The following is a 57,671-nucleotide window of genomic DNA, read 5'->3' on the forward strand; positions in this document are numbered from 1 at the left end:
TCTTAATGTCTTAATGTCTTAATGTCTTAATGTCTTAATGTCTTAATGTCTTAATGTCTTAATGTCTTAATGTCTTAATGTCTTAATGTCTTAATGTCTTAATGTATTATTGTTTTAGATTATTTTATGCGTAGCTTAAATTTTCTTAATTCATGAAGGTGGAGATTCACAACAGAGATTCTATCTATTTTTAAACTTATAAGACATGCATGACTATTTATTACTTAGGTAGTCTCGCCTAGAATCCTAGATGAGTTGCAGGTGAAATGTAGTAAGGAAAATTGAAGTGAGTTGCTTACGGACAAGTATGGTATGGCAGATGAAAATCATAGGGGTAAGATAAATTAAAAAATTTAGAGTTAGGAATATACCGGCTCTTACATTCTCCTGTGTCCATGGATGAGCCATACTTAGAAGTAAAGGGAAATAATATCTTTTTAAATTTTTTAGCAAAGAGTTATTAAACTGGCAGTGATTTTAATAATTATTTAGTTTCTTCCAGAAGTTAAAGATTTGATACTCGGTGATTAATTGCTCGCGAGTTTATATTAAAATTTTAGCTGCACAGTATAACATTTTCTATTTTTAGAAGAAAAAACCACCTTGGTGCACTTCAGCTATTAGTAATCATTAAATGGAGGAATGACTATTAACTTTCACTATACACCGAAATCGATATAATGGAACGCAGCCCTGTTGAAAACCATTAAAGAGGTTTGAGCTTTGGATAATGAAGACGGCGTAAGACTAGTCCTCTCCCCAGTACAGATGGCAGCATTATTGTCTGATAAAAGCGTCAGTGAAGGGGAAACGCTAAGTAATCGGCTATATGGCGGTTTAGGGCTTGCAGGTGGTATTGTCGAGCTTTTTGGTGCAGGTGCAATGTGCGTTGTTCCTGAACCTACTATGTTAACTAAAGCCGGATGCGTCGTTGTGGGTACTCACGGACTTGATACTGTGCAAGCCTCAACCCGACAGATCTGGACCGGTAGAAGCACAAATACTGATACCTATAACGCAGCAGTATCATTGGCCCAAAATCTTGGTGCTGATAAAAACACAGCAATGAAGGTGGGCTTTACGGTTGATTTGGCTATCCCCCTGGCCTTTTCATTTGCCATAGGCGCTCAGCGTGTAATCGCAATACGTAGCGGCCGCATCAAGCTTGCTGAGCATGAGTCACCTCTTGGAAATAATGCCGCTGGCCACGCGATTGAAAGACATGTCGGCAAAACGGCGGAAGAGTTGCTTGAAAGGCTTGAGAAATCACCACGTTTAACCTCCTCGAGCAGTTTCAAAAGCACGCTTGATGCTGAGGTTCTTATCTCTAAAATATTAAGAGATAACAAAAATATGATTTCAACTTGGGTGAAAAACATACCACCAGGAACAAAAGGAACAAGAGTGCTGGATGGAAGCTTTGCCAGACAGACTGGAATTTCAGTGTCCAGAGGGTCCACTGAAGCAAAAGCCTGTTATAAGGTTCGTATAGTGCTTAAATTTGAATATTGGCACGGTAAACCTTATTTCATCCTTACCGCTTATCCAATGGTCTAATTATGAAAAATATTAATGTACATGTTCTGGACAGCCTGATTGCAGTCTATTTTGGGCAAGATTATGATTTGTTTGGAAGTGGTGAGAGCGTTGATGCGCAAATAGACGCATGGATTGCAGATACACCGCCCGCTACACGACATGGCTTGATAGGGGATATTGATCAGTTTATCCAGCAATGTGACAACTTCGAAGAGGATTTTGAACGCCGTTATGGCAATGAATTTTCGGCCCAATTATGGGATACCACGCCAGCCAATTTCCTGAGCTTATTAAGACAAAAGGTAAGTGATTCGCTTTCTTGACGTGAACGCCAGGTAATGCTTATCCGGTGCCCATACGATTCTCGTTGTTACGTGAGAAAGCTTTGTTAGCTTTTAGATGCACCCCGCCGCGCATAGCAACGCCTTCTCGCTAAATTTAATGAAAAGAAATTAACTATACCTGTTAATAGTGCTTCTCATATTTCCTCATACAATTTCGGGTACAGCGTTATATGTTTTAGAAACTCTGTTTACCCCATTTTTGAGGAGTTCCATTAAAGTAACCTTGGGTTAATCGTTAATCTTAAGCTTTCCAGCCACTCAGGCAGCACCTTCCTGTACCATGCCAAATACTGCTCCAATTCCGGCTTCCTTCTCTCACCCAATATCAGCACCACCTCATTCACAATCCACGCTTTGGCAATCGCCATTTCTTTCGCCAGCACATCAGCATCGAATCTGCCCATAAACTGACAATAGCGTTGCGCTATCGCCCGATACTCTTCTTCTAAGCCCATGCCTTTCACCAAAGGCGCTAAATCTGTCGCCGGGCTACCCAGCCCAAACCGCTCCCAGTCAAACAGCACCAGCTCGCCATTCTCTCTCTTTCCCCAGTTGCCTGCATTGGTATCACCGGATATCACACAGTGCGGTTCAAAAAGCACATTGCTGTGCGCCTGCATTGCCCGAAAACGCCGTTCTGTTTGAACCGGCAGGCACAGAAGAATCAGGCACTCTTCCAGCGCTGCTTCGGTCCACTGATGTTTGCTAAACGTCCATGAGGAATCAGATGGAACAGAATGTAATCGCGCCAGAACGGACAGGAAATCATTGCCAGTAACAGCGTCCTGTTGGATAGGCTGAGGGATATATTCAAGTATGAGCTTTCGTTGTTCGGGGCAGGCTGACTTCACAGCGGGCGTCAGTACGCCATGCTGGCCGAGAAGGGGAGCGACATCGCGGTAGAAAGCATATTCCACCGCGCTTACCGGCTCTTTTTCAATGGCGCAGGGCTTGCCCTCGCGATCAATCATGCGTTTTACACGGGCAGCGCCCATCTTCGCTAAATCGGCTTTCGTCATAGCAACCCTGCATCTGCTTACAACATAACAAACCCCACTCGCCCCCACCTCCGCAGGGGCAAGCCCATCAATCCTTACCAGTCAGTCAACCCAATCGCCTTCATCACCCGTTTTCTCATATGCACAGGCAGTGACGCCAGTTCTTCAATCGATCTCACCCGCGTCCCGTTGATCACGTCCCTGGGCTTAAAGCTGATAATGATCCGGCCCCAGGTCACTTTCACATCCAGTTGCACACCAATGGGAAAACCCGCTGTTTTCAACCAACAGCCTTTAAGCGTAATCGCCGGAATGCGGCGGTAATCTGGAGTGCGGGTCACATAACCCACGGTCGCATAGCGCTGGGTGTAGTTTGTCTCTTTAGCTTCGTGGTGGCCTGAAATACAATCGATGGCAGTCATGATTACTATTCCTTCTTCAATAGTGATTGTGATCAGCGATGCGGATGTGTTGCCCCACATTCGTATCGCGCTAAATTACCTGATGATTTAATCAGGGAGGCGGGAACGCATCGAGCGTGAAAAGAGAAAACTGCGAAAAGGCACGCAGAATGATCTCGCTCATTTCAGAGAAGTTCATCGATTTTCGACCTGTATCCAGCTTCCCTCTTCGCCATCTCACAGGCATATGAAAATCCAGGTAGTTCAAGGCAGTTTCATGCGTGGTTGAGGTAGGGCAGGCTGTTAAAACACGCGATTTGAGCCGGTGTCAGGGAAGGGGGCGTTTTCTGTCGCGTAACCAGAACCTACACATTTCCCTGTCATAAAGACGCGTCATTGAAGGATGTGTGCTGCGTTTACAGAAATAGCTGTCTGTGAAGCTGGCACATATAAGCCAGGTTGTAGGGTGGCTGGCTGAACACGATGTCGTTCACTGTTATCGCAGTGATCTCTCTTTCAGCCTTTTCAAGCACATCGGTCTCTTCGATATTGAGCTTGTTTTTTAATACAGCGCTACCCGGATAGCAGTAATGGTCATTAGCGGCATCATACTTATCCATAAGCATTACCTCCTGTATTTTTTCAGGACACTTTCCAGCGATGGTTTTCCATTTGAAATATCAATGTCGATACCTTCCAGCTTTGAGCTACCTTTGAATTTTTTTAATTTTGTTTGCTCGTAATGCGTGTAAGGATCAAAAACGCTTGAACAAAAAACAAAAATGAATGAATCAACTTTTTGCTTCAGTTCAGTCCAGCTTTTGGCTTTGACATTGATTGTCAGAATGTCCGACACTTCTTGTTTTGATTGCTTAAAGTCTTCTTTATTATAGGCAGACTCTAATGCCTCTTTGTTTGAAGAGACAATGTTCTTAAGCTTTTTAATTTTAATGAAGAAGGAATCCCAGCCATTAACCTCGAGCTTATTATTCAGTTCTTGTTCAAAACTGTTCTTAAGCTCGAAGTAGGAGCCAAATTTTCTGAGATCATCTGTTGTCGATGCTTTCAATACTTCGCTTACTTTCATATCGATTAACACCTTCATCACCAATAGGCGGTCTATTATACAATTAGAGCGAGAAGGATGCGCAGAGATTTTATGAGGCATGGCCCGATACCTGCGCAGCAGAGCATCCACAGGGCCACCCAACCTAAAGTTTGGCACACGCTCCTCAGCATAAGCCAGTTAACCAGCCTGTCCTGTGTTCAGACATGGCTGCCAGCCACAGGTTTACTGAAAATAAACGCCGTGCCTCAAGGTAACGCTTGCAGCCTGTCCACCCTGAGCGGATCACCTAGGTCCGCGCAGAACGCAACCCATGAGACAGGGAGGGGTTTTGCTCGTGAACACAGCCCTGAGCGTTAACGCCTCATCTCCTTCACGCGACCAGCGCTTTTCCCTGGCTTTTCGTTCTGTGCGACATGCCCAGTGCGCCCCTCACTCACCCAAAACCCACTCCATCTCCACCCACATCAAAAAAATTTTAAAAAAAAATCTTTATTTACGATCCATTCAGCCTGTTTTTTTCTCAGAAATATCCCGCGAAGATAAAAATAAAATCGGTGTCAGAAAGGGAAATAAAGTCAGCCTTCGGAATAAGGCAGTCTCTTATATAAGAAAGATCTGATGGCCTTAATAACACAATAACTCTTTTTAATTAACATGCGGCGTTTTAAGTGTATTGCCTAATTAAAAAACCGCCACTAGAATGCGCCGTGTCCGATAATGACGTTCTGTAACATGTTTATGTAAGACGATCATTACGGTATGCCAGGGAGGCAATTCCCTCGATCACCCTGGCATGGCATATCATGAAATATGCCATCTGATATCATGCTCATATTACTTAATCGTAATAATAAAATAAGGAAATCACAGATGAAAAAAATCAATATGTCTGAAGCAAGCTCAGTTGTCGGTGGAACAACAACGTGTGTAAACAGCTTTGAGCTGAACCTGGTGGGCGACGCCACGGTATGTAACGCAGTAAAAACCTGTACCGATAAAAATGGTGTGGTGACGAAAACTTTCACCCCAGCCGCTATCATCAACTGCGGAAACGCAGGCTAAGATATCGCTCTTTATCACTAAATAAGAGTAAATTTCAGTAATATTTATTCTTAAAGGCGTTGTGTATTATATACAACGCCTTCCTGATAAATACTGAATGTGCCTTATTGTTGTATTCAGGATCGAAGCCCGCCATGAAAAACAGAATTTCTTACGTGCTGGCCTATACCGTCTTTGTTGCGGTTATTTCAGCAGTGATTACCACCGCCTGGTTCCATATCTTCGTGTTAAATCAAACCAGCAGTGCAGAACAGCAGGTGCTGACCTCGCTTTCTACCGAGAAACTGGATAAAAGCCCGATTGCCGACGGCGACGATATTATCGAGATCTTCTCTTACGGCTGCCATTATTGTGAGATCAACGAAAAGAACGTAGACGAGCTGGAAAAACGGATGCCGCCAGGTAAAAAGCTGGTGCGTTTACATCTCAGCCTGGACAGCCAGGCCGGGCTGGCGCGCTATGCCCCGGTGTTCGCCACGCTGGAAGTCATGGGGATTGAAGAAGCCCATCGCCAGAGCGCCTATGATGCGGTGATGAAAGACAAGATTGATTTAAGTGATGCGACTCAGCGTGACGCGTGGCTGGAAAAAAATAAGATTAACGTCGCGGAATATCACAAAGTCAGTCAGTCTGCCGACGTGAAAGCGCGTCTGGATTATATGACGCGCGTTTCGCAGTATTACGATATCAACGCCACGCCGACCTTTATTGTCGCGAAAAAATGGATGGCGATTCAGGATCGTGATTTCCCGGCCTTCTCTGACAAACTGCTCTCTATTTTAGAAACAGGTAAGGCACCGGAGTAATAATGAAATTTTATGCCCTGTGGTGCGCGCTGTTCTGGCGGAACCTCACCGCCAGAAGTCAGTGGCTGGCGTATAAGTTCCAGCTGGCTGGCTACAGGGCGCATTGTTTATTATTTCGGTGTTTTCATTACCGTATTATTTTTGCGTTTGCCCACGTCAGGCGTTTTTTAAAATTAATCCCGCGTGATGTGAAATGGCGCGCAGCGGTGGCGGAAGCTAACCGTCAGTGTCTGCTGCAGGATAATAAAAAATTTGATTATATCTGGCTGACCCAGCGGCGAAAGTTGCTGATTGAGGCAGTGACCTACGGACAGAATCGCCGGTTGTTGCGCGAGCTGGCGGCCTGTTCGGCACAGCTTAACGATGTGGTGGAGCCGCTCCAGCGCGCAGGGCAGCCGGTGCTTCTGGCCCCGCTGCACATGGTCTCGGACATCCTGACCACGATGGTGGGCGCGGCGGCCTATCCGGGGAAAGCCACGGTGATCACCTCCCGCAGTGCGGATGCGCATTCCGAAGCCGAGCGGCGGCTGGGTGGGTTAGATCTCACCTATTGTTCGATTCATGAAGATAATAAAAATATTGCCGGAAACTTAATGACCTCAGTGATGGCGGCGGCGGAGAATAAACGCAATATTATTTTATTCCCCGACATTACGCCGGACTTCACCCAGTTTGCCAGTAAAGACAAAGCAGAGAAATTACCTTGCCGTTTATTTGATCGTCCGGCCAGTTTACACAGCGGAATTATCCGGTTGGCCAGAATGATGTCCGCGCAGGTGGTGTTTTATCATCTTTATTTTGATAACGGATTAAAAATAAAGGTGCACGATCCGTTAGCAGCCAGAAAACTCAAGGATGATATGCCGCGCATTATCGAGCAAAGCATTCGGGATTATTCGACTGACTGGATGCTGTGGCATTCCCACTCACTGTTTTTTATTAATGACTAAACAGCCATCACAAGAGAAAAGAACAGGGCGTTTTAGGGGTTAAATTATGGAAAATAGTATTCCAAAAATCGTTTATCAGGCGGAAACCAATGAATGTGCATTGGCCTGTATTGCTATGCTGGCGGAAACCCAGGGAATGGATGTGCCGCTGGACATGCTGCGCGAACAGTATCCGGCGTCGGCCCACGGCACCGCACTGTCAACCCTGTGCACCATCCTGTCCGACCTGGGGATTCCGGCGTATCCGGTGGCTTTCGACCTGGATGAGCTGGCAGAGCTGCCGTTACCGGCCATTTTGCACTACGGTGCCAGCCATTATGTCCTGCTGGCCTACCGCCAGGGCAGCTATGTGTACGTGATGAACCCGGCGATTGGCGAGCAATTGTTACCCATCGCCGCGCTGCGCTCCGAAATCAGCGGCTATGCGCTGGTGCTGGATAAAGACGCCATCGGCGAAAAGCCCGCCGTGGCAGCCCACAAGCGTACGCGGCGCTTCCGCGCGCTGGACTGCATGAGCCTGAAACAGACAGCGGGGATTCCGGGCATTTACCGCCTGATGCTGCTGGCGTTTCTGGTGTCGCTGACGCTGTTTATCATGCCGGTGATGGTCAGTTCGGCCATCAACAATGTGTTCTCCTCCGGCGGTGAACGCGATTTCCCGTACTTCTACTACCTGCTGGCGTTTGTGGTATCAACCCTGCTGGCCTTTGTCGTGCGCAGCGTCACCGAGCGCTTTATCAAACGGTTTGTGGTGATGCAAAGCGTCAGGGGGTTCGCCAGCCTGCTGAGCAATACGCTCGCGTACTTTGAAAAACGCAGTCCGGGTGAGATCTACAGTCGCTTCGCCAACTGGCAGATGGCGGCGGCCCAGAAAATCGAGCTGGATAACAGTCTGCGCACAGACTGGATCGTGGGCGTGATTGCGCTGGCGGTGATGTGTTACATCAGCCCGCTGCTTGCCACAATCTCCGCCGTGGGCGTGACCTTAATGGGCCTGGTCAGCGTCTGGGCGATTTTTCGCGATCGCTATTACACCCAGCAGGTGCAGGTGAAAAGCGCGGAGCAAAGTGACTTTCTGCTGGAATCTATCCAGGGTTTCGCCACGCTGAAATCGGCGGGCTTAAGCGCCCAGCGCCAGACGGCGTTTGCTGGCTTTGCCGCGTCCCTGTTTGACGTCAGGCAGAAGCAGAAGGTTTACGAACAGGTCAAGAGCAGCCTGTATCAGCTGATTGGCAGCCTGGAGATGGTGTTTTTCATGCTGCTGGCCTTACCGCTGCTGAAAGACAACCACATCTCGCTGGGGGAGTTCTTCGCCTACAGCTTTGTGCGCCAGATTTTTACCGCCTACATCACCCAGATTTTCTTCTCGGTGTTGCAGAAGAACCAGCTGCACGTCATTGATACGCGCGCTGCCGATCTGTTTCCGCAGGCAGAAAAAGACGAGGACGCCGGGGCGCTCGTACCGCCCGTCCACTTCACCCAGCGGCTCGATTACCGTGCGCTGCAGTTTGCCTACGAGCCGGGCAAGCCGGTGCTCAGCAACGTGTCTCTGGCGTTATGCCGGGGGGAAACACTGGCGATTGTCGGCGAGTCCGGGGCCGGTAAAAGTACGCTGCTGAAAGTGATCACCGGGCTTATCGCGCCCCAGTCCGGCGAAATCCTGGTGGATGGCGAGCCGGTAAGCCCCCGTCAGGCGCAGAAGCTGTTCTTCCTGCAAAGCCAGGGGGACATCCTGTTCAACACCAGCGTCCTGCAAAATATCACGCTGTTCGATCGTCATCACGACGCGCAAAAACAGCTGCGCATTGATGCGTCCCTGCGCGGGCTGAAGCTCACCGGGGTGATTGACAGCCTGCCGGGAAAACAAAACGCGCTGATCCGCGAAAGCCATCCCGCCCTGTCGCTGGGGCAGCGTCAGCGGCTGATGCTGGCGCGTGCCATGTACAGCGACTGTCCGGTGATGGTGCTGGACGAACCCACCGCCAACCTTGACGAACAGACCGCGCTGCAGGTGATGCAAACCCTGATCGACCACTGCCGTGAATACGGCAAAACGCTGATCGCCGTGACGCACAGTGAAACGGCACTACCGCTGTTTGACCGCATCTGCGTGCTGAGAAATGAACAGATGCAAGAAGTTCAGGACGCGGCGGAGACGGGCAGACTGCCTCAGGGGGAACCGGCGTGAGTGCCGTGATAAAAAAACGTCCCGTGCTGACCGCAAAATTCTCTAAACCCGTTTTTCTGCTGGTCGCACTGCTGCTTATTCTGCTGGCGGGCGGTGCCTGGGTGCTGCACAGCATGTTGTCTGACCGCGTTGTGCCGCAGGTCTCGCAGGTTATCGATCGCGGTGATATTGAAAAAACCGTGCTGGCCACCGGCATTCTTAAACCCTCTGTGCAGGTCAACGTGGGCGCACAGGTCAACGGTCAGTTAAAAAAGCTCTATGTACGTGCCGGCGATCGGGTCACCAAAGGGCAGTTGCTGGCGGAAATTGATCCAACACTGCAACAGAGCGAACTGCGTAAATCCGAGGCCGAGCTGGACAGTGCGATGGCGCAGAAACAGGCGTCGTTATTTACCTTAACCCAGTACCAGCAGGAGCTGAAACGCCAGCGGCAGATGGATCGTGAAGGATCAGGCACCAAAAGCAACCTGGAGCAGGCGCAGGCCAGAGTGGATACCCAGAAGGCACAGATCAAAGTGAATGAAGCGCAGATCGTGCAGGCGCAGATGGCGCTGGAAACGGCGAAAGCCAACCTGGGCTATACGCGCATTCTGGCACCGATGGACGGTCAGGTGCTGGGGATCGTCACCAAAGAGGGCCAGACCGTGGTCTCCTCGCAAACCGCGCCGACGATCCTGGTGCTGGCGAACGTGGACACCATGACGGTGCAAACCCGTATTTCAGAAACCGACATCCTGAAAGTCCATCCCGGCCAGCCGCTGTCGTTCTACGTGGTCGCGGACCCGCATCATCGCTATCACAGCGTGATGGGCGCGTTGCAGGATGCGCCTGACGAGGCCTTACAGGATAACAGCCTGCGCGGTCAGCCTCAGCAGTCTTCCGCCGTGTATTACAACGGCGTGTTTAGCGTGCCGAATCCCGACCACCGGCTGCGCACTTCCATGACGGCACAGGTCTTTATCGTCACCGAACAAGCCAAAAACGCATTACGCCTGCCGGTGATGGCGCTGGGTCAGCCGCAGGGTGATGGCCGCTACGCTGTGCAGGTCGTGAAAGGGGAGACAACCGAACAGCGGCTGGTGCGCGTGGGGATTAACGACCGGCAGTTTATTGAAGTGAAAGAGGGCCTGCGTGAAGGCGAACGTGTGGTCACGCAAAACACCGCAGGGGCCGCCAATGGCTAGCGCGCCGGTGATTGAACTCTCTCATATCTCCCGTCGTTTTGGGACGGGCAACGCGGCGGTGACGGTGCTGAAGGACATTTCCCTGCGAGTGCACGCCGGTGAAATGCTGGCGATTGTCGGCGCATCCGGCTCCGGTAAGTCCACGTTGATGAATATTCTGGGGTGCCTGGATAAACCCTCGGAAGGCGAGATGCGCATTATGAATGTGTCCACTCAGGTCGCGACGAGTGACGAGCTGGCACAACTGCGCAGTCAGTATCTGGGGTTTATTTTTCAGCGCTATCACCTGATGCCTTATCTGACCGCCATCGAGAACGTCACGATCCCGGCGCTGTATACCGACATGCCCGTTTCGGCGCGTCAGTCGCGTGCCGAATACCTGCTGGAGCGCCTGGGGCTGGGGCAGCGCATGCACTACCGGCCAGCGCAGCTTTCCGGTGGTCAGCAGCAGCGCGTCAGTATCGCGCGCGCCCTGATGAACGGCGCGCCGGTGATTCTGGCGGATGAACCCACCGGCGCACTCGACAGCGCCAGCGGTCAGGCATTGATGGGCATTCTGCATGGTCTGCACCAGGCCGGTCATACGCTCATTATCGTGACGCACGACCGCAGCATCGCCGCGCAGTGTCAGCGCATTGTGGAAATCCACGACGGCCAGATCGTCGCCGACCATGCCAACCCGGCGAGCCAACAGGGCCAGCCACAGGGATTACCCACGGTTGCCGCGACCGGACGCACCACCGTCTGGCAAAGCATCAAAGAAGCGCTGCGCATGGCATGGCGCTCGCTGCTGGGGCATCGCATCCGCGCGTTTCTTTCCATGCTCGGCATCATTATCGGCATCGCCTCTGTGGTGTCCTCGATGGCGGTGGGCGAGGGCGCGCGGCAAAACATTCTGAGCCAGATAAGCCAGTTGGGCACCAGCACCATCGAAATCCAGCCCGGTCTGGGCTGGGATCAGCCGCGCCCGGATTTTGAGCGGTCGCTGACGCTGGAAGACGTGGCGCTGCTGGGCAAACAGCCCTTTACCGACAGCCTGTCGCCGGTGGTGAGCAAAACCGTGCGGGCGATCCGTGGGGGGAAACAGGTGCTGGTATCGCTGCTGGGCGTGAGTAACGGTTTCTTCCGCGTGCAGGGCCTGCATTTTGTTGCCGGCAACCGTTTTACCCCACGTGACCTCGACGATCGTGAGCCGGTGATCATCATCGATCCCAACGTGCGCAGCACGCTGTTTGCCGACGGGCAGGAACCGCTGGGCGAAATTATCCAGCTTGGCGGGGTGCCGTTCCGGGTCATTGGCGTGGCGGATAAACACGGGCCGAAGTCTGTCGGTGAGCAGCCAGGTGCCTGGATACCTTATACCTCGCTGCTTGAACGCATGTCGGGTGATACACCGCTGCAGTCCATTACCCTGCGCATTGCTGACGGTTATCCGATTGAAACGGCGCAGCAGCAGATTGAGCAACGGCTGGACTCGGCGCATGGCAAACGCGATTTCTTCACCCTGACCAACGATCAACTGACGAAGACGATCCGCAAAACCTCCGAATCCATGACGCTGCTGATCACGGCGATTGCCGGGATCTCGCTGCTGGTGGGCGGCGTGGGCGTGATGAACATCATGCTGGTATCCGTGACGGAGCGCACCCATGAGATCGGCATTCGTCTCTCTGTCGGGGCGCGTCCGGTGGACATCATGCGCCAGTTCCTGATTGAAGCGATGGTGATTTGTACGCTTGGCGGCCTGACAGGCATTGTCGGATCGGGCATCGCGGGGCTGATTTTTTCTCAGGTTACCCAGGAGTTCCGCATGATTTTCACCTGGCCGCCCATCCTTCTGGCCTGCGGGTTTTCCGCGCTGATCGGGCTGGGCTTTGGCTTTTTCCCGGCGCGCAACGCCGCCCGGCTGCACCCGACCGAGGCGCTGGCACGCGAATGAACAGGCTGACGCAATTCTCCACGGCGCTGATGGCGCTGATGCTGACCGGCTGCGGCCAGGCACTGAAAAGCGACTATCAGCGGCCCCTGCTCTCGGTGCCTGACGCCTGGCGCGTACAGGATACCGGCGAAGGCGTGGCGACATTCACCCCGCACTGGTGGGACAACTTTGGCGATCCGCAGCTGTCGCGGCTTATCGTCGCCGCGCTGCAAAGTAATCACGATTTAGCCCTGGCGGGCATCAAGCTTAAGCAGGCACGGCTGGCGGCGGGCCTGTCCGATCTCACGCTGACGCCTGATTTTTCGGTCAGCGCCAGCGCCAGCAACAGTAAGAATTTACGGCGTGATACGGCGTCCGTGGAAAATTACAGCAACACGCTGACGGCGGCGTATGAACTGGATCTGTGGGGGAAACTGGCGCGCACGCGTGAGCAGTCGGACTGGCAGGCCAAAGCCTCAGAACAGGATTTGCGTGCCACCGCCCTGACGTTGATCGGCACGGTGTCCCAGCTCTACTGGCAGATAGCCAGTCTGAATCAGCAAATCGGTAACCTGCAGCGCAGTCTGGACATTGCCCGGGATACGCTGCTGCGGGTGACGTCGCGCTGGAAAGCCGGGGATCTCGGCCAGCTTGATTATCTGCAGGCGCAACAAACGGTGCTGAACCGGGAAAACAGCCTGCACGATCTCAGTCAGCAGCGCGAAGAGAGCCGTAACGCCCTTGCGATTTTACTGAGTCGTCCGCCGGGGCAATATCCGGCGGAGCGCCGTTCGCTGAACAGCGAACAGTCTGTGCCGGTGGCGCAGCGCCTGCCGCTGGAGACGATAGCCAAACGGCCGGATGTGCGGGCCGCCGAGCTGAACCTGCGCGCGGCGCTGGCCGGTTCGGACGTGGCACGGCTGAATTTTTATCCCACGCTGACGCTCAATGCCTCCCTGAATGCCGGGGCGTCGGTGTTCCGGCAGTGGTTCAGCAATCCTGCCCGAACGCTCGGATCGGCGCTCGATCTGCCCTTTATCCAGTGGAATAAGGTGCGACTGACGATTGCACAGTCCGATCTGGAGGTGCAAAGCGCGGCCATCCAGTTCCAGAAAACCGCCTACAGCGCGTTACAGGACATCGACAACGCGATGTCACAGCGCCTGACCTGGCAGCAGGAAAAACAGCGGCAGCGGGATAACCTCGCGCTGAGCCAGCAAAGGCTGACGCTGGTGGAAAGCCAGTATCGCCACGGTGCCGTGGCCTATCAAACGCTGCTGGATGCGCAGAATACGCTGCTGGACAGCGAAAACGCGCTGCTGAACACGCAATACAACTACCTCTATTCCACGATGAAGCTCTGGCTGGCGCTGGGCGGCGGGGAAGACGACACAGTGAATCACTAAGGATGAATCATGCAAATGGACAGTTTACAGGCGGCGAACGCGCCACGTCGGGTGGTGGTCACCGGTTATGGTGCGGTCACGCCATTGGGGATGAATGCCGCTGAAAGCTGGGCGGCCATCATGGACTACAAACCCGGCTATCGCTATTGCGACAAGTCTGCCGCAGGGATCAAATCCCGTTTTTACGGGCTGATCGATGAAGAACCTTCACTCAACGGCGTTCCTGCCGCGATCCGCCGCCGCCTGCCGCGTTTCGCGCGGCTTACCCTGGCCGCCGCGCGGGAAGCCATGCAGATGGCTTTTGGTGATGAAAAGCCCGGACAGCACTACGATCTGCGCGATTGCGGTGTCATCATGGGCACCGGCTGGGCGGGGCAGGACGAAACCCAGTTGCATTATGAGGACTTCCTGCGCACCGGCGTAGGATCGCCGTTTGGCTGTTTCTTCTCCATGCCCAACGCCGCCACGGCGGCCGTCAGTCTGTTGTGGGCGCTTCGGGGATACCAGAACACGCCGGTAGCCGCCTGTGCGACCGGCACCATCGCCGTGGGCGATGCCTTTGAGCTGATCCGCCAGGGGCGCGCCAACATGATGCTGGCAGGCGCAGGCGAGTCGCTGCGCTCGGATTCGGCGGTATGGAATATTGATGTGCTGGGGGCGCTGGCCAGTGAGCAAACGGCGTTAACCCGCGCCTGCTGCCCGTTTAGCCAGCATCGCAACGGCTTTGTCCTGAGCGAAGGGGCGGCGGTGCTGTGCCTGGAAGCGCGGGAATCTGCCATAGCGCGCGGTGCGACCATACTGGGCGAAATTCTCGGCTACGGCAATTACTCGGACGCCTTCGATTTTACCGCACCGGCTGACGACAAAATTGCCCGGGTTCAGACCATTCGCGGCGCGCTGAACCAGGCCGGTATTGACGCCAGCGCACTGGATTACATTAATGCGCACGGCACCTCCACGCCGCTTAACGATCTCAACGAAACCGAGGCACTCAAAATGGCGCTGGGTGAAGCGGCGGCTTATGCCACGCCCTGTTCCAGTACCAAATCCTATAGCGGTCATCTGATCGCGGCCGCAGGCAGCTTTGAATCCATTATCTGCCTGCAGGCCTTGCAGCATCAGATTATCCCCGCCACCTGCCATCTCGATGCGCCCGATCCGCAGTGCGATCTGGACTATGTGCCCAATAAACACCGTCCGGCGGCGTTGAACACAACGCTCAACCTGAGTTTCGGCTTTGGCGGCGCGAACGCGGCGCTGGTTATCGGTCGGGGGGAATAAAGCATGTCGGTGCGTTATACGCTGCGTGACGCGGAGCGCTGGGCCGCGTTTTCCGGAGACCGCAATCCGATTCATTTTGATGCCGCCGAGGCGAGACGTCTCGGCCTGGACGGATTATGCGTCCACGGTATGCGCGCGCTGCTGGATGTGAAGGCCGGGCTCAGCCAGGCGCTGGAAAAACACACATTGTGGTCGGACGGTCTGCTGTTCTCCAGTCGGCTGCGCGATCCCGTGCTGTGCACCGTTCCCTATCAGCTGTCGTTAAACGAAACGCACACCGGTGACCGGGTACAGATCAGCGGCAACCTGGTTAACAGCTATACCCTGCAGAGCAGCATCAGCAGCAAGCTGACCGAGGCGAAACCGCTGGCGTTATCGCCGGTCAGCCAGGCGAAGACCCTGCGTGGGGCAGCGCTGGCGGCGCTGTATCGCCAGTTTCAGGCGGTGGAAAATCTCCCTATCCCGTTATGGAGCTTTTTCGATGCCGTGCTATTTCGTCAACTGGTGAACGCCCCGGAAACGCTCGACACCGTACACCGTCTTCTGCCCGATCATCACGCGACCTGCCTGGGGGACATATTCAGCCGGGTACAGGTGGTGCAGACCCATCATCAGACCCATTTTTCGCCGTGGCTGCTCCAGACGGCGGGAAACGCGCTGCAATGTGAACCCTTGCATTATGCCATCCAGCCGACGCTGGTCATGGGCGAAAAAGCGGCCGGCCTGGTGTTAGTGACGGGCATTCAGGCATGGCGCATCAATGAGCCGCTGATGACCGTCACGGTGACGTTGAAAACCGGGCCGCTGGCTGAATAACAACACCTCTGAACACTAACTAAAAATTCGATCTGAACATAAGTAAATCATTGAACTAAAGGAATAAAAAATGGCTCAATTTGATGAAGTTTACACCAAGGTATGCGAGATGCTGTGTGATGCAAAAGATCTGGAGATGACCAGTCTCCGGCCGGACATGCCGCTGTATCTGCTGAAACTCGACAGTCTGGATTATGTGGAACTGATGGTGCTGGCGAAGCGAGAGTTTGGCGTCACGATTGAGGCCGAAATGTTCGCCAGTAACGTCAACATGACGCTGAGCGAGTTGTGCGAGTACCTCAGCGAAAAAAGCCAGTAAGCCATGCGTAATCAATGGATCTTAGTTACCGGTGGAAGCCGTGGGATTGGCCGTGCGACGGTATTGCGGCTGGCAAAACAGTGGAATGTGGTGTTCACCTGGTGCAAGGATGAAAGCGCAGCGCGCGAGGTGGAGCTTGCCTGCAAGGCGTTGCCCGGCAGGGTGGAAGGTTATCAATGTGACGGCGGGGATGAGCAGGCGGTAACCCGGCTGGCGACCGATCTGCTGGCGCGTTACGGCGCGCCCTATGCGTTGGTCCACAATGCCGGCATTACCCTTGATGCCCTGCACATTCATCAAACCCCGGCGAACTGGCGTAAGGTGATGGACACCAACCTGAATACTCTTTTCTACTGGAATCATCATCTGCTCGAACCCATGATGATGCAGGGGACAGGCTCGGTGGTGCTGATGTCGTCGGTGACCGGCGTGAAAGGCAACAGCGGGCAAAGCGCCTATGCGGCAAGCAAAGCCGCGATGATTGGGCTGGCGCGCACCTTAGCGGTGGAACTGGGTCGCTTTGGGGTGCGGGTCAACAGTCTGTTGCCCGGCTATATTGACACCCAGATTATGGCCACCATCCCCAACGCCAAACGGGCGGAACTGCGAAAAACTATTCCGCTGAAACGCTTTGGCAAAGTGGATGAAGTGGCGGGTGCCGTCGCCTGGCTGGTCAGTGACGACAGCACCTATATGACCGGTCAAACCCTCATTCTGGATGGCGGTCTTTCTGCCTGATCCCCGGCCTGCTCTCTGCTCTGCTTAAACAGGACGTGACCCGTCCTGTTTTTTTTACTGACGATCGTCTGTCAGGCGCGTTCTGCCTCTTTCCTGCTGGCTATCCTTAACCTGTCCCTTCTGAGGCTGAGTGCACTCAACGGCACTCAATGCGGCGGACAAAAGGTGCCTTTCGCCGGGTCAGTCAGCCTTGTCTAAAAAACGTTGCACGGCTCTTATCGAATCCGGCACGGGATCTGAGATAAATCCTTGTAAAAACGTGCGCCCAAATAAGCCATCCCGGCCAGAAAAGCACAGAAAGGGTGGGCATAAGCCGTTAGTCAGCCGTTTTAGGTCGTGCGGTAACGGCGTTGATGTTAAATAAAACCATTAATCTATAGATTAAATGCTGTGCGAAATTTAAAATGTTAATGTAATTAAATCTCTCGGTTATATCCTCACAGTTTCACGGGGATTAATCCCGCCGTTTTTTTTCATTGCCTTCTGTTTGATGTATTGTCTGTTAAGACGTATATTAAAAATACATCCGTAAGTTATTCACGTGTTACGTAAAGGAGGTTTTATAAACAGCCGGGAAAACTGATCGCTATTATTGCACAAAACATCCTTCGCACGCGCTGTATTAAAGCGCGCGTATTGACCCTGTCAGAAAAGCATTTCTGAGTGAATGCCACCGAACGGAATGTTTATCTGAGACCACATGAATATGAAGAGACACTATGAAAAATCGTAAATACCTGACGCCGTCTGAAGTCGAGAAGCTGCTTGAAGCGACCCTGCACGGCAAGCACCCAGAGCGGGATTACTGCCTGATCTGGATGTGTTTCATCCACGGCTGTAGAGTCAGTGAAATCAGCAGCTGGCGACTGTCCGATATCGATATAGAGGGGAATAATATTTATATTCATCGATTAAAAAACGGCTTTTCTACCGTTCATCCGCTTTACCGACGTGAACGTAAATCATTATCGCTGTGGATGAATAAAAGAAATCATTATCGTGGTGCGGAAACAGACTGGTTATTTCTTTCTAACCGAGGCACAAAATTATCCCGGCAACGCATTTACTGGTTAATCCGAAATTATAGTCAGGCGGCAAATCTGACAATTAATGCGCATCCTCATATGTTAAGACATGGCTGTGGTTTTGCGCTGGCTGACCGGGGAATAGATACGCGTTTGATTCAGGATTATTTAGGCCATCGTAATATACAGAACACCGTTATCTATACGGCAAGTAACGCGCAGCGATTCAAAGAAGTGTGGTAAATAAGCTGTAACGAGTTATTACAATGGAGTCATTTTGAACTAAATTGGAGCTTACTTTAGTGAGCTGTTATATTCCTGTCAATACTGTTTGTATTATCGAGTAACATTTTATTTTAACTATTTAAATTTCAAAGTGTTATGTGAAGATTTTCTGTTTAATTACCTCCCTGCACCCCTCGGTTTTTTCTTATCTCTGTGTCACCCCTTTATATTCCGCATTACGTTAGCTTAAAAAATACTATATCTATATCTTCTTAAATCGTTGTTTTTAAGTGTTTTATCCTGAGTTATCCCTGTTTTAAGGTGTAAAAAACCAAAGGAGTCACTTTAGTTCAAAATGAATCGTTTGTCTTTCGGGTAAAACCGTTCGGCGATTTATTAATTTGAGACGGAGTCTCATGAACTAAATAAAGGAATGACAGATGGTTTTGTCATAACGAATTCGATCGCCGCGTTATAGGCATATCGATTTTAATTGTTTACAGGATAATTCTCGTGAAAAAAACGCTTATTGCTATTGCTCTGATGGCGACTTCCGCTATTTCTTCTTCTGCTTTCGCTTCTGATGGCGCCGTGAACTTCACCGGAACCATTACCGATGCAGCCTGTACGATTGACACCGCGTCTCAGAACCAGGACGTGTTCCTGGGCAACATCGCACGTACCGCTTTCGCGGGTGCTGGTTCTCTGGCTGCGCCGAAGAAATTCACTCTGGTCCTGACTAACTGCCCTGACACCGTAACGGGTGCAACCGTACGTTTTGACGGTACCCAGGTTTCTGGCGACAACAGCATTCTGGCCCTGACCGCTGGCGACAGCACAGCAACAGGTGTGGGTGTGCAGATTTCTGACAGCCAGAACCGGGTCGTCCCGCTGTATGAAGACTCTTCGGTTTACCCTCTGGTCAGCACCGGTCCTAACAACCTGGACTTCAGTGCGCGCTACATCTCCGTGGCGGATTCCGTCACTGTGGGTGATGCAAACGCGGTAACCCAGTTCACCGTTGTTTATCAGTAATTTCGCGTTCGTAGTAGCAGATCAGAGGCCGCTGTTGCCTCTGATCTTTTTGAATGTTTCAGGGCAGGTAGGGACACCATGAAGAATTGGCGCAAAACAGCGTTGGCAGTGGTATTAACGACTTTTTGCACGTTCGCGCAGGCTGGCGTCGTCGTCGGCGGCACGCGTCTGATCTATGACGGTGCAAACAAAGAGTCATCCATCAATATCAGTAATCCCGACAAAAACGTGTACTTGATCCAGTCATGGGTGGACAGCGGGGATACCGCTCCGGGCGCACAGGCGAATAAAGCCCCGTTTATCGTGACGCCGCCTTTGTTCCGCCTGGACGGGAATCAGCAAAACATTTTGCGCGTGGTACGGGCGGGTGGCGATCTGCCAGAGAACAAAGAGTCGCTGTTCTGGCTCAATATCAAATCCATTCCTTCTGTAGAGAAGCGGCAAAACACCCTGCAAATTGCGGTGAAAACGCGCATCAAACTGATTTTCCGTCCGGCTGGTCTGAAAAGCACGCTGGAAGAAGCGGCCAAAACGCTGACCTGGAAACGAGTGGGTAACCAGCTTCAGGTGACGAATCCCTCTCCGCATTACATCACCTTTTTCAACGTCAGGATCAACGGCACTGACGTCAAAAACGCCACCCTGGTCGCCCCTGAGTCCGATGCCATGTTCGATTTGCCCGCCAGCGTCGCCGGCGGATCGCTGACCTGGCAGTTTATCAATGACTATGGCGGTACCAGCAAGGTTCTGACGGGCAGTCTCTGATCTCGTCGTCGGGGGGCGCATTACGCCTGTCGCCTATAAGGAAGTGATGCACGCAGGCGCCAAACTGCGTGATGAGTTGGAACAAACACAATGAAAAAAATAACAAATATTCCTGCGTCAGCCGGTTTCAAACTGTCCTGTCTTGCACAGCTCGTGGCCTGTCAGGTTGCGCTGTTCATCGGCGGAACGGGTGTGGTCAGTGCAGCGGAATACTTCAACCCGGCCTTATTAGAAATCGATAACCCTGTTCAGGGAAAAGCGGATTTATCCATTTTCGAAGACGGCGAATTGCAGCCACCCGGCACCTATCGTGTGGATATTTATCTTAATGGTTCCGAGGTCGATACACAGGATGTCACCTTTACCCTTGCAACGGATGCGTCCGGTAAGCAACGCCTTCAGCCCTGTCTGAGTGGCGAGCAGTTGCGGGAGATGGGCGTAAGAATTGGCATGTTCCCGGATATTCAGGCCACGGATGCCTGCGCCAATTTTACCGAGGCAATAGCGCAATCCTCCGCAATATTCCGTTTTGATCAGCAGCGGCTGGAACTGAGCATTCCGCAGGCGGCGTTGAATTCGCAAGCGCGCGGTTATGTCTCGCCAGAGCTGTGGGACCCGGGCATTCCGGCATTGCTGCTCAATTACAGCTTCAGCGGTGCCAACACCGAAGCGCGGGAAAATGATGCCCGAAACACGAATACCTATTATCTGAACCTGCGTTCCGGCGCAAACCTTGGTGCCTGGCGTCTGCGCAACTACTCAACGTGGAACCGGGACAGCAAAGGGCAAGACAGCTGGAACTCCATCAATACTTACCTGCAGCGCGATATCCAGATACTGCGGAGTCAACTGACGCTGGGCGACAGTAACTCGCCAACGGAAGTGTTTGATACCGTGCCTTTCCGTGGCATTCAACTCGCGTCTGACGACGATATGTTGCCAGACAGCAAGAAGGGCTATTCACCTGTCGTACGCGGCATCGCGCAGAGTAATGCCCAGGTCACCATCCGCCAGAACGGCTATGTGATCTATCAGAGCTATGTTCCTGCCGGGCCGTTTGCCATTTCTGACCTTTATCCAACGGCGGGCAGTGGCGATCTGAATGTGACCATCAAAGAAGCGGACGGCACCGAACGCACCCTGATCGTTCCTTTTGCTTCCGTACCGGTCCTACAGCGTGAAGGGCACCTGAAATACAGCTTCACCAGCGGTCAGTACCGGTCGTACAACGATGAGGTCGAAAAAACGCCCTTTACGCAGGGCACCGCCATCTATGGTTTGCCGCATGGCGCGACCGTCTACGGCGGGCTGCAGGCCGCGAGTAAATACCAGTCGCTGGCCCTTGGTCTGGGGCAAAATATGGGGCGCATCGGGGCACTCTCTGCTGACGTGACCCAGGCGTGGAGCCGCCAGGAGAATGCCGTGAAAGAAAACGGGCAGTCCTATCGCCTGCGCTACGGTAAGAGCTTCGTTGAAACCGGAACCAACTTCAGCCTTGCCAGTTACCGTTATTCGACGGCGGGATTTTATACCCTGCAGGAAGCGCTCGAAAGCTACGGCAGAGGCAATGACAATAACCGCGATCACAAGAAGAGCCGTGCCGAACTCACGCTCAGCCAGAACTTGTGGCAGCAGGGGGGCGCACTCTCGCTGAGCCTGGTGAAAGAGGCCTACTGGAATAACAACCGCTCCAGTGAGTCGGCCAGCATCGGCTACAACAACACCTGGAAAGGGATCTCATACGGTGTGAACTACAGCTATAACCGCAACGGCATGGACGGCAATGGCAACCGCACCTATTACACCGACCAGATTATCGCCCTGAACCTCAGTGTGCCATTGAGCAAATGGCTGCCGGGCAGTTATGCCACCTATAACCTGAACAGCAGCAAAAATGGCAATACCTCGCATAACGTGGGCCTAAGCGGTACGGCGTTACGTGACGACAACCTGAATTACAGCCTCAGTCAGGGTTACACCACTCAGGGGCAAGGTGCGAACGGCTATGCCAGTGCCGACTATAAAGGCACTTACGGCGAAATGAACGCCGGTTACGGCTATGACCACAGCCAGCACCGCATGGATTATGGCCTGCAGGGCGGCATTGTGGTCCATGAAAATGGGGTCACGCTTTCACAGCCCCTGAGTGAAACGCTGGTTTTGGTGAAAGCCCCGGGCGCGAACGATGTCAGCATCGCCAGCAATACCGGGGTACGAACCGACTGGCGCGGTTATGCCGTCGTACCTTACGCCACCGCCTATCGCCGTAACCAGATTTCGCTTGATACCGCGACCTTACCGGACAACGTGGATATGACGCTGACCAGTGCGTCGGTCATCCCCACGCGGGGGGCCGTGGTGCGCGCAGACTTCAAGCCAAACGTGGGCCAACGCGTGCTGATGACGCTCACCCGCGCTAACGGCGAGCCGGTGCCGTTTGGCGCAACCGCGGGCATTGATGATGACAAAAAGAGCACTGGCAGCATTGTCGGCGACGGTGGGCAGGTTTATCTGTCGGGCATGCCGGATAGCGGAACGCTGACGGTGAAATGGGGGACTGCGGCGGCACAGACCTGCCGGGTGAGTTATCGCCTGAATGAACAGTCGGCCACCTCGGGGATTCAACTTATTAATGGAGCCTGCCGGTAAGGCGGAACAGGGATATGAACGAACGCATGCAGACCTTTATTCTGGACACGACCTCACACCGCAATTCGTTGCGCCGTTCTTACGGGGGCAAACGCGCAGCCTGGCTTTGCCTGGCGCTGGCGGGCGGCATGTTAAGTGCCCAGGCGCAGGCAAGTGATTGCGCCCCGACAGACGGGACAAAATCGTACAACTTCAATATGTCTTACCTGCTGGCGGACCCGTCACAGAACACCACGGGCAGGGTGATTAACAATGCCTATCAGTGGAATCTCAGCGGGAACTACAACGTGACCTGCTCATGTACCGGCAGCTATACCGGGGCCTACGTCACGGCAAAAGTGCCGGATACCGGGCTGGTCTACAGCGACGGTAATCTCAACTATTACAGCATCAATGAATATCTGGCGGTGGCCAGCGAGGTTTACATCGCCGGCGGTTATGGTGCAAACAGGGCAACACCGTTCACCAGCGTCAGCAACCTGAACAGCGCCACCAACTGCGGCAGGTATCCTTACGCCACCGGCTCACGCGGTTCGATCTCACTGTATTTTCAGCGGCCCTTTGTCGGCGAACAAACCATTCCTCTGACGAAGGTGGTTGATGTTTATCTCGCTTCAGATCCGACAACGCAGTCTGGCGTACCGGTTTCAACCGTCTGGATGAGCGGCACGGTAACCGTGCCGCAATCCTGCGAGATCAATGGCGGGGGCGTGATCACCGTTCCTTTCGGCGACATCATGTCAGGGGATATCGCCACCAAAGGGGAAATGGCGAAAAACTTTACGCCGAAGAACGTCAATTTCAACGTCGCCTGCACCAATATTTCCGAGGGCGTGAAGGTCAGCCTCTCTTTCCAGGGAACGCCAGATGCAAACGATCCGACGCTGCTGTCCACCACCAACCGCGACGTAGGCGTCAGGATTCAGGATACCGCTGGCACAACCATCATGCCGCTGAGTGGCCGCTTGCCGCTGAGGATGGATTACGCCTCGCAGGTCGGCACCTCGGGGATTAACTTATTTCCCGTTAACAGCACAGGTCAGGCACCTGAGACCGGGGATTTTTCGGCGACAGCGACGATTCGCGCCGAAATAGAGTAATTCCGTGATGCAACGCGTAAGGGAAACGAAAATGGTTAAGGAAGCAGCGTTCAGTTTGAGCAACAAAGCAAAAACGCCGGCGTTGATACTGTGGCTGACGGCCATCATGCTGGCCTCGCCGGTGAGGGCGAATACTCAACTTAATATTACTGGCAACATCAAAGCCTCGCCTTGTCACATTGACCTGCCAGCCAGCGGATTGAATGTGGATTTAGGCCAGAACATTTTAGCGACATCCCTGGCTGAGGCGGGCGCGTCAACCGACTGGCGACCCTTTTCGATTGTCCTGAGCGAATGCCCGGCATCGACGCGGGAGGCGACGATGACGCTGAACGGCATGGCGGATGAGGTCGAAAGCACGATGTACGCGAATACAGGCACCGCCTCTCAGGTACAAATCGAGGTGCAAAGCCGTGACGGTGTGCCGCTCGGCAACGCCACGCAAAGGGTACAGCGCGTGGATAACGCCGGTCGTGGCACCACCTTCGAGATGCAGGCGCGCGCCTACAGTGCGCAGGGCAATGCCACGCCAGGAACCATTGTTGGAACCATGCAGGTCACCTTTACTTATCAGTAGTTGAAAGGGCACGAACAGAGAGAGGAAAACCCACACAGCACGTCCATCTTCTGGTCGAGAGGAGGCTGCCGTCAGGGCGCGTTACGAAGAAAACAAGGAGGTAAGATGAACGTCGTCACTCATTTAACGCCAGACCCTGCTCCATCAGGCATGTCGCCTGCCGGATCAGGGGTACTGATTATGGATGCCTGCCCGGCGACCGCGCTGGGCATAAAGCAGATCCTGGTCGGGTCATGCGGAATAACCGATGCCATCAGCTATGTGCAAAGTCTGGCGGGCATCTCATCGCGCGTGGCCAGCGCGCCGCCAGCGCTACTGATTATGGATATCTGCGGCGAAAAAGAGCGCATGCTGGATGGACTGCGCCTCTTGGGGCAACTGCATGAAACCTGCCCGGCCCTGAAGATCATTATCTGCACGGATTTCAGCGACTACCGGATACTTGAGATGCTTGTCTCCTCGAAAGCGCACGGCATTTTGTTAAAACACGAACCGGCACTCGCGCTGGCGCAGGGTGTCACCCGATGTCTCGCTGGCGAGCGGCAGTGGCTAAGCCCCAAAGTGCAGCAGTTGCTGGCAAAGACCACCCCGAAAAATACCGCGCTGACGGCCAGAGAGCTGGATGTTCTCGCTTACCTGTTTTCCGGCCTGAGCGTTTCCCGGGTGGCGCAGGCGCTTCATCGCGATATCCGAACCATCAGTACCCACAAGCGCAATGCCATGGTGAAGCTGGGTTTTCACAATGACAGTGAACTCTTTGCACAGGGCACCTGGATGGCGCAAATCGGTCCCGCTACCGGACTTTAAGCGTTACCTCTGGATGTGTTTCTTAATGGATAAACGGCCGGCAGCCCCGGCCTGCAAGGAGCAACCGCCTGATGAATCAGACCTGCACATCGCCCCGCACCGTGGCGTTAATGGACAGCCATCCTTTAACGCTCGCTGGCCTCTCGACGCTCATTGAGTCTGTCGATACAGACTGTGACATCATCATTCGGGAACCCAGCCTGGGCAAAATGTTCGATGCCCTGATGTACCAGTCCGTGGATATCCTTATCACCGACTTGCAGAGCGCGGAGGAGACGCTCCAGGAAGGCATTGACCTCTTACTGCGGCTGAACGCGCAGTTCCCCGACATGAATATCGTGGTGTATACCTCATGCCATGACAGTAACGGACTGCGGACCTTACTGAATCACTACAATATCAGCGTGATAGCACGCGGGGAATCCCTGGCCAATACACAGGAATTCTTCAAACAGGCGTTTGAGCAGAAGCGTGTACTCAGCCCCAAAATCTGCTGTGACCTTGCACGAATCAATGAAACCCATCACTGTACGCCGTCGAAATTAACGCGCAGCGAACGTGATGTTTTAAGGCACCTTTTTAATGGCATGGATTTGCAACAGATTGCGCGGATGAAGCAGTTAAGTATCAAGACGATTAGCGCCCATAAATGCAATGCGATGCGAAAACTCGATGTCAGGACCGACGCAGAGTTGTTTCTACAGTTAAATACTATGTTTAATCAAGGATTCGATTTCTCATGATCCAACACGCGCATTTGAGCAGCCTGTGTCAATGTGTTCGTAATAAGGCACCGATTATCGTCCTTTCTGATAATTACTGGTTGTATTTCGGTGTCTCACAACTGTACCCGCATTCGAAGGTTATCCACGTCAGGCTTCTTGATGAAGCGCTTTATCGCAAGTTATGGGGTAATGCTGATTCAGTCATATTAATTATTGATAACGATATCTTTATTCAGGGTGAGTGGTTATCGATGCTGGGGATGTTTGAGGTCTGTACGTTCCTGAAAATCATCTGGCTAAAAGGGGATAAAACCGGCGCATTTATTCCCGTCGATCATGCCAAAAGTTTTCTGGTGGAGAAGAAAAAAGCCCTTTTCGAATTTGAGCGTGATTTGAATGACATTTTTTGCGGTCAGGAATTACGGATCGCGAAAAGTCCATGCACAAGTTTAACCAAAAAAGAGCGCTATATGATTAAATACCTGGCCGCCGACCAGGATATTCAGACCATCTCTGAGCGTGCCTGCTTATCTCTGAAGTCAGTCTACCATGTCCGATCAACACTGATGAGCAAGCTTGGCTTCGACAATGCGTATTTCTTTCAGCTTATCCTTTTCAAAAATATCGACATACTCTTTCCCTTTTTTACCAACAGAACGCACGCATTTCATGTCCAGCAGCGTCAGTGAGCCATGAGGCAGGTTGAACCTGTTGAGCCAGAAAAAACAGGGTGCTTATTATTCCATGAGGTGACAACCGCACAGAATGGATAAGCGTTTTTCTACCAAAAGGGACCGTTGAATGTCAGGCTGTCATTTAGCGACTGATCATTTTCCTCATCCTGTGGAACATCAGGTTTAAGATAAATACCAGCATAGATAAATGTATCTGATTGAATGCAGGGCTCAACGAATGCGCCCTTGCACAAGCAAAATGTTCTGGACAAAGCACCTTGGATTAAGTTGCTGTTTTTATGGATTTTATTTGTCTTAAAATAATGCCGGTTTGATATGAATTATAAATAATCCTAAAAGCGGACGTTATGTTTTAATTTATTATTTTCAGTCTGTTATTGTTAACGTTGTTGGGGTAAATCATTCTTTTATTTTGTCTGTTTTATCATTTTTTCAGTTTAATATTCTGGTTGCCCTGTTTTTTATGGGGTTAAGTTCTTTAATATTCATATTTACAACAACTCCGCTGATTAAATATTACGTTTTTATAAAAACACACTTCCAAATATATTCATCTGTGTGATTTAATCTTTGGCCCATAAGCTTATGACAATACCCGAATTCGGATTCGCTACATCACAACCGATGATGCTTGTATGAATTTACATTGAAACAATAAACGGATGTAACAATTTGCTATGTGTTTTTTATGCGTTTATATCACCTTAAATAGGTAGGTGGATTGAAGGGAAGAAGGCCGTAATTATGTTGGTTATATTCTTATCTACAGTTTTTGTTTGAAATCTTATGGAAGAGTAAAAATAAAAAGATGAAAAGAAGAAAATACCTGACGGTGAACGAGGTCGAAAGGTTGATCTCTGCCGTGGGCACCTCAAAAAACAGTGAAAGAAACCAATGCATGTTGCTGATGTGCTTTATACACGGACTCAGAGTCAGTGAGTTGTCGCAACTGAAACTGAGAGATGTGGAGATTTCCAATAAAATCATCTATATATCGAGGTTGAAGAATGGATTTTCAGTCCAGCATCCTTTGCAGCATCGCGAACTGTTAGCGTTAGAGGCCTGGATGCAGAAGCGTTCAAGCTATTTGGGTTCGGATTCTGAATATCTGTTTTTATCGCGACACGGTAAAAAAGTATCCAGGCAGCAGTTATACCGTATTTTCAAGGTGGCCGGTAAAGCCGCAAATATCAACATTGATGTGCATCCGCATATGTTCAGGCATGCCTGCGGCTATGCCCTGGCGGATAAGGGATGTGATACGCGACTGATACAGGATTATTTAGGTCACAGGAATATTCAAAACACCGTCATTTACACGGCATCGAATGCTGCCCGTTTTAAATCTGTCGTGTTTTAGCCTGCGGGGGAGTGCTTTTTTAACGACCAGATCGGCGATGAGGAAAAAGACTCACGCCACCTGAGAGGTGGCGTGAGTCCTGATCGCTGGCGTGTTATTGCACCAGCAAAACCTGTCGGCAAGATGTTCCTGTGTCGGCTGGCAGGGGCGAGGTTATCGTGGCTGGTGTCTTCGCGCTCCTTTACGCGAAAGTGATGGAGAGAACCTGAGTGCACTGGACTCCAGCGGAGAACGCCAACCCTTTCCTTGCCTCACAACCTATTGCGGCAGACAGGCGGCGCGAAAAAGAGAATCTTGAGTCACGTTCGGCCGCTTGCGTCACTGCGAAAAGGGAAGTCGCTTATGAGACTCTGTGACTGAGGAGGACGGAGAGAAAAGTTTACTCTGCGGCAATAAGTGTGGTGCTTTGACAGAGGACGCCTTTAAGCCTTCATTTTACGTAACCATCAGGCTATAAACGGCTCAGAAACCCTGATAATCATCGCGAAACGCTGCGTGAACCATGATGCAAATTGCTAAGGTGCTCAAAACGAAATGCATATTTTTTTATCATTTGTCTTACCGCTGGCGCTCGTCATTTTGCTGATAAAGTATTTCTTTCTGCCGATGTTCAAACGAGATGATTTCTTTGCTGCTAAAGGTGAGTTAAAGAAAATCTCCATTGATACACCTTTGCTTAAACGTCTTGGGATGAACATGGAGGATTACTATTACGACGCAGATTTTCTCTACCAAAAGCGTAAGGAAGACATCCTTAATACAATCTCGCTGGGCCAAATTATTCAGGTCAGATCGACCGGAACGATGATCAGCAATCGCCGCGTCTGGCAGGTTCGTTACCTTACCGGGGCATCCCGGAAAGAAAAAACAGTCAGCATTCTGCATAATTACTCAGTATTTAATCAGGATTTCGCCGGTTTTCTTTCAGCCGTTCGGGCAGCCAATCCTGAAGCAGAAGTAGAAAAAATGACAATCTGGCGCATATAAACTTTGGAGGCCGGTGCTGAAATGAGTCCTGAACTGGAGGAAGTCATCGCATTTGTTCGCGATTATGCGGGATGGAAGTCTAAAGTCGTCAATCAAAATACATTCTTGGAACGGGACCTTCATCTTGCCGGTATGGATGGTGTCGATTTTTTGGAGGCAGCCGAAACGTTTTTTGCCGTCAGCTTTGATATCGAAGATGAAGATTTTCGCACACTGTTTGATTTGAAGGAAAACGAATACCTTTTCAGCAGCGAAGGACTCGACTTGTTGGGCATTGGCTACTTTTTTGAATGGCTGCGGGGAAAACCGCATTCTGTCGTTAAAGATCTGTCTGTTGGTCAGCTTCACCAGGTTCTGGTGAAGCTACGCAGCAAAAATCCTCCAGACGTAAATTTGTGATGTCTGACGCTGTAGGCCACAGTGGATGCGAATGATTGTTTCCAGTGGCCGGTCAGGAATCGTTCAAACACCTCTGGGCTGGCAGAGGAGTAACAGCTGTATTATGAAATGCATTGGTGCCCCGTTCCTTCATAAAGGCCTATCACCAATGCTGATAACTGAATCAAAAAATACAAATATTCATTTTAAAAATAGGGAGGCATATTTTATGGCGAACATAACATAACGACAGGGAATAAACATGAACGCCAGAGTAATAAATATGACCGGATCTACCCCTGTATTAACCAGGCTCAAATATCTTCGAGAGAAAAAGTTTTTTTCATTTCATGCGCTTCCTGTATCAAGCTACGGAAACAGTGATGTCATCGGTGATCCGAATGCTGAATTAACAGAGTGCATTGAAAGCTCAGTGACGGGAGAACTGTTTGATAGTTTCTTTTTTCCATCTGGGATCATTTCAGACTCGCAAAAGCTGACTGCAGGACTTTACAACTCAGACAGTTCATTTTATATCACCGGTGGAACCAGTACAGCTAACCAGATAGCGATTTCAGCCCTTTATGAAAAAGGGGAAAGCATTCTCGTTGATAAAAACTGTCACCAGTCAGTGCATTTCCATACCAGGTCAATCGGTGCCGACGTTCATTATATCTGCCCGGACCTGCGTACTGAAGATGAAGAAATCAGTGCGTGGTCATATGAACATTTGGAACGAACTCTTCTGGCGCTACAGGAGAGGGGTAAAGCGTGTGATATGATTATTCTCACTGCACAGTCGTATGAAGGGGTAATCTACGACATTCCTGGTGTTTTGGCGCGACTGCTGGCGGCGGGAATCACTACGCGTAAATTCTTCATTGATGAAGCCTGGGGAAGCCTGAATTATTTCAGTGAAGATATTCGCCGCTTAACCGTAATGAATATCGATTCATTGCTAGAGAAGTATTCAAACCTTGAGGTTATCTGCACTCACTCTGCGCACAAATCTCTTTTTTGTCTTCGCCAGGCATCTATTATCCATTGCCGTGGAACTGAAAAGCTCGCGGAAAAAATTGAAACGGCTAAATACCGCATTCATACCACTTCACCGAGCTACCCCATTATCGCCTCACTCGACAATGCACAGGCCGTTATGGGTGGACAGGGTCATGCCCTCGCTGCGCACGCACGCAGCCTGGTCGACAGATTTGTCAATGGTGTCTCTTGCCTGGACAGGCTGGGCTCCGAAGCGGTTAGTCGGCAAATTTTCACTTCACACTGGCATATTCATTACGATCCTACAAAAGTGATGCTCGATGTGTCATCACTGGGGACGGGCAACGAGATAAAACAGCGTCTATGTGAAGAAAACATTTACGTAAAAAGAGTGATGAATAATTCTCTTCTCTTTAATTTCCACATCGGCATCAATGAGCAAGCCGTAACAGCATTACTCACTGCACTTAATAAGATCTGCCAGGAAAAGACTTTTAACGCGGATTCAGAAAACGAAATCTCTGATAAATTTATTATTCCCTACCCACCGGGTGTTCCACTCGTTTTCCCCGGGGAAGTGATCGACGACGTGATAAGAAATAAAATAGAAAATCACCGTAGGAATGGATTTATTATTATCGCAGCCTGAATTTCAAACCTTTTCTATGCGGGTATTTATAATGATTACACTTAGCCGAATGAATGAGATTGCTGTCTTACGCGGCAATCAGACTTGTATTTCTGACAATAAAAATAATTATACATGGAATGATATTATACGACAGACTGAATCCCGCGTGATTTTTCTTAGGCGCAGTTTCAGTCAAGAACAACTCCGCTCGGTTTGCTATTTGTCAAAAAATAATGCGGAACTCATCAGTTGGCTGGCCGCATTTGCCACGCTGGGTATTCCTGCCAACGGACTGGATTATTCGCTGCCGACAGAGACGCTCAGCACATTGATAAAACAAATTAGTCCCGGTTTGTTGCTGGTTTCGTTTAGCCTCTATACGCCCGATGAACTCAGTCATCTAAATATCGCCGGAACGAGCATGCTGGGTGTTAATTCTCCAACTGATCCCGTGATCGAAAGTATTGGAGAACTGCATCATTCTGAACTTAACTGCCTGCTTTCCGCGCCCATCTGGCCTTCGTTCCGCGCGGTTTCACTGACTTCTGGAACGAGCGCTGTCCCTAAGATAGCGCTGCGCTACCGCTCTTTTGACGCACGACGCTTCGCGTGGTTTACCAATCGATTTGGCTTCAGTGATGCTGATGGATTCATGCTTATTCTGCCCCTTTATCACGCGGCTGGTAACGGATGGGCGCGGATGTTTATGGGGCTTGGTGCTCCTCTGTACCTGGTCGACCAGGATGATGAACAGGCTCTTATTCAAACACTCTCTGAGGAAGACGTCCGGGCAACAGTCATGACACCGAATCTGGTTAACAGGATAGTCAGTCTCTGCGCAGACAGCGCTTTGCAACATTACCTGCGTTGGGTGCTTGTTGGAGGCTGCTATTTTCCAGTGAAAACCAAACGAGCCGCACGGGCTGCCTTGGGCGATATTTTTTGTGAGTATTACGGCTGTACGGAGACGGGAGTGAATGTTCTGTCAGATCCTGCCGACATGCTGGACTGCCCTGCGAGCGTGGGACGTCCTTATGACGGTAACCAGGTAAGGATTCTTGATGGCAACAATAACCCGCTCAATGCAGGAGAAAAAGGAAGAGTGGCTATCTCCAGTTATATGCTCATGGATGAGTACCATGACGGAAGTAAACCGTTCATGGTGCTTGAGGGGGAGCGCTACTTTCTGATGGCTGATTACGGCTATCTGGATGATAGCGGCAGGCTGTTTCTTATGAACCGTAACGGTGAAATCCATAGTCAACATGATGTTTACTGCATTGAGGAAAAAATTCGCGCGCTGTCATGTATTAGAGATGTAGCCCTGATCACGATCCAGCTTGAAGGTGTGAATCACATCAAGTGTATTTTCAGTACTGACCAGAATAATAAAGAGAAATTTATCTGCCTGTTTGAAAAAATCCATGAGGAGGCCGTCAAAACGGGAGTCATTAATTTTTCCGCCCACTGTGTTGACGACATCCCGTACAGCCCCAGCGGAAAAGTTCGGTTCAGTGAAATCATACGTATTCTTGATGCGGCATAAACGACCACTATCAGAATTTCTGATACCAGAATAAAAACTCGCGAATAGTTAATACGTCGCGAATATGGAAATATAAAAAAACTTCCTGCCTAACTTATTCTTAATACATGATGAAGGTGAATAAATGAATGTTTATATTAAAGGGCTGCTCTGCTGCTTCTTAGCCACGGTTTCATGGGGCGCGATGTTTCCTGTCATGACACAAGCGCTTACCAGAATCGATCCGTTTAATTTCACCACGCTCCGTTATGGCATTGCAGGTATTGCTTTCGCGCTCATGCTGATTTTCCGGGAAGGGCGTTCTGCTTTCAGGCTGAAGGGCGAAAAATGGGGACTGGCCTGGCTGTTTGGAACGTTGGGATTTGCTGGATTTGGTTTTCTGGTGTTTTTGGGCCAGCATCTTACAGGGCCAACTGGCGCACTGACCGCATCTATTATGATGGCAACGATGCCAATGTTGGGGCTACTCACTATCTGGGCACTGAAAAAGGTACGTCCACAAGCGAGTACCTTTGGATTTATCCTGCTGTCCTTTAGCGGTGTTGTGCTGGTCATCACCAACGGTAATGTGTCAGCAGTCCTGGACTCCCCAATGAGCGTAACGGCGAATCTGTTACTGATTGGTGGGGCACTCTGCTGGGTTTTGTATACCATCGGTGGAAGCTATTTTCCGGGCTGGAGTCCGCTGCGTTATACCACGCTAACGACGCTGCTGGGCATGACAAGCGTCATCAGCATTGATGTGCTGCTAATGGCTACAGGTAAGGTTGCTGTGCCAGATACCGCTGCAATCATCTTTGTGATTCCGCACCTGCTTTACATGGCACTCGTCGCTGGTCTGATGGCTGTTTTGTGCTGGAACATAGGTAACCGGATTATCACCCCTACTAACGGCGTACTCTTTATGGATGTTGTTCCCGTCACCGCCTTTCTTGTGTCAGCACTGAACGGCGTGTTGCCAACGAATATGCAGATGATTGGTGCAGCAATCACCGCCACTGCATTGGTGCTCAACAACCTTAACCAGCGCAAAATGGCACGGCAGGTCGTAAACAACACCATCATGAAAACGTCTGTCGCCCGCCGCTGAGGCTCTTTATGCTCCTCTCCCAGCAAGAGGGGAGCTTTAAGGCCTCACGTTGTTACATGCCAAATATCTCTTACCGTCTCGATCAGCGCAGCCACCACGGGGGAGGTTTCTTTTTCACGGTCCCAGACAAAACAAAGCTGACTCACCGTTTTTTCGCCGGGCCAGATATACAACTCACCACTATCCTGAAGCGTAAGCGCAATATCCTCCCGCATAAGGGTGATACCGACTTCCATACCGACCAACTCAGCGAGCGTTTTTTCCTGATCAGCAATAATAGCAGGCCTTATCTCTATGCCGTGCCTTTGGAGAAAATCCCTGGCTATTGAACTAAAAGAACATTTTTCAGGCGTGGCAATCCAGGGCAATTCTCGCAGATCATCCCAGCCAGCCGTCTCAAGTTGTGTTTTCCAGGCACGGGGGCCAACAATACATAGCGTAATGGGTGAAACCACAATCATGCCTAATCGCTCTTCATGCACGTTGCCGATGATGAAACCCGCGTCCAGTTCACCGGCGAGCAAACTATCAATGATAAGGCCGGAGATATTCTGGCGGATTGTCAGACTGACGTTTTGATGCCGCTGACGCAGTTGGGTCAGAACCTGTGGCAGATTAAGGATCACTGGAACTGAAATCGTTCCGAGCGCACAAGTACCAATCGCATTAAGCGAGCGGGCCTTATTGACAAATTTACTGGCGGCCTCAAGCGCGAGGCGGGCTTCATCCCGCATGATTAAACCAGGTGCGGTTAGCGCCATACCACGAGGGGTGCGCGTGAACAGTCGAACATTAAATTCTGTTTCGAGTGATTTTATATGGGCGCTTACCGCGGGCTGGCTGAGAAAAAGTAGACTGGCTGCTCTTGTAAGGCTTGCTGTTTCTGCGACGGTCACAAAGGTTCTGAGTTGGTTTAAATCCATTACGCTTCCCGCCTGTTGTCGTTAGATGATGCGTCAGTGTCTGTGACTGACTTAATTTACATTAGAAATTGTTACTTTACGTTAAAATACGAACGGCTATGCATCACTTTCCTGATGATGAAGTGATGGTCTGCTACCCTTTTTGTTCGGCAATAAAATGAACAACGTGCCAGGATTGAACCTGGTGGTGAAAAAGACTTTTTTTTGGGATTAGTAAGAAACAGTTGTCTGGTTTTTCTGTGAAAAATAAATGTACTCCATAGCGTAAAATTGCCAGCGGAAATCTGGGTATTGAAAATGGCAGGGAAAAATTCGTTATTACTTATCGTCTAAAAACTTCTCGTGAATGCCACTCCACGAATTTATCTGATGGATAATGCTGACTGACCTGCGGCAATTTAATCGGTTTACCTGAAAAGTCCCAGAACAGGCGGTCGACAATGCCACCGCCGTTTACGCCCGCGGAAACTACAACGCGCATATTCTCATCCAGCCCAATCGATCCTTTATCAAAAGCTTTATGATGAATGGCGCAGAGTGCCAGCCCGTTAACGACTTCGCAGGGGCCGCCGTACTGTTTCCATTTAATATGCGCGGCTTCTACCGCCACCAGCGCATTATCGTGGCGCATATTGAAGCCACATACCGCACACTGGTAGTGATAAGCGCGCAGCACCTGCTGCCGGAAGTGAGGATCGCGCTGTTTCCGCATCTCACTGATGCCAAAACCCAGTTCATCCGCCAGCGCTTCCTGAATGCTTTCGGGAAAATGCGCTTCAAGGATCTGCTGTGCCAGGCTATCGATTAGCCTGCTGTCACTTTTAACCCGTTCATAATGCTCAGCATCAAAGCCACCGGCGACCTGATACCGTTTCAGTTCCCCAGCCGGAGGTTGCTTACTTCCTGTCGATGAGCAGTGCTCTGCATTAACCAGCTCCCAAAAACCGTCACCCTGTAAGCGCCAGAAGGGCATATCAGGACGATACTGACGGCGTTGCGGGCCATAACGTTCTAACAGTGCATGAAGCACAGGCTGAACTTCAGATGCGTAGTCAAAAAACCGGCCATGGCCATGGCGATATTGAGACAGCGCATAGAGCACGAGCAGTGGTTTATGGGGCGCGCGTTGTTCGCCTTTACGCCAGACGGTGATTTGAGAAAGTAATTTTTGCAGGTTGTTGGCTGATGTCATGACGCAGTTTGATAAGGAAATAATTGCGATAATGCTCGCAAATTATCGCTTGATCAATCGATTAGCGACGGGGAAATACAGGGAAAGAAGGTGATGCTAAATAGCGAAACGAAAACCGGCTCCCAGAATCCTCTTCCACCCACATCAACAGGTTATGACAGATGAGGCTGTGCGAAGCCGAATAAAAGCCCCTTAACAGGGCTTCGTTTATCCCAGCGAAATCAAAAAACCACCGCCACCAACCCATAAACCCCCGTAAAGATCAGATCACAACGCCGTGCCCGATTGAGGTTTTTCTCTGCGGTTTACGAAGCCAAAATCAGCGTATACAGGCTACATATCATCACGCCGGTCGGTGCGCAGGCTGCCATCAGAACATCGCACTGCCACTGCGCTGCGGGTCAGTCCATTCAGGGGAGGGAGCCTTTACCGCTGACCATGCCGTCAGCGGGTTGCAGAATAACGGTGATCACTGCCGAGCGCGAATACGTCTGTAATCGGCAGTGTTTTTACATTCAGACGTTGAATGTCTCTACGGCGAGACGCAGCGTCTGAGCCTGTTCAGAAAGCGACTGTGAGGCGGCTGAAGACTCTTCAACCAACGCAGAGTTGTTCTGCGTTACACCATCCATCTGGCTGACCGCCACGCTCGCCTGAGAGATCCCCTGCATCTGCTGATTAAGGTGTGCTATTTTATGCCGTGAGTCTCTCATTCCATGCATCAGTAAACTGAATATTGCCATCAACAATCCGCCAGGTAATTTTTTCATACTGCAAACTGATACTTTCAACGTGGTTCATTTTATCATTACCCGCTAAGCGGACATTAGGCACGCCGCAGTTGACGCCAGTCACTTTTACATTTTCCATAAGGACTGTGTAATAACAAACTTCTTGTCCTGCATCGTTTATGTGATAGAACTTAATTTCTGCACTTTTTAACGTTTGACCAGTAGCCGCAGCCTTATAAAAGTAAGGTGTAGAACTATCAACATCTTTTTCAATCATCATGGATGAATGCTGACGCGTACCAGTAATTTTCCCGTTAGTGCTATCGACAGGGAGGTTAACGCCATGACCCAGTCCGATGATCTCTATGCTCCCTTCCCGATCCTGAACGTCAACCGATCCTTTAATATCTGCGCCGCCGTCGTCTTTAAGCCACATATAGGGAGGAATTGGCATACTATTTTCTCCTTGTTTTTCTGATTAACATCATTGTTATTAAATAAAAAGCAATACTGATCGTTACGACAGTGAAAAAGTCTATGTAGAAATATGCATCGTAGATTGATTCTGCATTAACATCACCCGTTAAAAATAGGGCTAACTGACTGACAAATTTATGGTCTGCATAGTTCTCGGGATGACCGAGTGAGCGAGCAACAGCGAACGTTATAATCAAAAAAAAGAGGATTTTAACCGCGTTACGGGCAAGCGCTGTAACCATTCGTTACCACCTCAATCCAGCCACGAGCCATGAGATCACGCATGCAAGGCACCTGAACAGGATCTGTTTTGAGGAGTGCATCTCTTATGCGCGAGTAGTCTGAATGATGTGGAATGGTTAAACATCCCTCTGAGACTTGCCCGGGATGGAGTCTGAATAATCCGCGGTAAACGCCTTCTGTCCATGTTCCGTCATCAATACTCAGGTCATCTTTGTACAAAGCAAACCACTCGTCGCGTCCAAAGGCCGTCCCATGGTAAAATTTATTCCATGCATCCTGAATTTGCGTCTTTGTTTTAGAAAATACGCCACCAGAGCCACGTTCTACAATCCAGTATTTACCCAGTGGTAACGGACCATTACTTTTAATGGCTCCACATGCACCGTGATTACGGTAGATACCATTGCCTGAAAAGGCCATGAAAACACCCACCCCATATAAATTAAAAGGCGCATAATCTGCACCATCAAGCGTCAACTTTCCGTGTAATGCCATGATATACCATTCCCTGATGAGGTTTGTGGCTTATCATATAAATGAAAAATTAAGTCATCAACTTTAGTCTTACGATTTTGAATTTATATTCAATTAATGTGGTGTGCATTTTATTTTTCGATTTTCTTTGTTAAGGACTGTCTTTACTGATGAGTTTTATGTGATTTTTATTTTAAATGGATTGGTTTTGTGTTTCTTGGTTTTCATTAATGAATAGTGTGAGTTGTATATCAGGTCAGTGGTTTATAAAAATTGTTTCAGTAAATCATATAATGAGGAGTGAAAACTATTTTTTCAGTAACAAAAGTGTAAATTGAAATTCACTGGCCTTCTGTAAAGGGCGGGCTAATAAGCCAACGGCGATCTTCTTATACAATAAACCGGTGATGGATGAAGGATAGCGCGGATTACGCCTCCGCGAATATAACGAAGGCCTCTGAATGACGTTACCCCAGCGAAACCTAAAACCCCACCGCTACCAACCCATAACCCCCCGCACAGATCAGATCACTACGCCGTGCCCGATTGAGGTCTTTCTCTGCGGTTTACGAAGCCAAAATCAGCGCATGCAGGCTACATATCATCACGCCGGTCAGTGCACAGGTTGCCACCGGAACATCGCACTGCCACTGCGCTGCGGGTCAGTTCATTCAGGGAGCCGTTACCGCTGACCATGCCGTCAGCGGGTTGCAGAATAACGGTGATCACTGCCGAGCGCGAATACGTCTGTAATCGGCAGTGTTTTTACATTCAGACTTTGAATGTCTCTACGGCGAGACGCAGCGTCTGAGCCTGTTCAGAAAGCGACTGTGAGGCGGCGGAAGACTCTTCAACCAACGCAGAGTTGTTCTGCGTTACACCATCCATCTGGCTGACCGCCACGCTCACCTGAGAGATCCCCTGCATCTGCTCAGCGGACGACAGGGCGATGCTATCCATTGATGTGGCCAGTTCGTCAACCAAATCGATCACTTTAAGAATATTTTGGCCTGTTTCATTCGCCACCGTAACGCCAGATTCCACCTGACCCACCGCCTGCTCAATGAGTGATTTAATGTCTTTTGCCGCCGTGGCACTTCGCTGTGCCAACGTCCTGACTTCCGCTGCCACCACGGCAAATCCACGTCCGCTTTCACCCGCGCGTGCCGCTTCTACTGCCGCGTTAAGCGCCAGAATATTCGTCTGAAATGCAATACTTTCGATGACAGAGGTAATATCTCTGACCTTAGACGCGCTTTGTGAAATTTCGCCCATGGTGCCTGACATACGGCGGACATCGTTTTCACCATTTTTTACGTGTAAAGCCGTATCCCTCGCGGCGTTGGCCGTCTGTCTGGCCATGGCGCTGTTACTCTGCACGGTGGCTGTCAGCTGTTCCATACTTGCCGCTGTCTGCTGGAGAGCAGCCGCCTGCTCTTCAGTGCGGGAAGCCAGTTCGTTGTTACCCTGTGAGATTTCGTTTGCTGAAAGCGCAACGGAAGCAGAGCCAGACTTAATGTCGGATACGACCCCGCGGAGCCGCGACTGCATACTGGACAAAGAGGCCATCAGGCTCCGGGTGTCATTTTTGCGTAGCTGAACCGCTGAGGTTAAATCCCCCTGAGAAATCGCATAGGCAAGGCGCTGTGCGGTCACAGGCTCACCACCCAGTTCACTCATCAGCTTACGAATCAAATAGATGCCTGTGGACAGGCCAAAAATGACCGCGACAGCTAACAGTACCAGTAAGATGACGTAAGCCTGTTCCGTCGTTTTACGGTTGGCACTGACGGCGTCATCAGATCGCTGCGTGAGCACCTGGCCCATGGCCGTCAGTCCGTCAATCAGGGGATTCTGGGCAGGTCTGACGGTATCCAGAAGAAACTTCACTGTCGCGGCGTTATTTTTCCCCAGCGCCAGTGGAACCGTATTACTGAATGATTCCAGTGCATCTTTTTCACTGCTTTTTATCGCTTCAAACGCTTTTATTTCTTCATTGTTGCCCGACTGGTCAATCATCTGCCCCAGTTGAGTGCTGCTGTCGACAAAGCGGGTCTTTAATTTTCCGAGCCGCGCAGATTGCTCCGCGATGCCTTTTTCATCGGTAAATAACGACAGATTCCTTACTGTAATGGCCATGTCGCGCTGGATAAGCGTCAGGTCTGTGATCAGTTTTGTTTTTTTCATATCTCCCTGAACGATGGATTCAAGGGCATTTTTGGACTGATACAAAGAATGAATAGCAACGACTATGCACAGGGAAAAGAAGACGATTAACGTACCAAAACCCGAGCCGAGCCGTGTTGAGATTTTCATAAATCTTTCCTGAAGAAGGGTGGGGAGACGACGATCTTTCGGCGCAGACTCGGCAATCTTTATCCCGGCCGTGATAATTAAAATGTAAGCAATCACGACATAAACTTTTACAGGAAAAACCCCTCTCGCGGGTCTGTTAATATTTCTTATTTATAGGTTTATTTATGGCTCGGCCCGCGGCAGAAAACGGCAGATTGCGAGTGGAAACCGCGTCGCGCCAGCATCTTGCTGAGCATCCGGTGGGGACAGGTTCACGCATTAGATTAATGCATCAGCGTCAGACGCCGGCGGATATCATCCCGCGCTTCCTTATCGGACTCTCACGCCGCCAGCGCTTCTCTTTAGATGAGAAAAAAGAGGCACGCCCCGCAGCGCACCTCCACGTCATATCACGCCACAACACTACGGCGATACGGCGAATCCTGCATCCGACGTTCCGGCATCCTTTGGCGCTTTGATCAAGATCCACAGCGCCGCCGCGCCAATCAAATCAAACACCGCCAGCGCAATGAAGAACGGGCCAAAGCCAATTATGCTGACGAACGCGCCGATAAACAGGTTAAAGATCAACTGACCCGACCAGGCACAGGCACCTGCCATCCCCACGGCGGTCGCCACCTCATCCTTTCTGAACAGATCCGCACCCAGCGTCGCGGCCACGGTAGAGAGCAACTGATGCGAGAATCCCCCAATGCTGATCAGCAACACGGCGATATAGGGGTTGTCAACAATGCTGACCAGGCCGATGGTGGTCATCAGCACCGCCCCGAGAGTAAAGGTAATGCGGCGAGAATTAATCAGGCCAATGCCACGATCGTTCAGAAACTTCGCCACGAACCCGCTGGCAAGGCAACCCAGATCGGCCATCAGGAAGGGCAGCCAGACGAACATAGCAATCTCTTTCAGGCTGAAGTGCAGGGTTTCCACAAAGAAAATCGGTACCCAGAAGTTAATGGTTCCCCATGCCGGATCGGCCAGAAACCGCGAGATGCCAATGCCCCAGAAATTACGCTGTTTCAGTATGCGTAATGCAGAGGTCTTTTCTTTCTTCCCGGTGTGAAGATGTTTTTCCTGACCGCTTTCAATGTAGGCGCGCTCTTCCGCCGACAGCCGTTTGGCCTCTTTAGGATCGTGATAAAAGATAAACCAGACAAAGGCCGCTACGATAGCCAGGCCGCCGGCAACGACAAATGCAAACTGCCAGCTGTGGAACATAATGCACCAGGCAATCAGCGGCGGGGCCAGCATCGCCCCAAAGGAGGTACCCATGTTAAATACCCCGGTGGCAATGCCTCGCTCCCTTGCGGGAAACCAGGTGGCCGCGGTTTTCACCCCGGCCGGAATCGCCGAGGCTTCACTAAAGCCCATAATGGCGCGCATACACGCCAGCCCCTGCCAGGAACCGATCAGAGAGTGAGCTAAGGTGGCCAGCCCCCAGACGATGGCGCAAAGAAAGAAGCCCAGCTTCAGGCCGATAGTATCAATTAACCATCCCATCACCGGCTGACCGATGGTATAAGCCAGCTGAAAGGCGCTCACCACCCAGGAATACTGCTCCTTGGTCATGTCCAGTTCTTTCATCATCGTCGGCGCGGCCACGCCCAACGCCGTGCGGTCGAGGTAATTAATGATCGTAATAAAGCACACCAGTAATATCATGTGCCATCTGTAATAGCGGATTGTTTTCATGATTGTTCCTTTATTGTTACCTTTTCCTCATGCTTTCGCTAAACAGGTAACATGATTGCTTAAATTAGATGTAGGTTAATTAATAGAGTGTTAGTTAATCTCATGATTGCATCTTGTTATTATTGGGTAAGCGATTTTGCAATAAACGCATAATCGAGTGGTGTGATTACGCGCATTGTTTAATATCGTGAAAATAACTTTCGGTAAATAATGTGATCGGCGTAACCGACATGGCTACAGCGACTAAATGGCGAGATGCGGGTTTGGCATCATGTTAACGCTAAGCTGTTCAGCCATAACGCCATGACGAAAGCCTTTTACTGGCGGGCAGAAGGGAAGGTTCCTTACAGGTTGATGGGCTGTTTACATTTTTTTATTTCGCCGGGATTTAGGCGTTACGTTAATTATCACGATGGATTTTAAGTCTGATGGTTAATAAAGCCGTCTTTAGTTGTTAACGCGAATAAGATCGGGGCGTTATATACACATTCAAATGTTATTCTCTTTTGGTAACTTAACCTGCCAGCGCAGGTGTTTTTATGTTTTACAAAAAATAAAAATAGAGGGCGACGTTCAGCGTTGGTGAACATAATAACCTGCAGGAAGGCGCTTTAACTTTATAAGAGGAATCTTAAAAGGTAGTCGTTTGATGTTGAACAGGGTTTCAGTATTATTTTCAGCTTGTGCCACCTCTAAAGGACGTGAGATGCAAATCTGTACGATGGACTATGATCGTCTCTCGCCAGACGGAAAAAGGGTTAAGCTTGACTGCTATGGCATCGGTTCATTTGATGTTTTGTCAGGCATCGACCGCTATATCAATAACCCTGACTGTTCAGATATCGAAAAGGCCGCGATCCCGCCGGGCACATACTGGATAGTCGATCGTCCGAAAGGGAGCGTGCTAAACCAACTGCGTGCAGAAGTGATTGATGCTTATCATTTGTACAAAAATCATCATTCCGAATGGTTTGGTTTATACAACACAGAAACCATGAGTGATCATGTTTACGTCAATGGCACACGGCGGGGCAGCTTTCGTCTCCATCCTTTGAACAGCGACGGCACCGGTGTGTCATGGGGCTGCGTAACGCTGTACAGCTCATCGGAGTTTCAAACCCTCAGAAATGCGTTGCTGCGGATACCCAAGATAAAAGTGCCGGGCGGGAAAGACCTGATGGCTTATGGCCGCCTTGATGTGCGCGGCATTCCAGATTTTAGTCAGTGTGGTGTGAGATGAAAATTGCGGTATTCATTATTGTGTTGCTGGCGGCTTTTGTGCTGATCCCGGATAGCTGGATCAACACGTTATTTATGAGCCATATCACCATCGAAGGCGATGGCGAAGAGGCGATGAACAGTTATTCGTTTACGTTCATCGTGGTTAAGTTCGTACTATCGCTCGTGCTGGCTGTCCTGGCCTCGTGGGGATACCGAAAGCTAAAACGTTAGCCCGCCGCACATGCCTGGCAGGACGCACTTACAGAGGCTTACCGCGGCCAGGCGTTTCCTGAACAGGATGATCTCCATTCAACGCGCGTTTGCGGGTATTTCCCGCCGTTACCGCCCGAAGACAGTTTGTCGCGAATCACACCTGCCGCTTTTCAGCCCTCACACTGCCCGTCTTGATAATGCCGTAGCGGCTGACTCGTTGACTTCCGTTTGCTTCCGTTTTTCCCCGGGTGCTGAGATCTGCATCACTTTCATGCCGCGTGCGCTCCCTTACGCTTAACGGCCAGGCTGGAGGGGCGGAAATGTTTCTGGAAGAACGACGCAATCAGATTTTGCAATGGCTGGACGAACATGAACGCAGCACCGTTAACGGGCTGGCGAGTCAGTGGCGTGTCACGCGGAAAACCAGGCGCAGACAGGGCAAGGTCTGCATTCCGGGTGCATGTCATGTGGACAGCGTCGCCAGGATGGCGCGATTTCCTAAAAGTGGTGAATCGCCGATGGCGCACAGCAGCACCTCTGGGCCAGGCGGCAAGGGGGCCAGGCAGGCGATGGCCGCCAGCCGCGCCGGATCGCGCGTTCATTTGGTTGCCAAAGTCGGCACCGAAGGGGTCAGCCAGTTCGCGTTTGATCACCTTTCGTCATCAGACATTCACTCTTTCCGTTTATACCAGACCGATACCGAACCCACGGGCAGCGCCATCCTCGATGTCTCGCAGGAAAACGGCGAGAACATGATTGCTGCCTGTTCCGGGGCCAGTAAAACCCTGACGGATGCCGGGATTGCCGGGCTAACCCACGCATTCACCGAGGCGGATGTTCTGCTGCTGGATGATCCGCATTTTTACGCTATTCCCGCTTTTCCGGCGCTCAGTGTGAACACCACCGGCGCGGGCGATGCCTTTACGGCGCGCTGGCCGCCACCCGGGCATCGGGCCGTCGCGCGGGAAGGCGCAAGCACTATGCCCAAACGGCATCAGGCTGTCACCCGACTTAATCAACGATAACCCGACGTAACGCAACCGCCGCGCGCTGGCGCTGGCAGGAGAAACCATGAAAAAGATTGAAGGTATTGTCCCGGTCATGCGGACCCCGTTCACCCCGGATGATCAGATCGATTATCCCGGCCTGTCACGCCTGATCGACTGGTATCTGGCGCAGGGCGTGGACGCGCTGTTTGCGGTGTGTCAGTCGAGTGAAATGCAGTTTCTCAGCCTGGAGGAGCGCGTTGCGCTGGCGCGTTTTGTGGTGGAGAAAGTGCAGGGCCGCGTGCCGGTGATTGCCTCCGGCCACATCAGCGATGGGTTAACCGAGCAAACTCAGGAGCTGCAGGCGATGGCCGGAACGGGCATTGATGCTCTGGTGCTGGTCACCAATCATCTTGATCCGCAGAATCAGGGAAGTGAGACGTTTTATGCTCACCTCAATCATCTCCTCGCGGCGCTACCGACCGATCTTCCGTTAGGGCTCTACGAGTGCCCGGCACCGTATCGTCGCCTGCTCAGCGATGAAGAGTTCAGCTTCTGCGCCAACAGCGGCCGCTTTGTGGTACTGAAAGACGTGAGCTGCGATCTGCCCACGGTACAGCGTCGCGTCAGGCTGGCCGAAGGCACGCCGTTGGCGGTAATCAACGCCAACGCGGCCATTGCGTGGCCCGCTATCCAGGCCGGTTCGCGCGGTTTCAGCGGCGTGTTCACTAACTTTCATCCAAACCTGTATGTCTGGCTTTATCACCAGGGCGCACAACAGCCTGAAAAAGCCCATGAGCTGTCGCTGTTCCTGTCACTGAGCGCCGTCACCGAAACCCTGGGCTATCCCAAAAACGCCAAAATTTATCACCAGCGCCTGGGCACCTTTACCAGCGAGCACTGCCGCGTCAACCGGGACAACGTGCTGGAGAAATGCTGGGGACTGAGCGTATTGCTTGACCAGATTCGCGAAGGCAGTGCGCTGTGGCAGTCACGCCTTTTATAACAATCGCTTTACGCTGCTTATGCATCGGTTTACCACAGGGGAAAACACCATGATTGTATGCGATCAACTTGACTGGGCGCGCGAGCGCCATGCGTTTCATCCCATCGTTGACCAGGCGATTCGCTGGATTGCGGCCAACGATTTCAGCCAGATGGAAACGGGAAAATACGATTTACTGCCTGACAACCAAATGTTCTGCCTGCTGCAGGAAATGGAGACCGAGCCTGCCAGCGCCCGCCGGGCCGAATCCCATTTTCGCTATGTCGATATCCAGTACCTGCTGGCCGGACGTGAAACGATCGGCGTGACGCGTGCCCAGCCGCAGCATGTGATAGCGGAAGACCGTCGGATTGAAAACGATGTCGTGTTTTATCAGGACATCACGGATGAATACAGCATCGCGCTGACGCCAGGGCAGTTTGCGCTGTTCTTTCCCCACGATATTCATCGCCCTGGCTGCGCGTCTCCGCTGGCCCAGCCTGTCCGCAAGGCGGTGATTAAAATTCATCTCGATCTGTTTGCCGTGCAGGCGTTGCCATGAAGCCTTCTGCAACGATGTCAGAGACGACGGTGAGCGAGCAGGGCACGCTGAAAGGGCGACTGCGCTGGGGCATCGTTACGCTGTTACTGCTGGCGGCGATAGTGAATTACCTGGACCGCGCCAACCTCAGCATTGCCAACACCACCATTGCGGCGGAATTTGGCTTTTCCCAGACCGAAATGGGCTTACTGTTGTCGGCGTTTCTCTGGCCCTATGCGCTGGCGAACCTGCCTGCGGGCTGGCTGGTGGACAAACTCGGCCCCAAAAAGATGTTCTCCTGGGCGCTGGGACTGTGGTCGGGTTTTACCGTGCTGACGGCGTTTGCCAACAGCTACAGCTATTTCTATGGTCTGCGTATGCTGCTGGGCGTGTCTGAATCCCCGTTCTTTACCTCGGGGATTAAAATCACCCACCGCTGGTTTGGTGACAGTGAACGCGGGTTGCCCACCGCGATTATCAATACCGGTTCGCAAATTGCCAATGCCATTGCGCCGCCCATCCTCACCGTGCTGTTACTGACGTTGGGCTGGCGCGGCATGTTCGTTGCGATCGGTGTGATGGGGCTTCCCCTGCTGCTGGCGTGGTGGAAATTCTATCGCGATCCCGATGCCCGTGAGGATGCGCTGCTGCATGCCGGACAATACAGCGCGGCCACACCGCAAGAGAAAACCGCGGTTCGCTGGCGGTCGCTGTTCCGACACAGCACCACCTGGTTTATGGTGATCGGCAATTTCTCTATTATGTTCACGATTTGGGTTTATCTGACCTGGCTGCCGGGCTATCTGGAAAAATCGCTGGGCTTCAGCCTGAAAGCCACGGGCTGGATTGCCTCTATTCCGTTTCTGGCCGGTATTCTGGGCGTGCTGGTTGGCGGCATGCTCTCGGACAATCTGGTGCGCCGGGGCGTCAAAGCCATCACCGCGCGCAAAGTCCCTGTCGTTTCAGGGGCTGCTCTGGCCGCCTGCTTCGTGGCACCGATTCCGTTCGTCGACAGCACGCCGCTGGCAATTAGCTTGCTGTCCCTGGGCTATTTTTTCTCGCAAATGCCGCAGGGCGCGCTCTGGACGCTGGCCAGCGATATTGCGCCGAAGTCACAGGTTGCCTCGCTGGGGGCGATTCAGAACTTTGGCGGCTTCCTGGGGGCGGCGATGGCGCCCATCGTGACCGGCATTATTCTGGATACCACGGGGAAATTCACCAATGTGTTTCTGCTCGGTGCCGCGCTGCTGATGCTGGGCGCGCTGAGCTATGGCCTGTTTGTGCGTAAGCCACTGCAGGCAAGCTAACAAGCCCAACCCTGGCGGCCAGCCAGGGTTGCACCAGGTGGCAGCCCACGCTGACGGTTATCGCTGACAGGGTTTACCTTCTGTTAACGAGGGCTGACGTGAGATGTACCAGTACGAAACCGTTTAACGCGGCAATCGGCAGAGCAGGGTGCAGATAACGCCGGTTCAGGATGATCGGCGCATCGATTGCCCTTAAAGAAAATGATTCATCCAGACGGGGGCGTTTTCTCCGTCTGTCATCGTCTTTTCTATTCGGGTTAACCTCTTTGCCCGGCGCGTAATTATCGTTTTTTCTCTTCCAGACAATAAATCGGTTTAATTAAATTCTGTTGAACTAAAAGAGAAAATATAACAACATTGCGGCCGTTTATCATGGCATCACAGACGAGGCACCGCGTTTAAATTAACGCAAATAAGCCCTGCATGATGAATCTCAATAATCATTTTCACGCTAATTATTGTTGTCCTTATTTACTTCACACAGACAGGTATGTTGAATGAAAAAGTCTATGAAATGGTTTGCCGCCCTCGCGGTCGTTGGGGCGTTGGCAGGCTGCGCACGTACCGCGCCGCTTGAGAAAATTCATACCACCCTTACTGCAGGTCATACTCAGGATCAGGTCAAAAACGCCATTTTAAAAGCCGGTGTTCAGCGTCAGTGGATCATGACCCAGGTCGCACCGGGCGAGATCAAAGCGCGTCAGCAGGTTCGTGACCACATGGCGGAAGTGCGGATTACCTACTCGGCGACAGGCTACGATATCCTCTACGACCACAGCACCAATCTGCTGGCGTCAGGCGGACAAATTCATAAAAGCTATAACCGCTGGGTGCAAAACCTGGACAAAGATATTCAGGTTAACCTGTCTGCGGGCGCAAATTTATAATGATGTCTAAAGTCGGGCCTGCAATGGCCCGATACTACTCCTTTGACTCAGCAGGTTTTCTCAGCCATGTATGAAAAAGATTCGCTCAGCGCACTGGATGCGATTACTGAAGCACAACGTATCGCTTTTGCGCCGATGCTTTTTCAAACCGCGTTGTGTTTGCGGAATACGGGCGTGCTGGAGTATCTGGATAAGCAGGGAAAACGCGGCGCGACGCTTGAAGCCATTACCGCAAACAGCGCGATCAATGACTATGCCGTCAGTGTCCTGCTGGATATGGGGTTAAGCGGACGTATCGTTACGCATCAGGATGGACACTATTATCTGGCGAAAGTCGGTCATTTTCTGCTGCATGACCCGATGACGCGCGTGAATATGGATTTCACTCAGGATGTGTGTTACCAGGGGCTGTTTCACCTGCAGCGCGCGCTGGAAGAGGGCAAACCTGCCGGATTACAGGTTTTTGGCGACTGGCCCACGATCTATCCCGGATTAGCGCAACTGCCCGAAGCGGCGCGCAACAGCTGGTTTGCGTTCGATCATTACTATTCCGACGCGGCCTTTGACGCGGCACTGCCGTATGTGTTCGCCAGCGGTCCCGCTGCCCTGTACGATGTCGGCGGAAATACCGGTAAATGGGCAATCCGCTGCTGCCAGTATGACAACGCGATAGCGGTAACCCTGTTAGATTTGCCGCCACAAATTGCACTGGCCCGTGAAAATATCGAAAATGCAGGCTTTTCTCATCGCATCGCCTTCCATGAAGTCGATATGCTTTGCGACGCGCCATTACCCGCAGAAGCCGATGTCTGGTGGATGAGTCAGTTTCTGGACTGCTTTTCGCCTGAACAAATCGTCAGGATGCTGCGCCGCGTTGCCGACGTGATGAAACCCGGCGCGAAGCTGTTCATCATGGAACTGTTCTGGGATGCACAGAAATTTGAAGCGGCCTCATTTAGTCTCAATGCGTCTTCGCTTTATTTTACCTGTATGGCCAACGGCAACAGCCGTTTCTACAGCGTAGAGCGGTTTTATCACTATCTGGACACAGCAGGCTTCCAGGTTGATGAACGCCATGACGGGCTGGGCGTGGGTCATACGTTATTGCAATGCCAGAAGAAATCATAACAACACGGCGATAACCGCCCTGAGTATCACCTGAATATCGCGGACGCGCGTTGATGAAATTTGCATTAAACATTGTTGACTGGCAGGCCCGGGCCCCAGGATTAAGCGAAACGACAGAGTGGCTGGAATGGGCTTGGCTGTCGCACGCCATCGATCCTGCGGCACCGCAGGCAAAGCTGACCGAACTGCCGATGATGACCGCGCGCCGCCTCAGCGCTGGCAGTAAGCTGGCGGTGGAGTGCGGGCTGTCGATGCTGCGTCAGCATGAAATCGACGCCGTGCTTTATACCAGCCGTCACGGCGAGCTGGAACGCAACTTCCGCATTTTGCAGGCGCTGGCGACAGGCCAGGCGCTTTCGCCAACCGATTTTGCCCTGTCCGTACACAACTCCGCTGTGGGCTGCCTGACCATTGCCGCGAAGAAACCGATTGTGTCTTCGTCGCTGTCCGCCGGTCAGGACACCTTTCAGCAGGGGCTGTGTGAGGTGATGTGCCTGCTCCAGGCGGGCTATCAGCGCGTGTTAATGGTCGATTTTGACGGGGCGATGCCAGCGTTTTATCAGACGCATCTCTCATCAGAAACCCCAATGTGGCCGTTTGCCGTCGCGCTGGTGATTGAAGCCGGTGACGCCTTAGCGTGCGAAACCCGGCCAACGCGTACAGCGGAACAGACCGCGCTGCCGCAAAGCCTGCTGTTTTTACAGCACTACCTGCAAGCGGCCGCCACCTTTGCCCTGCCAGGCGAGCGGGTTGACTGGCACTGGAGCCGCCGATGAGCAGGCCATTTTCGCGCCTTAACCGGGCATGGCGACGGGTCATGACCGGTTTTTGCTTTGCCCTGTTCGGCGTCGGTGGACTGCTACTGTCTGTGGTGTGGTTTAACCTGCTGTTACTCGTGGTATGGGATAAAGGCCGCCGTCGCCGCATCGCCAGGCGCACGATTGCCGCCAGTTTCCGCTTCTTTTTAAGCGTAGCAAAAGGCGTCGGCGTGCTGGATTACCGTATGCGCGGGATTGAGCATTTGCGCCAGGATCGCGGCTGTCTGGTGGTCGCCAATCATCCGACGCTCATCGACTATGTGCTGCTGGCCTCGGTGATGCCGGAAACCGACTGCCTGGTCAAGGGCGCGCTGTTGAAAAACCCGTTCGTCAGCGGCGTCATCCGGGCAGCGGATTATCTGATCAACAGTCAGGCCGATGCATTACTGCCCGCCTGTCGGCAACGGCTGGCGCAGGGCGACACGATTTTGATTTTCCCGGAAGGGACACGTACGCGGCCCGGCGAACCCATGACGCTGCAACGTGGCGCGGCCAATATTGCCGTGCGCTGTGGCAGTGATTTACGCGTAGTGCTTATTCACTGTAGTGAGCATCTGCTGGATAAGCACAGCAGATGGTATGACGTTCCGCCCGCCAAACCGATGTTTAGCGTTGAGGTGCGGGAACGGATCGCGATCGATCAGTTTTACGATGCAGACTTACAAGAACCGGCACTGGCGGCACGGCAGTTGAACCGGCATCTTTTGCTTCAATTACAACCAGGTTGTTCACCTTTTTCAGGAATTAATGATGCAAGCGCTTTACCTTGAAATCAAAAATCTCATTATAACGACGCTGAATCTCGACGAACTGTCGCCCGACGATATTGATACCGATGCGCCGCTGTTTGGCGATGGCTTAGGGCTGGACTCCATCGACGCGCTTGAGTTGGGGCTGGCAGTAAAAAATGCCTACGGGGTGGTTCTCTCGGCGGAAAGCGAAGAGATGCGCCAGCACTTTTTCTCCGTTGCCACGCTGGCATCGTTCATCCACGCGCAACGTGCCTGAGGAGACGCCGTCATGACAGAACAAAACGCCATTTACGAAGAGGTCTCCGCGCTGTTGGTTAAGCTGTTTGAGACCGATCCGCAGGACATTTCCCCCGAGGCGCGGCTGTACGAGGATCTGGAGCTGGACAGCATTGATGCGGTCGACATGATCGTGCATCTGCAAAAGAAAACCGGCAAGAAAATCAAGCCGGAAGAGTTCAAAGCCGTGCGTACCGTGCAGGATGTTGTCGACGCGGTTGAACGTCTGCTGAAAGAAGCCTGATTCGCGATGTCGGCTACGCGCGCGTTGCCAGTCGTCAAGCTGCTGACCGGCTTACTGCTGCTGGCCTGGCCCTTTGTCATCGGGTTCGGCCTGGCGCATAACAGCCTGCACTGGTTGCTACCGCTGATGGCGCTTCTTCTTTTATTACGTCTGCGCCAGACCCGGCGCAAAACGGGGCCGCTGCGCGTCATTACCCAGGTGGTGGCGGTAGCCGGCATCATCCTGTGCGTCGCCAGTCTGCTGCTGAAAACGCACCAGCTACTGCTTTTTTACCCGGTGGTGGTCAATGGCGTCATGCTGGCGGTATTTGGCGGCTCCCTGTGGTCAACCATGCCGCTTGTCGAACGGTTGGCCAGAGTCAGTGAACCCGATCTGCCTGAAAAAGGCGTGCGTTATACCCGGCGGGTGACGCAGGTCTGGTGCGTCTTTTTCATCATCAACGGCAGCATCGCGCTCTTTACCGCGCTGTATGGCGATATGACGCTATGGACGGCCTGGAACGGGATGATTTCCTATCTGCTGATGGGCTCGCTGATGGCGGGCGAGTGGCTGGTCCGCCGCAAGATAACAGAACGAGATGGATGATGAAGCAGACGCTTACACTGACACAGTGGCTCACTGCGCCGCGACCGGCTGCGCTGCCCGTCGCCTGGCTGGACGACCGCATCTGGACGCTGGGACATCTGCGCCAGGATGTGGCCTGCCTGATCGCCTTACTGCAGCAGCAGGACGGTCAGCGCTGGGCGTTGTGTTTCGAGGACAGCTACTTATTTATCGTGGCCCTGCTGGCGACGTTGCACGCCGGTAAAACGCCCGTCATCCCCGGCCATTGTCGTGTGCCCTTACTGAACGAGCAGCAGGCCCTGTTTGACGGCGTGCTGAGCGAAAAAACGCTTAGCTGGCAGGGGCCGCTGCTGGTTGTCAGCAGTTCGATGACGATCGCCTCACCGTCTCAACATTTTCCCGCCCTGCGCGACGATGCCGAAATAGAACTCTTTACCTCCGGCTCGACGGGGCAGCCCAGGCGGGTAGTGAAGTCTGTGGCGAGTCTGGATAACGAAGCCGCCCTGCTGGCTGCCCGCTTTGCCGGGCGGCTGACCGGCTGTCGGGTGGTGGCCTCGGTCGTGCCGCAGCACCAGTACGGCCTGACATTTCGTATCATCCTGCCCATGGCGCTGGGGTTACCGCTGCATGCGGCGATGCTCTGGTATGCCGAACAGTTTGCGGCCTTAAGCCACGATTATCAGTATGCCTTTATCAGTAGCCCGGCGTTTCTGAAACGCCTCGATCGCCAGCTCAGGCCGCCGCCGGTCGCCATGGTATTTTCCGCGGGTGGCATGTTACCCTGGCAGGATGTTTCACAAGCCGCTGACTGGATGCATATCTGGCCAGATGAAATTTATGGCAGCACGGAAACCGGCATCCTCGCCTGGCGCTATCGTCAGCATGACGACGTAACCTGGCAACCCTTTGAGGGTGTCCATTTTCATCAGGAAGACGACACATTACGTGTGTTTTCGCCGCTGATTGCCGACAGAGACGGCCTGTTGCTCGACGATATCCTGCATATCGAACAGGACGGCCAGTTCCGGCTGGCGGGACGGCGGGGCAGCGTCGTTAAAATCGAAGAAAAGCGCATTTCGTTGAGCGACGTCGAACAGCGGCTGTTAGCGCTGGACGGCATCCGCGAGGTGGCGGCGGTGGCGGTCTCGCGTCGCGGCCGACAGGGCGTAGGCGTGGTGCTGGTGCTGGACGATGAAGCACGGCAACGCTGGCAGGAACACGGCGGTAAGCTGCAGGAGCTGGCCTGGCGACGTGCGTTGTTGCCCTGGCTGGAACCCGTTGCCGTGCCCCGTTACTGGCGGGTGATGGATGCGATCCCGGTCAACAGTATGAACAAGCGTGTCTATGCGCAGTTACAGGAGTTGTTTCATGAAACCCCGTGAAATTGAGCGCCATCAGGCACAGCCCCATCAGGTTGAGATGGTTTTATACCTTGATCCTTCGCTGTTCTGGTTCAAAGGGCATTTTGCCGTGCAGCCGCTGCTGCCCGGTGTGGCACAGATGGACTGGGTGATGCACTACGCCAGCACGCTGCTGGCGCCCGGCTGGCGTTTTCACAGCATTCAGAACGTGAAGTTTCAGTCTCCGCTGCTGCCGGAAAGCACCGTTACGCTGACGCTGAGCTGGCAGGAAGCGCGCCAGATGCTGACCTTTAGCTATCACCGCCACGACGGTGAGGCGCGTCATGCCGCCAGCAGCGGTAAGATTCGGTTATGTCGTTAACCTTTTCCCCTTGTGTGCTGATCCCCTGTTACAACCACGGCGCCATGATGGCGTCGGTGCTGGCCCGCCTGCAGCCGTTTGATCTGCCGTGTATCCTGGTGGACGATGGCAGCGATGCCGCCACGCGGGACGTGCTGGATCGGCTGGCCGCCGAAAACACCACGCTGACGCTGGTTCGCCTGGCGGAAAACGCCGGTAAGGGCGCGGCGGTACTGCGTGGTATGCAGGTGGCGGCGGCGGCCGGTTTTACCCATGCCGTGCAGGTTGATGCCGACGGTCAGCATGCGATTGAAGATATCCCCAGGCTGCTGGCGCTGGCGCAGCAGCACCCCGATGCGCTGATTTCCGGTCAGCCAGTTTATGACGACTCCATTCCCCGCTCGCGTCTTTACGGGCGCTGGATAACCCACGTCTGGGTGTGGATCGAAACGCTGTCGCTGCAGCTGAAAGACAGCATGTGCGGCTTCCGCGTCTATCCGTTAGCGCCGACACTTCGGTTAGCGCAGCGCGCGACGCTCGGTCAGCGGATGGATTTTGATACCGAAGTGATGGTGCGGCTCTACTGGCAGGGCAATAACAGCTACTTTGTGCCGACCCGCGTGACTTATCCACAGGACGGCCTGTCGCATTTTGACGCCATCAAAGACAACGTACGCATTTCCCTGATGCACACCCGGCTGTTTTTCGGCATGTTACCGCGTATCCCTTCCTTGCTGTTTCGCCGTTCGCCCCAGCACTGGGCGCGACAGAAAGAGGTGAAAGGGTTGTGGGGGATGCGCCTGATGCTGCTGGTGTGGCGACTGCTGGGCCGTAACGCCTTTGCGCTTTTGCTGTATCCGGTCGTCGGCGTTTACTGGCTCACGGCGGCCACGGCGCGCAGAGCCTCACAGAACTGGATGGCCCGCGTGCGTGCGCAGTTGTTGATGCGACAGCAGCCGCTGCCGGAAAACCTCAACAGCTACCAGCATTTTCTGCGCTTTGGCAACGTGATGCTGGATAAAATTGCCAGCTGGCGCGGCGAACTGCATTTTGGCCGAGACGTCGTTTTTGCGCCGGGCGCGGAAGCCAGGCTCGACCTTAGCCATCCCCAGGGCAAGCTGCTGCTGGCCTCGCACCTGGGCGATGTGGAAGCCTGCCGGGCGCTGGCGCAATTAAAGGGCAGCAAAACCATCAACGCGCTGGTGTTTAGCGATAACGCCCAGCGCTTTAAACAGATTATGGAAGAGATGGCACCGCAGGCCGGGCTGAACCTGATGCCGGTGACCGACATCGGCCCGGACACCGCCATGCTGCTGAAAGAGAAGCTGGACCGTGGCGAGTGGATTGCCATCGTGGGCGATCGCATCGCGGTAAATCCGCAGCGCGGCGGGGAATGGCGCGTCTGCTGGAGCCCGTTTATGGGCCAGCCCGCGCCTTTTCCGCAGGGGCCGTTTATTCTGGCTTCCATCCTGCGCTGCCCGGTTAACCTGATCTTCGCGCTGCGCCAGCAGGGAAAACTGCATATCCACTGCGAGCCGTTCGCCGATCCCCTGCTGTTGCCCCGCGCCGATCGTCAAAACGCCCTGCAGCAGACCATCGATCGCTATGCCGAACGCCTTGAGCACTACGCGCTCCAGTCGCCGCTCGACTGGTTTAACTTTTTCGATTTCTGGCAACTGCCAGATAGCAAAGACAAGGAGTAAAGGGTGCTTAACGATCCCCGTTTTACTGTCGACGTAGCGATAACGATTCCCTTTCATGATGTCGATATGATGGGCGTGGTCTGGCACGGTAACTATTTTCGCTACTTCGAAATCGCCCGCGAGGCGCTGCTGAATCAGTTCGACTATGGCTACCGACAGATGAAAGCGTCCGGCTACGTCTGGCCGGTGGTGGATACGCGAGTCAAGTACCGCCATCCGGTAACTTTCGAACAGCGCATTCGCGTGCGGGCCCGCATCGAGGAGTTCGAAAACCGCCTGCGCATTGGTTATGAAATTTTCGATGCCGAAAGCGGTAAGCGCACCACCACGGGCTACACCATTCAGGTGGCGGTGGATGAGAGCAGCCGGGAGATGTGCTTTGTCTGCCCGGCGATCCTGTTTGAACGTATGGGAGTGACGCCATGAGAGGCCTGTTATTACTGGCGCTGTTGATCAGCCCCTTTGTCAGCGCCCTGACGCTCGACGATCTGCAACAGCGCTTTACCACCCAGCCGGTGATCCGCGCACACTTCGATCAGATCCGCACGATCAAGGACATGCCGCAGCCGCTAAAATCGCAGGGCACGATGCTGATCGCCCGGGATCAGGGATTGCTGTGGGACCAAACCCGTCCCTTCCCGATGCAGCTGCTACTGGATGACAAACGCATGGTACAGGTGATCAACGGCCAGCCGCCGCAGACCATCACCGCCGACAACAACCCGCAAATGTTCCAGTTTAACCACCTGCTGCGAGCGCTGTTCCAGGCGGATCGCAAGGTGCTGGAACAGAACTTTCGCGTTGACTTTGCTGATCGCGGCGAAGGCCGCTGGACGTTGCGCCTGACGCCAGTTACCACGCCGCTGGATAAGATCTTCACCAGCATCGATCTGAGCGGCAACACCTATCTGCAGCATATTCAGCTGAACGATAAGCAGGGCGACCGCACGGACATTACCCTTTCTCAACATCAACTGACGCCAGCGCAACTGACTGATGACGAACGCCAACGCTTTGCCGCCCCGTAAGCGGCCCGCGCTGCTGTGGGGGCTGGCCTGCCTGATCATGGCGGCCGTGCTGCTCATGCTGCTGCCGCAGGCCCGGCTGAACAGTAGCGTGCTGGCGATGCTGCCGAAACAGGCGCTGGGAGCGATCCCGCCCGCCCTGAACGACGGCTTTATGCAGCGTCTCGATCGTCAGCTGGTCTGGCTGGTCAGCCCCGGTAAGCAGGCCGATCCGCAGGTGGCGCAGGCCTGGCTGGCACTGTTGCAGAAATCTGGCGCGCTGGCCGAGGTGAAAGGCCCGATGGATGCCCGTAGCCAGCAGGCCTGGGGCACCTTTTTCTGGCAGCATCGTAACGGGCTGATCGACAGCGAAACGCGGCAGCGACTGCAAAACGGCGGCGAGGCCCAGGCCCAATGGGTCCTCTCTCAGCTCTATTCCGCGTTTTCCGGCGTCAGCGGCAAAGAGTTGCAAAACGATCCCTTGATGCTGACGCGGGGATCGCAGCTGGCGATGGCCAAAAATGGTCAACGGCTGCGCCTGATGGACGGCTGGCTGGTGACGCAGGATAGCCAGGGCAATAACTGGTATTTGCTGCACGGTGAGCTGGCCGGATCGTCGTTTGATATGCAGCAGACGCATAAACTGGTGACCACGCTGGGCGCGCTGGAAAAAACGCTGAAAGCAGCCTACCCGCAGGCACAGCTGTTATCACGCGGTACGGTGTTTTACAGCGATTACGCCAGCCAGCAGGCGAAGCAGGATGTTTCCACGCTGGGCCTGGCCACGGTGCTCGGCGTGCTGCTGCTGATTCTGGCCGTGTTCCGCTCGGTGCGTCCGCTGCTGCTGTGCCTGCTCTCCATCGCCATGGGCGCGCTGGCAGGCACCGTCGTCACGCTGCTGGTGTTTGGCGAACTGCACCTGATGACGCTGGTCATGAGTATGAGCATCATCGGCATTTCGGCGGACTACACGCTCTACTATCTGACCGAACGCATGGTGCACGGGGCCGAAACCTCGCCGTGGCAGAGCCTGGCGAAAGTGCGTAATGCGCTGTTGCTGGCGCTGCTGACCACGGTTGCCGCGTACCTGATTATGATGCTTGCGCCTTTCCCCGGCATTCGTCAGATGGCGGTCTTTGCGGCGGTGGGCCTGAGCGCCGCCTGCCTGACGGTGGTGTGCTGGCATCCCTGGCTGTGCCGTGGTTTGCCTGTCCGTCCGGTGCCCGCCATGGTGCTGATGCTGCGCTGGCTGGCCGCATGGCGGCGTAACACCGTGCTGTCTGTGGGGCTGCCGGTGGCGCTGGCACTGTTCTCGCTGGCGGGCATCGCAACCTTGCGCGTGGACGATGATATTTCACAGCTCCAGGCGCTGCCACCGCATATTCTGGCGCAGGAAAAAGCCATTACTGCGCTGACCGGGCAGAGCGTCGATCAAAAATGGTTTGTGGTGTACGGCAACAGCGCGCAGCAGACACTGACGCGACTGGAAGCCTTTACGCCCGCACTGGAACGCGCCAGAGCGCAGGGGCTGATGAGCGGTTATCGAACGCTTCCCCTGAATTCGCTGGCACGCCAGGCGCAGGATCTGACCTTGCTGAAAACAGCCGCGCCCGCCGTCACTCGCGCGTTGAGTCAGGCCGGCTTAGCGACGGCTAACCCCGATCTCAGTCCGATGCCGGTCAG

Annotated in this window: 57 protein-coding genes and 1 pseudogene (1 of these 58 cut by a window edge); 47 read left to right on the forward strand and 11 right to left on the reverse strand. The window is 52.6% G+C overall.

Annotation, left to right across the window (positions count from 1 at the left end; genetic code table 11):
• Positions 1-723: 723 nt before the first annotated feature.
• Both FBY13_RS03590 and FBY13_RS03595 read left to right on the forward strand, forming a co-directional pair.
• On the forward strand, positions 724-1,557 hold the full coding sequence (locus tag FBY13_RS03590; RefSeq protein WP_145393482.1) for an RNase A-like domain-containing protein: 834 nt from the start codon (positions 724-726) through the stop codon (positions 1,555-1,557).
• Between the two features lie 2 nt (positions 1,558-1,559).
• Complete coding sequence (locus tag FBY13_RS03595) at positions 1,560-1,862, forward strand: contact-dependent growth inhibition system immunity protein (protein WP_145393483.1); 303 nt, start codon at positions 1,560-1,562, stop codon at positions 1,860-1,862.
• Between the two features lie 233 nt (positions 1,863-2,095).
• Here the strand turns inward: FBY13_RS03595 and FBY13_RS03600 are convergent, their stop codons facing one another.
• The 4 genes from FBY13_RS03600 to FBY13_RS03615 form a co-directional block, all read right to left on the reverse strand.
• Positions 2,096-2,902, reverse strand: a complete 807-nt coding sequence (locus FBY13_RS03600; protein WP_145393484.1) for a phosphotransferase — start codon at positions 2,900-2,902, stop codon at positions 2,096-2,098.
• A gap of 74 nt (positions 2,903-2,976) precedes the next feature.
• Positions 2,977-3,303: a SymE family type I addiction module toxin gene (locus FBY13_RS03605; protein ID WP_063878236.1), complete on the reverse strand. Its 327-nt coding sequence runs from the start codon at positions 3,301-3,303 to the stop codon at positions 2,977-2,979.
• A 395-nt stretch (positions 3,304-3,698) separates the two neighbouring features.
• Positions 3,699-3,902 (reverse strand): hypothetical protein, encoded by a 204-nt coding sequence (locus FBY13_RS03610; RefSeq protein ID WP_145393485.1) that lies wholly within the window; start codon positions 3,900-3,902, stop codon positions 3,699-3,701.
• A gap of 5 nt (positions 3,903-3,907) precedes the next feature.
• A complete protein-coding gene (locus FBY13_RS03615) occupies positions 3,908-4,507 on the reverse strand; it encodes a hypothetical protein (protein WP_145393486.1) in 600 nt (199 codons plus the stop codon).
• A 714-nt stretch (positions 4,508-5,221) separates the two neighbouring features.
• Between FBY13_RS03615 and FBY13_RS03620 the strand changes: the two genes are divergently transcribed.
• From FBY13_RS03620 to FBY13_RS03745, 26 genes are all read left to right on the forward strand, one after another.
• Positions 5,222-5,413 carry a DUF4762 family protein gene (locus tag FBY13_RS03620; RefSeq protein ID WP_145393487.1) on the forward strand — a complete coding sequence of 64 codons (192 nt, stop codon included), beginning with the start codon at positions 5,222-5,224 and terminating at the stop codon, positions 5,411-5,413.
• A 134-nt stretch (positions 5,414-5,547) separates the two neighbouring features.
• On the forward strand, positions 5,548-6,219 hold the full coding sequence (locus FBY13_RS03625) for a DsbA family protein (protein ID WP_145393488.1): 672 nt from the start codon (positions 5,548-5,550) through the stop codon (positions 6,217-6,219).
• A 2-nt stretch (positions 6,220-6,221) separates the two neighbouring features.
• Positions 6,222-7,169 (forward strand): ABC transporter, encoded by a 948-nt coding sequence (locus FBY13_RS03630; protein WP_145393489.1) that lies wholly within the window; start codon positions 6,222-6,224, stop codon positions 7,167-7,169.
• Between the two features lie 46 nt (positions 7,170-7,215).
• Entirely contained in the window at positions 7,216-9,357 is a 2,142-nt protein-coding gene (locus FBY13_RS03635) for a peptidase domain-containing ABC transporter (protein ID WP_145393491.1), read from the forward strand.
• Positions 9,358-9,470: 113 nt separating this feature from the next.
• Entirely contained in the window at positions 9,471-10,541 is a 1,071-nt protein-coding gene (locus FBY13_RS03640) for an efflux RND transporter periplasmic adaptor subunit (protein WP_186440786.1), read from the forward strand.
• Positions 10,534-12,480 (forward strand): ABC transporter permease, encoded by a 1,947-nt coding sequence (locus tag FBY13_RS03645; RefSeq protein ID WP_109716651.1) that lies wholly within the window; start codon positions 10,534-10,536, stop codon positions 12,478-12,480. The genes FBY13_RS03640 and FBY13_RS03645 overlap by 8 nt, the downstream gene beginning before the upstream one ends.
• Positions 12,477-13,865 carry an efflux transporter outer membrane subunit gene (locus FBY13_RS03650; protein WP_145393492.1) on the forward strand — a complete coding sequence of 463 codons (1,389 nt, stop codon included), beginning with the start codon at positions 12,477-12,479 and terminating at the stop codon, positions 13,863-13,865. The genes FBY13_RS03645 and FBY13_RS03650 overlap by 4 nt, the downstream gene beginning before the upstream one ends.
• Before the next feature lie 15 nt (positions 13,866-13,880).
• Positions 13,881-15,146, forward strand: coding sequence for a beta-ketoacyl synthase (locus FBY13_RS03655; protein WP_063881093.1), 1,266 nt, complete (start codon positions 13,881-13,883; stop codon positions 15,144-15,146).
• A gap of 3 nt (positions 15,147-15,149) precedes the next feature.
• Positions 15,150-15,962, forward strand: a complete 813-nt coding sequence (locus FBY13_RS03660; protein WP_145393493.1) for a MaoC/PaaZ C-terminal domain-containing protein — start codon at positions 15,150-15,152, stop codon at positions 15,960-15,962.
• 70 nt (positions 15,963-16,032) lie between these two features.
• Positions 16,033-16,281, forward strand: coding sequence for an acyl carrier protein (locus FBY13_RS03665; protein WP_063878245.1), 249 nt, complete (start codon positions 16,033-16,035; stop codon positions 16,279-16,281).
• 3 nt (positions 16,282-16,284) lie between these two features.
• Positions 16,285-17,019 carry an SDR family NAD(P)-dependent oxidoreductase gene (locus tag FBY13_RS03670; RefSeq protein WP_063878246.1) on the forward strand — a complete coding sequence of 245 codons (735 nt, stop codon included), beginning with the start codon at positions 16,285-16,287 and terminating at the stop codon, positions 17,017-17,019.
• 719 nt (positions 17,020-17,738) lie between these two features.
• On the forward strand, positions 17,739-18,287 hold the full coding sequence (locus FBY13_RS03675; protein WP_063878247.1) for a tyrosine-type DNA invertase: 549 nt from the start codon (positions 17,739-17,741) through the stop codon (positions 18,285-18,287).
• A gap of 495 nt (positions 18,288-18,782) precedes the next feature.
• Positions 18,783-19,304: a fimbrial protein gene (locus FBY13_RS03680; RefSeq protein WP_063878248.1), complete on the forward strand. Its 522-nt coding sequence runs from the start codon at positions 18,783-18,785 to the stop codon at positions 19,302-19,304.
• A gap of 78 nt (positions 19,305-19,382) precedes the next feature.
• Complete coding sequence (locus tag FBY13_RS03685) at positions 19,383-20,069, forward strand: molecular chaperone (RefSeq protein WP_145393495.1); 687 nt, start codon at positions 19,383-19,385, stop codon at positions 20,067-20,069.
• Between the two features lie 90 nt (positions 20,070-20,159).
• Positions 20,160-22,718: a fimbria/pilus outer membrane usher protein gene (locus FBY13_RS03690; protein WP_145393497.1), complete on the forward strand. Its 2,559-nt coding sequence runs from the start codon at positions 20,160-20,162 to the stop codon at positions 22,716-22,718.
• Positions 22,719-22,732: 14 nt separating this feature from the next.
• Entirely contained in the window at positions 22,733-23,818 is a 1,086-nt protein-coding gene (locus FBY13_RS03695; protein ID WP_222430266.1) for a fimbrial protein, read from the forward strand.
• 31 nt (positions 23,819-23,849) lie between these two features.
• The gene (locus tag FBY13_RS03700; RefSeq protein ID WP_181377110.1) at positions 23,850-24,395 is read left to right on the forward strand and encodes a fimbrial protein; all 546 of its coding nucleotides are present in this window, start codon (positions 23,850-23,852) and stop codon (positions 24,393-24,395) included.
• A gap of 105 nt (positions 24,396-24,500) precedes the next feature.
• On the forward strand, positions 24,501-25,202 hold the full coding sequence (locus FBY13_RS03705; protein WP_244915420.1) for a response regulator transcription factor: 702 nt from the start codon (positions 24,501-24,503) through the stop codon (positions 25,200-25,202).
• Positions 25,203-25,273: 71 nt separating this feature from the next.
• Entirely contained in the window at positions 25,274-25,945 is a 672-nt protein-coding gene (locus FBY13_RS03710; RefSeq protein ID WP_063878251.1) for a response regulator transcription factor, read from the forward strand.
• Complete coding sequence (locus tag FBY13_RS03715; RefSeq protein WP_109716646.1) at positions 25,942-26,616, forward strand: LuxR C-terminal-related transcriptional regulator; 675 nt, start codon at positions 25,942-25,944, stop codon at positions 26,614-26,616. The genes FBY13_RS03710 and FBY13_RS03715 overlap by 4 nt, the downstream gene beginning before the upstream one ends.
• Positions 26,617-27,430: 814 nt before the next feature.
• On the forward strand, positions 27,431-27,982 hold the full coding sequence (locus FBY13_RS03720) for a tyrosine-type DNA invertase (protein WP_063878253.1): 552 nt from the start codon (positions 27,431-27,433) through the stop codon (positions 27,980-27,982).
• A gap of 534 nt (positions 27,983-28,516) precedes the next feature.
• A complete protein-coding gene (locus FBY13_RS03725; protein ID WP_145393499.1) occupies positions 28,517-28,969 on the forward strand; it encodes a hypothetical protein in 453 nt (150 codons plus the stop codon).
• Positions 28,970-28,990: 21 nt separating this feature from the next.
• Entirely contained in the window at positions 28,991-29,368 is a 378-nt protein-coding gene (locus tag FBY13_RS03730) for a hypothetical protein (protein ID WP_145393501.1), read from the forward strand.
• A 241-nt stretch (positions 29,369-29,609) separates the two neighbouring features.
• Complete coding sequence (locus FBY13_RS03735; RefSeq protein WP_145393503.1) at positions 29,610-30,995, forward strand: lysine decarboxylase; 1,386 nt, start codon at positions 29,610-29,612, stop codon at positions 30,993-30,995.
• A gap of 31 nt (positions 30,996-31,026) precedes the next feature.
• Positions 31,027-32,523: a class I adenylate-forming enzyme family protein gene (locus tag FBY13_RS03740; protein ID WP_145393505.1), complete on the forward strand. Its 1,497-nt coding sequence runs from the start codon at positions 31,027-31,029 to the stop codon at positions 32,521-32,523.
• 124 nt (positions 32,524-32,647) lie between these two features.
• Positions 32,648-33,613, forward strand: coding sequence for a DMT family transporter (locus tag FBY13_RS03745; protein ID WP_145393507.1), 966 nt, complete (start codon positions 32,648-32,650; stop codon positions 33,611-33,613).
• Between the two features lie 44 nt (positions 33,614-33,657).
• Here the strand turns inward: FBY13_RS03745 and FBY13_RS03750 are convergent, their stop codons facing one another.
• From FBY13_RS03750 to FBY13_RS03790, 7 genes and pseudogenes are all read right to left on the reverse strand, one after another.
• On the reverse strand, positions 33,658-34,536 hold the full coding sequence (locus tag FBY13_RS03750) for a LysR family transcriptional regulator (RefSeq protein WP_063878257.1): 879 nt from the start codon (positions 34,534-34,536) through the stop codon (positions 33,658-33,660).
• 322 nt (positions 34,537-34,858) lie between these two features.
• The gene (locus FBY13_RS03755; protein ID WP_145393509.1) at positions 34,859-35,728 is read right to left on the reverse strand and encodes a phosphorothioated DNA-binding restriction endonuclease; all 870 of its coding nucleotides are present in this window, start codon (positions 35,726-35,728) and stop codon (positions 34,859-34,861) included.
• A gap of 515 nt (positions 35,729-36,243) precedes the next feature.
• A pseudogene (locus FBY13_RS03760) lies at positions 36,244-36,405 on the reverse strand (chemotaxis protein); the annotation flags it as partial.
• A 16-nt stretch (positions 36,406-36,421) separates the two neighbouring features.
• On the reverse strand, positions 36,422-36,913 hold the full coding sequence (locus FBY13_RS03765) for a type VI secretion system tube protein TssD (RefSeq protein ID WP_109716642.1): 492 nt from the start codon (positions 36,911-36,913) through the stop codon (positions 36,422-36,424).
• Positions 36,914-37,155: 242 nt separating this feature from the next.
• Positions 37,156-37,674, reverse strand: a complete 519-nt coding sequence (locus FBY13_RS03775) for a DUF2778 domain-containing protein (RefSeq protein WP_145393513.1) — start codon at positions 37,672-37,674, stop codon at positions 37,156-37,158.
• Positions 37,675-38,424: 750 nt separating this feature from the next.
• Positions 38,425-39,969, reverse strand: a complete 1,545-nt coding sequence (locus FBY13_RS03785) for a methyl-accepting chemotaxis protein (protein WP_145393515.1) — start codon at positions 39,967-39,969, stop codon at positions 38,425-38,427.
• Positions 39,970-40,371: 402 nt separating this feature from the next.
• Positions 40,372-41,658: an MFS transporter gene (locus FBY13_RS03790; RefSeq protein ID WP_145393517.1), complete on the reverse strand. Its 1,287-nt coding sequence runs from the start codon at positions 41,656-41,658 to the stop codon at positions 40,372-40,374.
• Between the two features lie 649 nt (positions 41,659-42,307).
• Here FBY13_RS03790 and FBY13_RS03795 point away from each other — a divergent pair.
• The 19 genes from FBY13_RS03795 to FBY13_RS03885 all read left to right on the forward strand — a co-directional run.
• Complete coding sequence (locus FBY13_RS03795; protein ID WP_370513127.1) at positions 42,308-42,898, forward strand: DUF2778 domain-containing protein; 591 nt, start codon at positions 42,308-42,310, stop codon at positions 42,896-42,898.
• Positions 42,895-43,110: a hypothetical protein gene (locus FBY13_RS03800; protein WP_063878265.1), complete on the forward strand. Its 216-nt coding sequence runs from the start codon at positions 42,895-42,897 to the stop codon at positions 43,108-43,110. The genes FBY13_RS03795 and FBY13_RS03800 overlap by 4 nt, the downstream gene beginning before the upstream one ends.
• Before the next feature lie 302 nt (positions 43,111-43,412).
• Complete coding sequence (locus FBY13_RS03805; protein WP_145393519.1) at positions 43,413-44,117, forward strand: PfkB family carbohydrate kinase; 705 nt, start codon at positions 43,413-43,415, stop codon at positions 44,115-44,117.
• A gap of 46 nt (positions 44,118-44,163) precedes the next feature.
• Positions 44,164-45,084 carry a dihydrodipicolinate synthase family protein gene (locus FBY13_RS03810; protein WP_145393521.1) on the forward strand — a complete coding sequence of 307 codons (921 nt, stop codon included), beginning with the start codon at positions 44,164-44,166 and terminating at the stop codon, positions 45,082-45,084.
• A gap of 49 nt (positions 45,085-45,133) precedes the next feature.
• A complete protein-coding gene (locus FBY13_RS03815; RefSeq protein ID WP_096011517.1) occupies positions 45,134-45,625 on the forward strand; it encodes a YhcH/YjgK/YiaL family protein in 492 nt (163 codons plus the stop codon).
• On the forward strand, positions 45,622-46,911 hold the full coding sequence (locus FBY13_RS03820) for an MFS transporter (protein WP_145393523.1): 1,290 nt from the start codon (positions 45,622-45,624) through the stop codon (positions 46,909-46,911). The genes FBY13_RS03815 and FBY13_RS03820 overlap by 4 nt, the downstream gene beginning before the upstream one ends.
• Before the next feature lie 497 nt (positions 46,912-47,408).
• Positions 47,409-47,798: a hypothetical protein gene (locus tag FBY13_RS03825; protein WP_109716634.1), complete on the forward strand. Its 390-nt coding sequence runs from the start codon at positions 47,409-47,411 to the stop codon at positions 47,796-47,798.
• A 66-nt stretch (positions 47,799-47,864) separates the two neighbouring features.
• Positions 47,865-48,926: a class I SAM-dependent methyltransferase gene (locus FBY13_RS03830; protein WP_145393525.1), complete on the forward strand. Its 1,062-nt coding sequence runs from the start codon at positions 47,865-47,867 to the stop codon at positions 48,924-48,926.
• A 53-nt stretch (positions 48,927-48,979) separates the two neighbouring features.
• Positions 48,980-49,702: a beta-ketoacyl synthase chain length factor gene (locus FBY13_RS03835; RefSeq protein WP_145393527.1), complete on the forward strand. Its 723-nt coding sequence runs from the start codon at positions 48,980-48,982 to the stop codon at positions 49,700-49,702.
• A complete protein-coding gene (locus tag FBY13_RS03840; RefSeq protein ID WP_370513128.1) occupies positions 49,699-50,514 on the forward strand; it encodes a lysophospholipid acyltransferase family protein in 816 nt (271 codons plus the stop codon). The genes FBY13_RS03835 and FBY13_RS03840 overlap by 4 nt, the downstream gene beginning before the upstream one ends.
• Positions 50,495-50,752 carry a phosphopantetheine-binding protein gene (locus FBY13_RS03845; RefSeq protein ID WP_109716630.1) on the forward strand — a complete coding sequence of 86 codons (258 nt, stop codon included), beginning with the start codon at positions 50,495-50,497 and terminating at the stop codon, positions 50,750-50,752. The genes FBY13_RS03840 and FBY13_RS03845 overlap by 20 nt, the downstream gene beginning before the upstream one ends.
• A 12-nt stretch (positions 50,753-50,764) precedes the next feature.
• The gene (locus FBY13_RS03850; RefSeq protein WP_109716629.1) at positions 50,765-51,016 is read left to right on the forward strand and encodes an acyl carrier protein; all 252 of its coding nucleotides are present in this window, start codon (positions 50,765-50,767) and stop codon (positions 51,014-51,016) included.
• A 6-nt stretch (positions 51,017-51,022) separates the two neighbouring features.
• Positions 51,023-51,601, forward strand: coding sequence for a hypothetical protein (locus tag FBY13_RS03855; RefSeq protein WP_145393531.1), 579 nt, complete (start codon positions 51,023-51,025; stop codon positions 51,599-51,601).
• Positions 51,601-52,962: an AMP-binding protein gene (locus FBY13_RS03860; protein ID WP_145393666.1), complete on the forward strand. Its 1,362-nt coding sequence runs from the start codon at positions 51,601-51,603 to the stop codon at positions 52,960-52,962. Before FBY13_RS03855 ends, FBY13_RS03860 begins: the two co-directional genes overlap by 1 nt.
• On the forward strand, positions 52,949-53,302 hold the full coding sequence (locus FBY13_RS03865) for a hydroxymyristoyl-ACP dehydratase (protein WP_109716627.1): 354 nt from the start codon (positions 52,949-52,951) through the stop codon (positions 53,300-53,302). The genes FBY13_RS03860 and FBY13_RS03865 overlap by 14 nt, the downstream gene beginning before the upstream one ends.
• On the forward strand, positions 53,293-54,984 hold the full coding sequence (locus FBY13_RS03870; protein WP_145393533.1) for a glycosyltransferase: 1,692 nt from the start codon (positions 53,293-53,295) through the stop codon (positions 54,982-54,984). The genes FBY13_RS03865 and FBY13_RS03870 overlap by 10 nt, the downstream gene beginning before the upstream one ends.
• Positions 54,985-54,987: 3 nt before the next feature.
• Entirely contained in the window at positions 54,988-55,410 is a 423-nt protein-coding gene (locus FBY13_RS03875; RefSeq protein WP_145393535.1) for a thioesterase family protein, read from the forward strand.
• Positions 55,407-56,012 (forward strand): outer membrane lipoprotein carrier protein LolA, encoded by a 606-nt coding sequence (locus FBY13_RS03880; protein WP_145393537.1) that lies wholly within the window; start codon positions 55,407-55,409, stop codon positions 56,010-56,012. The genes FBY13_RS03875 and FBY13_RS03880 overlap by 4 nt, the downstream gene beginning before the upstream one ends.
• A protein-coding gene (locus FBY13_RS03885; protein WP_145393539.1) for an MMPL family transporter crosses the window boundary here: on the forward strand, positions 55,981-57,671 show its 5' portion. The gene runs 628 nt beyond the window's last position; the window shows 1,691 of its 2,319 coding nt (coding positions 1-1,691); its start codon is at positions 55,981-55,983; its stop codon lies beyond the right edge, outside the window. The genes FBY13_RS03880 and FBY13_RS03885 overlap by 32 nt, the downstream gene beginning before the upstream one ends.

The organism is Pantoea sp. SJZ147, from assembly GCF_007828605.1.
GTDB classification, from domain to species: domain Bacteria; phylum Pseudomonadota; class Gammaproteobacteria; order Enterobacterales; family Enterobacteriaceae; genus Pantoea; species Pantoea allii.

Excerpts from the sequence above, each read along its gene's own strand:
- FBY13_RS03600 (WP_145393484.1), bottom strand. The coding sequence starts at position 2,902 with ATGACGAAAGCCGATTTAGCGAAGATGGGCGCTGCCCGTGTAAAACGC.
- FBY13_RS03845 (WP_109716630.1), top strand. The coding sequence starts at position 50,495 with ATGCAAGCGCTTTACCTTGAAATCAAAAATCTCATTATAACGACGCTG.
- FBY13_RS03850 (WP_109716629.1), top strand. The coding sequence starts at position 50,765 with ATGACAGAACAAAACGCCATTTACGAAGAGGTCTCCGCGCTGTTGGTT.
- FBY13_RS03820 (WP_145393523.1), top strand. The coding sequence starts at position 45,622 with ATGAAGCCTTCTGCAACGATGTCAGAGACGACGGTGAGCGAGCAGGGC.
- FBY13_RS03825 (WP_109716634.1), top strand. The coding sequence starts at position 47,409 with ATGAAAAAGTCTATGAAATGGTTTGCCGCCCTCGCGGTCGTTGGGGCG.
- FBY13_RS03790 (WP_145393517.1), bottom strand. The coding sequence starts at position 41,658 with ATGAAAACAATCCGCTATTACAGATGGCACATGATATTACTGGTGTGC.
- FBY13_RS03855 (WP_145393531.1), top strand. The coding sequence starts at position 51,023 with ATGTCGGCTACGCGCGCGTTGCCAGTCGTCAAGCTGCTGACCGGCTTA.
- FBY13_RS03675 (WP_063878247.1), top strand. The coding sequence starts at position 17,739 with ATGAAAAATCGTAAATACCTGACGCCGTCTGAAGTCGAGAAGCTGCTT.
- FBY13_RS03720 (WP_063878253.1), top strand. The coding sequence starts at position 27,431 with ATGAAAAGAAGAAAATACCTGACGGTGAACGAGGTCGAAAGGTTGATC.
- FBY13_RS03705 (WP_244915420.1), top strand. The coding sequence starts at position 24,501 with ATGAACGTCGTCACTCATTTAACGCCAGACCCTGCTCCATCAGGCATG.
- FBY13_RS03655 (WP_063881093.1), top strand. The coding sequence starts at position 13,881 with ATGGACAGTTTACAGGCGGCGAACGCGCCACGTCGGGTGGTGGTCACC.
- FBY13_RS03740 (WP_145393505.1), top strand. The coding sequence starts at position 31,027 with ATGATTACACTTAGCCGAATGAATGAGATTGCTGTCTTACGCGGCAAT.
- FBY13_RS03745 (WP_145393507.1), top strand. The coding sequence starts at position 32,648 with ATGAATGTTTATATTAAAGGGCTGCTCTGCTGCTTCTTAGCCACGGTT.
- FBY13_RS03635 (WP_145393491.1), top strand. The coding sequence starts at position 7,216 with ATGGAAAATAGTATTCCAAAAATCGTTTATCAGGCGGAAACCAATGAA.
- FBY13_RS03610 (WP_145393485.1), bottom strand. The coding sequence starts at position 3,902 with ATGGATAAGTATGATGCCGCTAATGACCATTACTGCTATCCGGGTAGC.
- FBY13_RS03700 (WP_181377110.1), top strand. The coding sequence starts at position 23,850 with ATGGTTAAGGAAGCAGCGTTCAGTTTGAGCAACAAAGCAAAAACGCCG.
- FBY13_RS03595 (WP_145393483.1), top strand. The coding sequence starts at position 1,560 with ATGAAAAATATTAATGTACATGTTCTGGACAGCCTGATTGCAGTCTAT.
- FBY13_RS03795 (WP_370513127.1), top strand. The coding sequence starts at position 42,308 with ATGTTGAACAGGGTTTCAGTATTATTTTCAGCTTGTGCCACCTCTAAA.
- FBY13_RS03640 (WP_186440786.1), top strand. The coding sequence starts at position 9,471 with ATGTTGTCTGACCGCGTTGTGCCGCAGGTCTCGCAGGTTATCGATCGC.
- FBY13_RS03830 (WP_145393525.1), top strand. The coding sequence starts at position 47,865 with ATGTATGAAAAAGATTCGCTCAGCGCACTGGATGCGATTACTGAAGCA.
- FBY13_RS03815 (WP_096011517.1), top strand. The coding sequence starts at position 45,134 with ATGATTGTATGCGATCAACTTGACTGGGCGCGCGAGCGCCATGCGTTT.
- FBY13_RS03835 (WP_145393527.1), top strand. The coding sequence starts at position 48,980 with ATGAAATTTGCATTAAACATTGTTGACTGGCAGGCCCGGGCCCCAGGA.
- FBY13_RS03810 (WP_145393521.1), top strand. The coding sequence starts at position 44,164 with ATGAAAAAGATTGAAGGTATTGTCCCGGTCATGCGGACCCCGTTCACC.
- FBY13_RS03870 (WP_145393533.1), top strand. The coding sequence starts at position 53,293 with ATGTCGTTAACCTTTTCCCCTTGTGTGCTGATCCCCTGTTACAACCAC.
- FBY13_RS03730 (WP_145393501.1), top strand. The coding sequence starts at position 28,991 with ATGAGTCCTGAACTGGAGGAAGTCATCGCATTTGTTCGCGATTATGCG.
- FBY13_RS03880 (WP_145393537.1), top strand. The coding sequence starts at position 55,407 with ATGAGAGGCCTGTTATTACTGGCGCTGTTGATCAGCCCCTTTGTCAGC.
- FBY13_RS03645 (WP_109716651.1), top strand. The coding sequence starts at position 10,534 with ATGGCTAGCGCGCCGGTGATTGAACTCTCTCATATCTCCCGTCGTTTT.
- FBY13_RS03860 (WP_145393666.1), top strand. The coding sequence starts at position 51,601 with ATGAAGCAGACGCTTACACTGACACAGTGGCTCACTGCGCCGCGACCG.
- FBY13_RS03650 (WP_145393492.1), top strand. The coding sequence starts at position 12,477 with ATGAACAGGCTGACGCAATTCTCCACGGCGCTGATGGCGCTGATGCTG.
- FBY13_RS03665 (WP_063878245.1), top strand. The coding sequence starts at position 16,033 with ATGGCTCAATTTGATGAAGTTTACACCAAGGTATGCGAGATGCTGTGT.
- FBY13_RS03750 (WP_063878257.1), bottom strand. The coding sequence starts at position 34,536 with ATGGATTTAAACCAACTCAGAACCTTTGTGACCGTCGCAGAAACAGCA.
- FBY13_RS03715 (WP_109716646.1), top strand. The coding sequence starts at position 25,942 with ATGATCCAACACGCGCATTTGAGCAGCCTGTGTCAATGTGTTCGTAAT.
- FBY13_RS03685 (WP_145393495.1), top strand. The coding sequence starts at position 19,383 with ATGAAGAATTGGCGCAAAACAGCGTTGGCAGTGGTATTAACGACTTTT.
- FBY13_RS03670 (WP_063878246.1), top strand. The coding sequence starts at position 16,285 with ATGCGTAATCAATGGATCTTAGTTACCGGTGGAAGCCGTGGGATTGGC.
- FBY13_RS03735 (WP_145393503.1), top strand. The coding sequence starts at position 29,610 with ATGAACGCCAGAGTAATAAATATGACCGGATCTACCCCTGTATTAACC.
- FBY13_RS03785 (WP_145393515.1), bottom strand. The coding sequence starts at position 39,969 with ATGAAAATCTCAACACGGCTCGGCTCGGGTTTTGGTACGTTAATCGTC.
- FBY13_RS03660 (WP_145393493.1), top strand. The coding sequence starts at position 15,150 with ATGTCGGTGCGTTATACGCTGCGTGACGCGGAGCGCTGGGCCGCGTTT.
- FBY13_RS03865 (WP_109716627.1), top strand. The coding sequence starts at position 52,949 with ATGAAACCCCGTGAAATTGAGCGCCATCAGGCACAGCCCCATCAGGTT.
- FBY13_RS03725 (WP_145393499.1), top strand. The coding sequence starts at position 28,517 with ATGCATATTTTTTTATCATTTGTCTTACCGCTGGCGCTCGTCATTTTG.
- FBY13_RS03605 (WP_063878236.1), bottom strand. The coding sequence starts at position 3,303 with ATGACTGCCATCGATTGTATTTCAGGCCACCACGAAGCTAAAGAGACA.
- FBY13_RS03710 (WP_063878251.1), top strand. The coding sequence starts at position 25,274 with ATGAATCAGACCTGCACATCGCCCCGCACCGTGGCGTTAATGGACAGC.
- FBY13_RS03630 (WP_145393489.1), top strand. The coding sequence starts at position 6,222 with ATGAAATTTTATGCCCTGTGGTGCGCGCTGTTCTGGCGGAACCTCACC.
- FBY13_RS03690 (WP_145393497.1), top strand. The coding sequence starts at position 20,160 with ATGAAAAAAATAACAAATATTCCTGCGTCAGCCGGTTTCAAACTGTCC.
- FBY13_RS03620 (WP_145393487.1), top strand. The coding sequence starts at position 5,222 with ATGAAAAAAATCAATATGTCTGAAGCAAGCTCAGTTGTCGGTGGAACA.
- FBY13_RS03805 (WP_145393519.1), top strand. The coding sequence starts at position 43,413 with ATGTTTCTGGAAGAACGACGCAATCAGATTTTGCAATGGCTGGACGAA.
- FBY13_RS03765 (WP_109716642.1), bottom strand. The coding sequence starts at position 36,913 with ATGCCAATTCCTCCCTATATGTGGCTTAAAGACGACGGCGGCGCAGAT.
- FBY13_RS03625 (WP_145393488.1), top strand. The coding sequence starts at position 5,548 with ATGAAAAACAGAATTTCTTACGTGCTGGCCTATACCGTCTTTGTTGCG.
- FBY13_RS03755 (WP_145393509.1), bottom strand. The coding sequence starts at position 35,728 with ATGACATCAGCCAACAACCTGCAAAAATTACTTTCTCAAATCACCGTC.
- FBY13_RS03695 (WP_222430266.1), top strand. The coding sequence starts at position 22,733 with ATGAACGAACGCATGCAGACCTTTATTCTGGACACGACCTCACACCGC.
- FBY13_RS03840 (WP_370513128.1), top strand. The coding sequence starts at position 49,699 with ATGAGCAGGCCATTTTCGCGCCTTAACCGGGCATGGCGACGGGTCATG.
- FBY13_RS03800 (WP_063878265.1), top strand. The coding sequence starts at position 42,895 with ATGAAAATTGCGGTATTCATTATTGTGTTGCTGGCGGCTTTTGTGCTG.
- FBY13_RS03775 (WP_145393513.1), bottom strand. The coding sequence starts at position 37,674 with ATGGCATTACACGGAAAGTTGACGCTTGATGGTGCAGATTATGCGCCT.